The organism is Mesorhizobium sp. B2-3-11 (assembly GCF_006442215.1).
Classification (GTDB): Bacteria; Pseudomonadota; Alphaproteobacteria; order Rhizobiales; family Rhizobiaceae; genus Mesorhizobium; species Mesorhizobium salmacidum.
On sequence record NZ_VFVS01000010.1, the window covers coordinates 109,461 to 164,457 of the forward strand.

General features: G+C 62.4%; 57 protein-coding genes, 3 tRNA genes and 3 pseudogenes (2 of these 63 only partly in view). 23 read left to right on the top strand and 40 right to left on the bottom strand.

The features are described 5' to 3' along the window. The 3 genes from FJ960_RS15715 to FJ960_RS15725 form a co-directional block, all read right to left on the bottom strand. Positions 1-111, bottom strand: the beginning of a protein-coding gene (locus tag FJ960_RS15715) for a methyltransferase domain-containing protein (RefSeq protein ID WP_140715137.1). It extends 627 nt beyond the left edge of the window; only the first 111 of its 738 coding nucleotides appear in the window; the start codon lies at positions 109-111; its stop codon lies beyond the left edge, outside the window. A 1-nt stretch (position 112) separates the two neighbouring features. Continuing rightward, positions 113-1,192 (bottom strand): type III polyketide synthase, encoded by a 1,080-nt coding sequence (locus FJ960_RS15720; RefSeq protein ID WP_140715139.1) that lies wholly within the window; start codon positions 1,190-1,192, stop codon positions 113-115. A gap of 237 nt (positions 1,193-1,429) precedes the next feature. Continuing rightward, positions 1,430-1,505, bottom strand: a tRNA-Val gene (locus FJ960_RS15725). A gap of 217 nt (positions 1,506-1,722) precedes the next feature. Between FJ960_RS15725 and FJ960_RS15730 the strand changes: the two genes are divergently transcribed. Together FJ960_RS15730 and FJ960_RS15735 are read left to right on the top strand one after the other, a co-directional pair. Next, positions 1,723-1,799: transfer RNA gene (locus tag FJ960_RS15730), tRNA-Asp, on the top strand. Positions 1,800-2,110: 311 nt separating this feature from the next. Further along, the gene (locus FJ960_RS15735; RefSeq protein WP_140506437.1) at positions 2,111-2,626 is read left to right on the top strand and encodes a hypothetical protein; all 516 of its coding nucleotides are present in this window, start codon (positions 2,111-2,113) and stop codon (positions 2,624-2,626) included. Positions 2,627-2,712: 86 nt separating this feature from the next. Here the strand turns inward: FJ960_RS15735 and rbsK are convergent, their stop codons facing one another. The 3 genes from rbsK to ugpC are packed head-to-tail and all read right to left on the bottom strand — an operon-like array spanning position 2,713 to position 5,176. After that, positions 2,713-3,642, bottom strand: coding sequence for a ribokinase (gene rbsK, locus FJ960_RS15740; protein WP_140715141.1), 930 nt, complete (start codon positions 3,640-3,642; stop codon positions 2,713-2,715). A gap of 4 nt (positions 3,643-3,646) precedes the next feature. Continuing rightward, positions 3,647-4,099, bottom strand: coding sequence for an RbsD/FucU family protein (locus FJ960_RS15745; protein ID WP_127278878.1), 453 nt, complete (start codon positions 4,097-4,099; stop codon positions 3,647-3,649). Between the two features lie 27 nt (positions 4,100-4,126). Next, positions 4,127-5,176 (bottom strand): sn-glycerol-3-phosphate ABC transporter ATP-binding protein UgpC, encoded by a 1,050-nt coding sequence (gene ugpC, locus FJ960_RS15750; RefSeq protein WP_140715143.1) that lies wholly within the window; start codon positions 5,174-5,176, stop codon positions 4,127-4,129. A 276-nt stretch (positions 5,177-5,452) separates the two neighbouring features. Between ugpC and FJ960_RS15755 the strand changes: the two genes are divergently transcribed. The 3 genes from FJ960_RS15755 (at position 5,453) to FJ960_RS15765 (ending at position 9,231) form a co-directional block, all read left to right on the top strand. Next, positions 5,453-7,117: a sugar ABC transporter substrate-binding protein gene (locus tag FJ960_RS15755; protein WP_140506443.1), complete on the top strand. Its 1,665-nt coding sequence runs from the start codon at positions 5,453-5,455 to the stop codon at positions 7,115-7,117. Between the two features lie 68 nt (positions 7,118-7,185). After that, positions 7,186-8,307 (top strand): sugar ABC transporter permease, encoded by a 1,122-nt coding sequence (locus FJ960_RS15760; protein WP_140506444.1) that lies wholly within the window; start codon positions 7,186-7,188, stop codon positions 8,305-8,307. A 6-nt stretch (positions 8,308-8,313) separates the two neighbouring features. Then, entirely contained in the window at positions 8,314-9,231 is a 918-nt protein-coding gene (locus FJ960_RS15765; RefSeq protein WP_027143632.1) for a carbohydrate ABC transporter permease, read from the top strand. Positions 9,232-9,278: 47 nt separating this feature from the next. Here the strand turns inward: FJ960_RS15765 and FJ960_RS15770 are convergent, their stop codons facing one another. Both FJ960_RS15770 and FJ960_RS15775 read right to left on the bottom strand, forming a co-directional pair. Then, the gene (locus FJ960_RS15770) at positions 9,279-10,022 is read right to left on the bottom strand and encodes a creatininase family protein (RefSeq protein WP_140715145.1); all 744 of its coding nucleotides are present in this window, start codon (positions 10,020-10,022) and stop codon (positions 9,279-9,281) included. 3 nt (positions 10,023-10,025) lie between these two features. Continuing rightward, positions 10,026-10,592 carry an SIS domain-containing protein gene (locus FJ960_RS15775; protein ID WP_140715261.1) on the bottom strand — a complete coding sequence of 189 codons (567 nt, stop codon included), beginning with the start codon at positions 10,590-10,592 and terminating at the stop codon, positions 10,026-10,028. 190 nt (positions 10,593-10,782) lie between these two features. Between FJ960_RS15775 and FJ960_RS15780 the strand changes: the two genes are divergently transcribed. Beyond that, entirely contained in the window at positions 10,783-11,805 is a 1,023-nt protein-coding gene (locus tag FJ960_RS15780) for an aldo/keto reductase (protein WP_140715147.1), read from the top strand. An 84-nt stretch (positions 11,806-11,889) separates the two neighbouring features. Here the strand turns inward: FJ960_RS15780 and FJ960_RS15785 are convergent, their stop codons facing one another. The 4 genes from FJ960_RS15785 to clpP form a co-directional block, all read right to left on the bottom strand. Further along, positions 11,890-12,162, bottom strand: a complete 273-nt coding sequence (locus FJ960_RS15785; protein ID WP_027143628.1) for an HU family DNA-binding protein — start codon at positions 12,160-12,162, stop codon at positions 11,890-11,892. 196 nt (positions 12,163-12,358) lie between these two features. Beyond that, positions 12,359-14,770 carry an endopeptidase La gene (lon, locus tag FJ960_RS15790; protein WP_140506451.1) on the bottom strand — a complete coding sequence of 804 codons (2,412 nt, stop codon included), beginning with the start codon at positions 14,768-14,770 and terminating at the stop codon, positions 12,359-12,361. Between the two features lie 274 nt (positions 14,771-15,044). Further along, positions 15,045-16,319, bottom strand: coding sequence for an ATP-dependent Clp protease ATP-binding subunit ClpX (gene clpX, locus FJ960_RS15795; protein WP_023759839.1), 1,275 nt, complete (start codon positions 16,317-16,319; stop codon positions 15,045-15,047). A 295-nt stretch (positions 16,320-16,614) separates the two neighbouring features. Beyond that, on the bottom strand, positions 16,615-17,244 hold the full coding sequence (clpP, locus tag FJ960_RS15800) for an ATP-dependent Clp endopeptidase proteolytic subunit ClpP (RefSeq protein ID WP_027028064.1): 630 nt from the start codon (positions 17,242-17,244) through the stop codon (positions 16,615-16,617). A gap of 391 nt (positions 17,245-17,635) precedes the next feature. Here clpP and FJ960_RS15805 point away from each other — a divergent pair, with 391 nt between their 5' ends. Then, the gene (locus FJ960_RS15805; RefSeq protein WP_140715149.1) at positions 17,636-18,229 is read left to right on the top strand and encodes a hypothetical protein; all 594 of its coding nucleotides are present in this window, start codon (positions 17,636-17,638) and stop codon (positions 18,227-18,229) included. 2 nt (positions 18,230-18,231) lie between these two features. On the opposite strand, the gene FJ960_RS15810 is transcribed toward FJ960_RS15805, so the two are convergent. Continuing rightward, positions 18,232-19,335, bottom strand: a complete 1,104-nt coding sequence (locus tag FJ960_RS15810; RefSeq protein WP_140715151.1) for an FAD-dependent oxidoreductase — start codon at positions 19,333-19,335, stop codon at positions 18,232-18,234. A gap of 103 nt (positions 19,336-19,438) precedes the next feature. Here FJ960_RS15810 and FJ960_RS15815 point away from each other — a divergent pair, with 103 nt between their 5' ends. After that, positions 19,439-20,689, top strand: a complete 1,251-nt coding sequence (locus tag FJ960_RS15815; RefSeq protein ID WP_140715153.1) for a cytochrome P450 — start codon at positions 19,439-19,441, stop codon at positions 20,687-20,689. Positions 20,690-20,817: 128 nt separating this feature from the next. Here the strand turns inward: FJ960_RS15815 and FJ960_RS15820 are convergent, their stop codons facing one another. From FJ960_RS15820 to FJ960_RS15845, 6 genes are all read right to left on the bottom strand, one after another. Next, positions 20,818-21,162, bottom strand: coding sequence for a cupin domain-containing protein (locus tag FJ960_RS15820; RefSeq protein WP_140715155.1), 345 nt, complete (start codon positions 21,160-21,162; stop codon positions 20,818-20,820). Between the two features lie 6 nt (positions 21,163-21,168). Then, the gene (locus FJ960_RS15825; protein ID WP_027143622.1) at positions 21,169-22,449 is read right to left on the bottom strand and encodes an O-acetylhomoserine aminocarboxypropyltransferase; all 1,281 of its coding nucleotides are present in this window, start codon (positions 22,447-22,449) and stop codon (positions 21,169-21,171) included. Positions 22,450-22,639: 190 nt separating this feature from the next. Then, positions 22,640-23,161, bottom strand: a complete 522-nt coding sequence (locus tag FJ960_RS15830; protein WP_140715157.1) for a CoA-binding protein — start codon at positions 23,159-23,161, stop codon at positions 22,640-22,642. Continuing rightward, on the bottom strand, positions 23,158-23,940 hold the full coding sequence (locus tag FJ960_RS15835; protein WP_140715159.1) for an AAA family ATPase: 783 nt from the start codon (positions 23,938-23,940) through the stop codon (positions 23,158-23,160). The genes FJ960_RS15830 and FJ960_RS15835 overlap by 4 nt, the downstream gene beginning before the upstream one ends. Beyond that, the gene (locus tag FJ960_RS15840) at positions 23,940-24,362 is read right to left on the bottom strand and encodes a VOC family protein (RefSeq protein WP_027143619.1); all 423 of its coding nucleotides are present in this window, start codon (positions 24,360-24,362) and stop codon (positions 23,940-23,942) included. The genes FJ960_RS15835 and FJ960_RS15840 overlap by 1 nt, the downstream gene beginning before the upstream one ends. A gap of 10 nt (positions 24,363-24,372) precedes the next feature. Beyond that, on the bottom strand, positions 24,373-25,197 hold the full coding sequence (locus tag FJ960_RS15845; protein WP_140715161.1) for an enoyl-CoA hydratase: 825 nt from the start codon (positions 25,195-25,197) through the stop codon (positions 24,373-24,375). Between the two features lie 165 nt (positions 25,198-25,362). Between FJ960_RS15845 and FJ960_RS15850 the strand changes: the two genes are divergently transcribed. The 3 genes from FJ960_RS15850 (at position 25,363) to rpsI (ending at position 26,991) form a co-directional block, all read left to right on the top strand. Further along, complete coding sequence (locus tag FJ960_RS15850; RefSeq protein WP_140715163.1) at positions 25,363-25,827, top strand: PaaI family thioesterase; 465 nt, start codon at positions 25,363-25,365, stop codon at positions 25,825-25,827. 215 nt (positions 25,828-26,042) lie between these two features. Beyond that, complete coding sequence (rplM, locus tag FJ960_RS15855) at positions 26,043-26,507, top strand: 50S ribosomal protein L13 (RefSeq protein ID WP_010915638.1); 465 nt, start codon at positions 26,043-26,045, stop codon at positions 26,505-26,507. Position 26,508: 1 nt separating this feature from the next. Beyond that, positions 26,509-26,991: a 30S ribosomal protein S9 gene (rpsI, locus tag FJ960_RS15860; RefSeq protein WP_010915637.1), complete on the top strand. Its 483-nt coding sequence runs from the start codon at positions 26,509-26,511 to the stop codon at positions 26,989-26,991. Between the two features lie 156 nt (positions 26,992-27,147). On the opposite strand, the gene FJ960_RS15865 is transcribed toward rpsI, so the two are convergent. The 3 genes and pseudogenes from FJ960_RS15865 to FJ960_RS29890 all read right to left on the bottom strand — a co-directional run. Continuing rightward, positions 27,148-28,206, bottom strand: coding sequence for a glycerophosphodiester phosphodiesterase family protein (locus FJ960_RS15865; protein WP_140715165.1), 1,059 nt, complete (start codon positions 28,204-28,206; stop codon positions 27,148-27,150). A gap of 196 nt (positions 28,207-28,402) precedes the next feature. Continuing rightward, complete coding sequence (locus FJ960_RS29885) at positions 28,403-29,137, bottom strand: acyltransferase (RefSeq protein ID WP_246672849.1); 735 nt, start codon at positions 29,135-29,137, stop codon at positions 28,403-28,405. 23 nt (positions 29,138-29,160) lie between these two features. Further along, a pseudogene (locus FJ960_RS29890) lies at positions 29,161-29,757 on the bottom strand (acyltransferase); the annotation flags it as partial. On the opposite strand from FJ960_RS29890, the gene speB reads away from it, so the two are divergent. From speB to FJ960_RS15885, 3 genes are read left to right on the top strand one after another with little or no spacing between them, the layout of a single operon-like run. Continuing rightward, a complete protein-coding gene (gene speB, locus FJ960_RS15875; protein WP_027143614.1) occupies positions 29,734-30,741 on the top strand; it encodes an agmatinase in 1,008 nt (335 codons plus the stop codon). The pseudogene FJ960_RS29890 and the gene speB overlap by 24 nt on opposite strands. A 30-nt stretch (positions 30,742-30,771) precedes the next feature. Further along, the gene (gene argC, locus FJ960_RS15880; RefSeq protein ID WP_140715167.1) at positions 30,772-31,698 is read left to right on the top strand and encodes an N-acetyl-gamma-glutamyl-phosphate reductase; all 927 of its coding nucleotides are present in this window, start codon (positions 30,772-30,774) and stop codon (positions 31,696-31,698) included. Next, positions 31,695-32,537 (top strand): aminoglycoside phosphotransferase family protein, encoded by an 843-nt coding sequence (locus FJ960_RS15885; RefSeq protein WP_210243286.1) that lies wholly within the window; start codon positions 31,695-31,697, stop codon positions 32,535-32,537. Before argC ends, FJ960_RS15885 begins: the two co-directional genes overlap by 4 nt. 129 nt (positions 32,538-32,666) lie before the next feature. Here FJ960_RS15885 and FJ960_RS15890 read toward each other — a convergent pair whose 3' ends face one another. Then, positions 32,667-33,758: a COX15/CtaA family protein gene (locus tag FJ960_RS15890; RefSeq protein WP_140715171.1), complete on the bottom strand. Its 1,092-nt coding sequence runs from the start codon at positions 33,756-33,758 to the stop codon at positions 32,667-32,669. 152 nt (positions 33,759-33,910) lie between these two features. On the opposite strand from FJ960_RS15890, the gene FJ960_RS15895 reads away from it, so the two are divergent. Next, positions 33,911-34,126: a DUF2842 domain-containing protein gene (locus FJ960_RS15895; protein ID WP_027143610.1), complete on the top strand. Its 216-nt coding sequence runs from the start codon at positions 33,911-33,913 to the stop codon at positions 34,124-34,126. Between the two features lie 23 nt (positions 34,127-34,149). Here the strand turns inward: FJ960_RS15895 and FJ960_RS15900 are convergent, their stop codons facing one another. The 3 genes and pseudogenes from FJ960_RS15900 to FJ960_RS15910 all read right to left on the bottom strand — a co-directional run bounded on the left by FJ960_RS15900 (position 34,150) and on the right by FJ960_RS15910 (position 36,840). Continuing rightward, positions 34,150-34,350, bottom strand: a complete 201-nt coding sequence (locus tag FJ960_RS15900; protein WP_246672842.1) for a hypothetical protein — start codon at positions 34,348-34,350, stop codon at positions 34,150-34,152. A 53-nt stretch (positions 34,351-34,403) separates the two neighbouring features. After that, positions 34,404-34,493 (bottom strand): annotated as a pseudogene (locus FJ960_RS30280) (GntR family transcriptional regulator); the annotation flags it as partial. Positions 34,494-34,629: 136 nt separating this feature from the next. After that, complete coding sequence (locus FJ960_RS15910; RefSeq protein ID WP_140715173.1) at positions 34,630-36,840, bottom strand: exopolysaccharide transport family protein; 2,211 nt, start codon at positions 36,838-36,840, stop codon at positions 34,630-34,632. 253 nt (positions 36,841-37,093) lie between these two features. On the opposite strand from FJ960_RS15910, the gene FJ960_RS15915 reads away from it, so the two are divergent. The 4 genes and pseudogenes from FJ960_RS15915 (at position 37,094) to FJ960_RS15930 (ending at position 39,945) form a co-directional block, all read left to right on the top strand. Continuing rightward, on the top strand, positions 37,094-37,657 hold the full coding sequence (locus FJ960_RS15915) for a polysaccharide biosynthesis/export family protein (protein ID WP_027143601.1): 564 nt from the start codon (positions 37,094-37,096) through the stop codon (positions 37,655-37,657). 242 nt (positions 37,658-37,899) lie between these two features. Further along, positions 37,900-39,435 carry an undecaprenyl-phosphate glucose phosphotransferase gene (locus tag FJ960_RS15920; protein ID WP_140715175.1) on the top strand — a complete coding sequence of 512 codons (1,536 nt, stop codon included), beginning with the start codon at positions 37,900-37,902 and terminating at the stop codon, positions 39,433-39,435. Positions 39,436-39,579: 144 nt separating this feature from the next. Beyond that, positions 39,580-39,779 (top strand): annotated as a pseudogene (locus FJ960_RS15925) (hypothetical protein); the annotation flags it as partial. An 89-nt stretch (positions 39,780-39,868) separates the two neighbouring features. After that, positions 39,869-39,945 (top strand) — tRNA-Pro (locus tag FJ960_RS15930). A gap of 98 nt (positions 39,946-40,043) precedes the next feature. On the opposite strand, the gene FJ960_RS15935 is transcribed toward FJ960_RS15930, so the two are convergent. Both FJ960_RS15935 and FJ960_RS15940 read right to left on the bottom strand, forming a co-directional pair. Further along, positions 40,044-40,505 carry a YbaK/EbsC family protein gene (locus FJ960_RS15935; RefSeq protein WP_140715177.1) on the bottom strand — a complete coding sequence of 154 codons (462 nt, stop codon included), beginning with the start codon at positions 40,503-40,505 and terminating at the stop codon, positions 40,044-40,046. 185 nt (positions 40,506-40,690) lie between these two features. Further along, entirely contained in the window at positions 40,691-40,975 is a 285-nt protein-coding gene (locus FJ960_RS15940) for a helix-turn-helix transcriptional regulator (RefSeq protein WP_140506483.1), read from the bottom strand. Positions 40,976-41,206: 231 nt separating this feature from the next. On the opposite strand from FJ960_RS15940, the gene FJ960_RS15945 reads away from it, so the two are divergent. Together FJ960_RS15945 and FJ960_RS15950 are read left to right on the top strand one after the other, a co-directional pair. Further along, positions 41,207-41,821, top strand: coding sequence for a hypothetical protein (locus FJ960_RS15945; protein ID WP_140715192.1), 615 nt, complete (start codon positions 41,207-41,209; stop codon positions 41,819-41,821). A 186-nt stretch (positions 41,822-42,007) separates the two neighbouring features. Continuing rightward, a complete protein-coding gene (locus FJ960_RS15950) occupies positions 42,008-42,205 on the top strand; it encodes a hypothetical protein (protein ID WP_140715194.1) in 198 nt (65 codons plus the stop codon). 180 nt (positions 42,206-42,385) lie between these two features. On the opposite strand, the gene FJ960_RS15955 is transcribed toward FJ960_RS15950, so the two are convergent. The 7 genes from FJ960_RS15955 to FJ960_RS15985 form a co-directional block, all read right to left on the bottom strand. After that, positions 42,386-42,688 carry a hypothetical protein gene (locus tag FJ960_RS15955; RefSeq protein WP_027143594.1) on the bottom strand — a complete coding sequence of 101 codons (303 nt, stop codon included), beginning with the start codon at positions 42,686-42,688 and terminating at the stop codon, positions 42,386-42,388. Positions 42,689-42,781: 93 nt separating this feature from the next. Then, positions 42,782-43,321 carry a MerR family transcriptional regulator gene (locus FJ960_RS15960; protein WP_027143593.1) on the bottom strand — a complete coding sequence of 180 codons (540 nt, stop codon included), beginning with the start codon at positions 43,319-43,321 and terminating at the stop codon, positions 42,782-42,784. 213 nt (positions 43,322-43,534) lie between these two features. Continuing rightward, positions 43,535-43,858: an integration host factor subunit alpha gene (locus tag FJ960_RS15965; protein WP_010915609.1), complete on the bottom strand. Its 324-nt coding sequence runs from the start codon at positions 43,856-43,858 to the stop codon at positions 43,535-43,537. A gap of 101 nt (positions 43,859-43,959) precedes the next feature. Further along, positions 43,960-44,931: a beta-ketoacyl-ACP synthase III gene (locus tag FJ960_RS15970; protein ID WP_140715196.1), complete on the bottom strand. Its 972-nt coding sequence runs from the start codon at positions 44,929-44,931 to the stop codon at positions 43,960-43,962. Between the two features lie 9 nt (positions 44,932-44,940). Further along, entirely contained in the window at positions 44,941-46,011 is a 1,071-nt protein-coding gene (gene plsX, locus FJ960_RS15975; protein WP_140506491.1) for a phosphate acyltransferase PlsX, read from the bottom strand. Positions 46,012-46,124: 113 nt separating this feature from the next. Beyond that, positions 46,125-46,673, bottom strand: a complete 549-nt coding sequence (locus tag FJ960_RS15980) for a DUF177 domain-containing protein (protein WP_140506493.1) — start codon at positions 46,671-46,673, stop codon at positions 46,125-46,127. A 3-nt stretch (positions 46,674-46,676) separates the two neighbouring features. Beyond that, the gene (locus FJ960_RS15985) at positions 46,677-47,219 is read right to left on the bottom strand and encodes a ubiquinol-cytochrome C chaperone family protein (protein ID WP_140715198.1); all 543 of its coding nucleotides are present in this window, start codon (positions 47,217-47,219) and stop codon (positions 46,677-46,679) included. A 114-nt stretch (positions 47,220-47,333) separates the two neighbouring features. On the opposite strand from FJ960_RS15985, the gene FJ960_RS15990 reads away from it, so the two are divergent. Next, positions 47,334-47,846, top strand: a complete 513-nt coding sequence (locus FJ960_RS15990; RefSeq protein WP_140506497.1) for an outer membrane protein assembly factor BamE — start codon at positions 47,334-47,336, stop codon at positions 47,844-47,846. 366 nt (positions 47,847-48,212) lie between these two features. Here the strand turns inward: FJ960_RS15990 and FJ960_RS16000 are convergent, their stop codons facing one another. From FJ960_RS16000 to FJ960_RS16020, 5 genes are all read right to left on the bottom strand, one after another. Next, the gene (locus tag FJ960_RS16000; protein ID WP_140715200.1) at positions 48,213-50,354 is read right to left on the bottom strand and encodes a sodium-translocating pyrophosphatase; all 2,142 of its coding nucleotides are present in this window, start codon (positions 50,352-50,354) and stop codon (positions 48,213-48,215) included. A 238-nt stretch (positions 50,355-50,592) separates the two neighbouring features. Next, positions 50,593-51,342 (bottom strand): ABC transporter permease, encoded by a 750-nt coding sequence (locus FJ960_RS16005; protein ID WP_140506501.1) that lies wholly within the window; start codon positions 51,340-51,342, stop codon positions 50,593-50,595. Beyond that, positions 51,339-52,277 carry an ABC transporter ATP-binding protein gene (locus tag FJ960_RS16010; RefSeq protein ID WP_140715202.1) on the bottom strand — a complete coding sequence of 313 codons (939 nt, stop codon included), beginning with the start codon at positions 52,275-52,277 and terminating at the stop codon, positions 51,339-51,341. The genes FJ960_RS16005 and FJ960_RS16010 overlap by 4 nt, the downstream gene beginning before the upstream one ends. After that, entirely contained in the window at positions 52,274-53,437 is a 1,164-nt protein-coding gene (locus FJ960_RS16015) for an ABC transporter permease (RefSeq protein WP_140715204.1), read from the bottom strand. Before FJ960_RS16015 ends, FJ960_RS16010 begins: the two co-directional genes overlap by 4 nt. 37 nt (positions 53,438-53,474) lie before the next feature. Next, positions 53,475-54,386: an ABC transporter substrate-binding protein gene (locus FJ960_RS16020; RefSeq protein ID WP_140715206.1), complete on the bottom strand. Its 912-nt coding sequence runs from the start codon at positions 54,384-54,386 to the stop codon at positions 53,475-53,477. Positions 54,387-54,604: 218 nt separating this feature from the next. Between FJ960_RS16020 and FJ960_RS16025 the strand changes: the two genes are divergently transcribed. Next, on the top strand, positions 54,605-54,997 hold the 5' portion of the coding sequence (locus FJ960_RS16025) for an NADPH-dependent FMN reductase (protein ID WP_140506581.1). Its footprint extends 180 nt past the window's final position; only the first 393 of its 573 coding nucleotides appear in the window; its start codon is at positions 54,605-54,607; its stop codon lies beyond the right edge, outside the window.

The window sequence follows — 54,997 nt, forward strand, 5'->3', positions numbered from 1 at the left end:
CGAATTTATCCAAATCAGGTCACGCCGGGAGCCAATCGCCTTGGGATCGTCGGGAGGCAAATGATCGAGCAGTTCCGGCTGGATATGACGGCTGTCGAGACCCGTGGCCATGTCAGGCACTGCCGGCAGTGTGGAACATCATCGTCTCGGCCGTGAGGCCGGGGCCGAATGCCATTGCACAGCCCACGTCATCATCCGTGAACCCACGAAGCATCCGCTCCAGCACGAACATCACGGTGGCGGAGGACATGTTTCCGTTTTCGCGAAGCACGTCGCGCGACGGCAACAGCGCATCGGGAGGAAGATCCAGCGCGCGCTCCACGGCGTCGAGAATGGAACGCCCACCCGGGTGAACAGCCCAAAGGTCGACGTTGGCGGCGGTCCTGTTTCCCAGGATGGCGCCGACGCCTTTGCCAAGCGCATTCTGGATTGCAGCAGGAACCTGCCCCGACAGAACCATGTCGAACCCGTCGTCGTGCACGCTCCAGCTCATCAGGTCGCGGGCGTCGGCATCCACGATCGCATGAAAACTGTCCAGGCCGATGCCAAACGGGCGGGCGGTCACCGACGCGGCCGCGCAGCCATCGCCCCAGAGGGAGAAAGATAGCAGTTTTTCGAGATCAGCCGTCTCCTTGAGATGGAGCGTACAGAGTTCGATGCAGACGATCACAACGTGGGCCGCGGGTTCCGACAGGACGATGTGCCGCGCCAGTTTGAGCGCATTGATTGCCGCATAACATCCCATGAAGCCGATGATCGTGCGCTCCACGGTGGTGGGCAGATTGCACCGGGCGATTATTTCCAGGTCGATGCCGGGGGCGGAGAAGCCCGTACACGTGGTGACGATCAGATGCGTGACACCCTTCCTGTCTTCGCCCTCCAGGAGCCGCTCCAATGCTCGCTCGGCCAGCGCGGGCGCGGCCGTGGCAAACATTTCCATGCGTTTGGCCGTACCTGGAAACGCACCGCGCTTGAAAACACCCGCCAGGTCGACGCTCAGACCCTCAGGATCACTAGCGGGTGCGAAGCAGGAATAGCGATGTTCGATGCCGCCCTTGTCGGCCATGCGATCGAAAATTGCGCGGCGGCGGGAATCTGCCAGCTGGGAGCCCGCAAATTGAAGGAAGAATTGGTGGACACCGTGATCAGGGACGGCCGTGGCAATTCGGTTGATGAAAGCTTGAACGGGCATTTTCCTTGACCTGCAGCCGCAGTTGCCTTCGGCGAGAGCTGTGGCCCCCACGGCAATGGCTATCTCTATCGAGGTGAACGCTGGGAGGCCCTAAAGATTTCCCGAAAATGCCGCTCACCCGTGAAAAAGCAATGCACGCCCTCAGGAGGGAGAACAGGTGAGCTGTGCGCGGAACTGTTGTCGACGCGGCGATTCGTGGCGCCCGCAAACCGGAAAACATCAACGGGTGGAAAGATATGGTGGGCGATGACGGGCTCGAACCGCCGACATCTTCGGTGTAAACGAAGCGCTCTACCAACTGAGCTAATCGCCCGCTCCGGGCCGGACCTTTAAGCGGTCGGGACTTGCTTCGCAAGGCTAAATGAGTGTGGGATGCCCTGTTCGCAGGCCCGATTTGCGAACAAAATGCCGGCTGTCAAAAAACCTTCTCCTGTTTGGCGTTATGATGGTTTGGTGCGCTTGACACCCGGTAGCGAACCCCTTATCCAGCGCCCCAACGACGAACACGGCTGACACGTGCTCGTCAATGCGCGGGTGTAGCTCAGTTGGTTAGAGTGCCGGCCTGTCACGCCGGAGGTCGCGGGTTCGAGCCCCGTCACTCGCGCCATTTCCCTCAAGGATCACGATCCTTGTCTCCAGGGAAATGCCGACATGAATTGTCAAAGATCTCTTCAGAATTGACGTGCCGAAGGCGTCCTTAGGCCTGGCTTTCCCAGGATCCAAAATCACCCTTGCATGAGCGGTACCGTGGAACCCACGACGCGGTTCCGGTGGCTGACAAACAACGGCCGAAGCAGCCCTGCAGATTGCGAACGCGTTGGTCGTTGCGAATCTGCTTGCGCAATCGCCCACAAAGCGCTCGATTCATCCGCAGGCAGCCAGATTGCAGTATGCTGCCGGAATGGCATGGAGGACGTAATGTCAATTGCACCGAATATTTCTACGCGCACGATATTCACGCTGATTTGCCTGGGCGGCGCGACGACGGCCGCCTCTATCCTTTTTCCCGCCGCCGCATCGGCGGACCGGCTGCAGCGATGCGCGCGCGAGGGCGAGATCTGCCGCCTGCCCTATCCCGCCGAGGTCGTCTACGGCGCCAAGGGCCGCACGACCTCGCGTTACATCGAGCGCAACGCGATACCCTGTTCGAACCGCGTTTTCGGCGATCCTGCGCCGGGCAAGGAAAAGTTCTGCTTCATCGTGAAGCGCGACCGTGACGAGTCGAACGACGATTACGATGAGCCTCGCCGCGAGAAGTGGGCGGTCTGCGCCGAGGAAGGCGAATTCTGCGATTTCTATGGCCGCAAGGTGGTCAGGTACGGCGCCCACGGCCGATTCACGCAGGACGTGTTCCGCAATGGCGTCCAATGCGACAATGATGCATTCGGCGATCCCGCTCCGGATCAGGGAAAGCGCTGCTACGTCAGGCAGTAGCTTCGCAACGCGCCCATCGAACATGAGACTTCGGAGGCCGGAACGGTCTGGCCTCCGGGGTACCCTGCGAGTTCCGGGCAATTGCCTCAGCCCTTGGCCAGCAGCGCCTCGACCTCCTGCAATGTCGGCATCGACGGTGCGGTGCCTGGACGTGTCACGGAAATGCCGGCAACGGCGCAGGCGAAGCGCACCGCCTCCAGCGGCTCCACGCCGCGCGAAAGTGCTGCGGCCAAGCCGCCATTGAAGGCGTCCCCCGCGCCGGTGGTCTCGACGACAGGGCCGGCACTGATGGCTGGAACATGCTCGGACCGATCCTTCGCGTGCAGCAGCGCGCCCTTGTCGCCGAGCGTGAGGATGACCGTGCCGACGCCCTTTTCAAGCAGCTTGTCCGCGGCGGCGCGCGCGTCGTCGACCGAAGTGACTCCCATTCCGGTCAATTCCTCGGCTTCGGTCTCATTGGGTGTGAGATAGTCGCAGAGCGTGTAGATGCGGTCGGGAAGCTTTGCCGCCGGTGCCGGATTGAGGATGGTCGTCACCCCTGCCCCGCGCGCGATCTCCAGCGCCCGCATCGCGGCATCGATCGGCTGTTCGAGCTGCGTCACGAAAACACCGGCACCACGGATCAGGTCGACATTGGCTTCGATATCCTCAGGCGTGATCAGCATGGCAGCGCCGGGACTGACGATGATGGCGTTGTTGCCGCTTCCCTCCTCGACGAAGATGTAGGCGGCACCGGTATAGCTGTCCGGCGTGTCGATCGCCGCGCTCTTCACGCCGGCATCCTTCCAGGTCCGCCTGGCCATGTCGGCGAAGGCATCGACACCGAGGCGGGTCAGGAATGTGACGTCCGCCCCGAGCTTGCCGGCGGCCACTGCCTGGTTCGACCCCTTGCCGCCTGGCCCCAGCTTGAAGGAATTGCCGAGGATCGTTTCGCCCAGGCGCGGCTGGCGCTGCGCCCTGTAAGCTGTATCGGCAACAAAGACACCGAGGATAACAACCGGCTTGCCCGAGGCCATGCCGCTACTCCGCATCCGGCGGCACGACGCCCTTGCGGAAGGCAAAGCAGCCGTAGAAGCGGCGTTCGCCAGTCTGGATGACGCAATAAGCCTGCTTGGCGCGCTCATAGAAGGCGTAACGCTCGACCGGCACCATCGGCCAGGACTTGCCCTCGGCGGCGTCGATCTCCTTCTGCACTTCCTTCTGCACGGCTGGGATCTCGTCCGGCTTGCCGACGATCTCCATGCGGGCGGCCGAATCATCGACGAACGTGTCCAGCGGGTATAGCGACAGCACGGCCTTCACCACCTGCGCCGCCGAGGCATCGATGCGCAGCACCCGACCGAGCGCCGTCCGGCGCGCTACCGAATCGGAGGGAAAATTGGTGTCGGCGATGATCAGGTCATCGCCATGTCCCATCGCCCGCAATGCCTGGAGCACGTCGGCATTGAGCAACGGATCGATCCCTTTGAGCATGATGGTCCTCGTGAAGTGCGTTTGAGATCAGAGACGCTTCCCGGTCTCGGCGTCGAACAGATGGAGATGGTCGAGCCTTGGCCGAAGCTTCAGCGTGTCGCCCGGCTTGAAGTCATGGCGCTCGCGAAACAGCGCCACCATCTCGCCGTCGCCGAAACGCAGGAAGACCAGGGTTTCCGAGCCGGTCGGCTCGACCACCGAAATCTTGGCCGGCACGCCATCGGGGTGGATCTCAAGATGTTCGGGGCGCACGCCATAGACGATGGAGCGCCCCTCCTCGACGGCGTTGTTCGGAGCAACCGGGAACAGCGTTCCGGCAATGTCGACGCCGCCCTTGCGCCCGGTGCCCTTGAGCAGGTTCATCGAAGGCGAGCCGATGAAACCGGCGACGAAAAGGTTCGCCGGCCGGTCGAAAAGCTCCAGCGGCGCGCCGACCTGTTCGATGCGGCCGTCGCGCATGACGACGATCTTGTCAGCCATCGTCATGGCTTCGATCTGGTCATGGGTGACATAGATGGTGGTGGTCTTCAGCCGCTGGTGCAGTTCCTTGATCTCGGTGCGCATCTGCACGCGCAGCTTGGCGTCGAGGTTCGAAAGCGGCTCGTCGAACAGGAATACCTGCGGATTGCGCACGATGGCGCGCCCCATGGCGACGCGCTGACGCTGGCCGCCGGAAAGCTGGCGCGGATAGCGCTTCAGATAGGGGCTGAGGTCGAGGATGTCTGCGGCGCGCTTGACCCGCTCGGCAACCACGGCCGGATCGGTCTTGCGCAGCTTGAGGGCAAAAGCCATGTTCTGCTCGACCGTCTTGTGCGGATAAAGCGCATAGTTCTGGAACACCATGGCGATGTCGCGCTTTGCGGGCGGCAGGTGATTGACGACGCGGTCGCCGATGGCGATCGTGCCGCCGGAGACAGTCTCCAGCCCCGCCACCATCCTGAGCAGCGTGGACTTGCCGCAACCGGACGGGCCGACAAGCACGACGAACTGACCATCGGCAATGTCGACGCTGACTTCGTGCAGAACCTTGACGGTTCCAAACGCCTTGGCAACATTGCTGATCGCGACTTGAGCCATCGTTCCCCCATCGGCTCCACTGGCCGTAGGCGCAGAAGCTAACCAACGCGACCGATCAGGGCAAGTCGGTCTCTTATAGACAAAAACCGTTCTCGTTGACACGGCGTATGGTTGCGAGAATAGTGACAAGCGCCGATCCGAAACGCTGGTACTCTACCCGAAAAACGGAACGCGAAGCGACGCAGGTTGGGGTCCTACGTTTCGCTTCTGAACAAAGCCAGCGCCCGGCGCGATCGGCACTTCGATTCACGACTAATGTTCTGGGAGGAATAGTCCATGCGAGTAGGTCTTTACGACAAACTGGTCCGTGCCGGCGCTACAAGGCGCGACATATTGAAGGGCGCGGCCTCGATGGCCGCGATCGCGGCCGCATCCGGCGCCGGACTTGGCGCGCTGACGCGCCCAGCTGCCGCCGCAAGCGAACTGCGCTCGAAAATCCTGCAGATCCCCGGGGTTGGCAAAGGTCAGCCGACCGACGCCGACTTCCAGAAGGTTGGCGAGCTTTGCCTCGAGGCGACCAAGGCCAATGTCAAGGAAGGCGAGTTCGCCGGTGTCGAGCTCACCTTCATGGGTCTCAACAACCAGAACCTGCACAATGTGCTGTTTCGTGGTTTCCTGAAGCCATGGGAGACCTATACCGGCGCCAAGATCAGCTGGATCGACCTGGCGCAGGCCGACTACAACGCCCGCCTGCAGCAGTCGATCGCCACCGGCACCGTCGATTTCGACATCATCGAGATGGGCGCCCCGTTCGAGGGCGACGTCTGCGGCAAGGGCCTGACTTCGGAGATGCCCGACTGGGTCAAGAAGCAGATCGACTTCGACGATCTCGTCAACTACCTCAAGCCGCCCGTTGGCACCTGGGATGGCAAGCAGTACCGGGTCACCATCGACGGCGACGCGCACAACTTCAACTACCGCACCGACGTGTTTGCAGACGCCGATCTCGCCAAGCAGTGGAAGGATGGCGGGGCGACCAGCGAATGGGGTGTACCGAAGACCTGGCAAGAGGTTCAGGCCGTGACCAAGTTCCTGAAGGGCAAGAAGTTCAAGGGCCAGGATGTTTACGGCTATCTCGACGCGCCTAAGCCCTGGGGCGGTTTCGGCTTCTATTTCCTGGGCAGCCGTGCCAGCGCCTACGCCAAGCATCCCGATGACAAGGCCTGGCTGTTCGACGCCGACACGATGAAGCCACGCGTCAACAATCCGGCTTGGGTACGGGCCATCCAGGATGTCATCGACGCCCTGCCGTCGGAGCCCGCCGACCAGATCAATGCCGACCCGAACACCACCGCCTTCCAGCAGTTCCTGGCCGGCACCGGCTCGATGATCCCCTGGTGGGGCGATGTCGGCTCGAACGTCAAGACCAATGATAGCTCGGTCATCGGCGATGTCACCGGCTTCTCGATCCTGCCGGGCTCCGACGATGTCTATAACTCCAAGACCGGCAAGTGGGAGAAGCTCGCCAGCGGCCCGAACTATGCGCCGAACTGCGCCTATCTCGGCTGGGGCGTCTATGTCATGGCCCGTGTCGATGCGGACGAGAAAAAGAAGAAGGCTGCATGGTCGGCGGCCGCCCATCTCGGCGGCAAGGACCTGTCGATCTGGACGGCGATGTATCCGTCGGGCTTCCAGCCCTACCGCAACTCCCATTTCGACATTCCCGAATGGGTGGCGGCCGGCTACGACGAGGCTTTCATCACCTCCTATCTCAAGTCGGAAGGCGACAGCTACAACCACCCCAACGCGGCGATCGAGCCGCGCATCCCCGGCATCTTCCAGTATTACAGCGCCGCCGAGGATATCCTGGCCAACACTTTCGCCGGCAAGATGAAGGCGCAGGAAGGCGCCGATGCCATCGCGGCCGCCTGGGAGAAGCTGACCGACCAGATCGGCCGCGACAAGCAGGTCAAGCTCTACAAGGCCTCGCTCGGCATGTAAGCTGCCTTTGAACCGTGGTCCGGCGGCAACGCCGGACCACAGCCTTCCCTTCCAAACGGGCGAGATTTGTGGCTGACCAGACTTCGACCGCGACCGGGTGGCCGGCAGACGCCGCCTCCTATGATCTGATCCCGCCAGGGCGCAGGCGTTTGGGCTGGGCGCTGATGGCGCTTGCCACGCTCGGCCTGCTGGCAACGATCGTGCTGCAGATCCTCTACAAGACCGAGGTCGATACGATCGGCTTCGAGACATGGCGGCCCGTGGTCTACGCCTATGTGCTGTGGGGTGTGGCGATCGGCATCGGCCAGGTTCTGACACGCGGCGAGGACGGCCAGCGCGCGCTCTTCCTGCTACCGGCTCTTTTGTTCACCATCGCGATGGTGATCTTCCCGACGCTGTTCGGCTTCTACATCGCGCTCACCGACTGGAATCTCAGTTCGTTCAGCGGCCGCAGGTTCAACGGGCTCGACAATTTCTGGCAGATGCTCGCCGACCCGTACTACCGCAACGCCCTGGTCAACATGGTGCTCTATGTGCTGGCGGTGCTGGTCGAATATGTGATCGCGTTCGGCCTGGCGCTGCTGCTCAACGCGCAGATCCGCGCCCGAAAATTCTTCCGGGTGGTGTTCCTGATGCCGCTGATGCTGTCACCGGTCGCCGTGTCCTGGATGATCGGCAAGTCGCTGATGGAATACCGCTTTGGACCAGCAGCCACGCTGGCGCGCCATCTCGGCTGGGAAGACCCGGCTTTCTTCTCGAACCCGATCACCGCCCGCATCTCGATCATGCTGCTGGACGCCTGGACCTTCGTTCCGTTCATGATGATCATGCTGCTGGCGGGACTGCAGGCGATGTCGCGCGAGGTGCTGGAGGCGGCGCGTGTCGATGGCGCCACGGCCTGGCAGACCTTCTGGCAGGTCACTTTCCCGCTGATGCTGCCGGTGTCGGTGACGGCGGTGATCCTGCGCATCATCTTCAAGCTGAAGCTTGCCGACATCATAATCACGGTTACCTCGGGCGGTCCGGGCGGCGCCACTGATTCGGTGTCGAGCTTCATCTACCGCGAATACCGCGACCGCTCGAATGTCGGCTACGGGACCATGCTGGCGATGGCCTATCTGGTCATCATCGTGGTGTTCGTGACCTGGCTGTTGAAGTTCGCCAGCCGTTTCGTGCGCAATGTGAATTAGGGCAAGATGAGCGTCCAGACCACAGACTACGTCGCCTCCGAAATCCGCTCGCCGGCGAGCTTCGTCGCCAGCCGCGTCTTCATCTATGGCGCGCTCGCCTGCTGGGGCTTCATCTGCCTTTTTCCGATCTATTGGACCATCACCACCTCGTTCAAAACGGCGGTGGATGTCACCCAAGGCCATCTGATCCCGTTCGTCGACTTCCAGCCGGATTGGAAAGGGTGGCGATCGCTTGGCCTGTCGCCGGACTCGATTTTCCAGACTTCGACCGTGCGCGACGAATTCCTCAAGCGTTTCATGAATTCGGTCATCACCTCGGTCGGCGCGTCAAGCCTGGCGATCATCATCGGCAGCCTCGCTGCCTATGGCCTGACCCGCTATCGCTACCATTTCGCCTGGTTCAAGAACGAGGATATCTCGTTCTTCTTCCTGTCGCAGTTGATCCTGCCGCCGGTGGTGCTGGCCCTACCCTTCCTGGTGCTCTACCGCGAAGTCGGGCTGCTCGATACGCGCATCGGGTTGATCCTGCTCTACACGCTGATGGTGCTGCCGATCGTCATCTGGATCATGCGTGACCAGTTCAATTCCATCCCCGTCGAGCTGGAGGAAGCAGCCCTCGTCGACGGCCTGTCGATCTGGGGCGCCTTTTTCCGCATCGTCATGCCGATCGCGCTGCCGGGCATGGTCGCAGCCTTCATCCTGGCAATGGTGCTGTGCTGGAACGAGTATTTCTTCGCCGCCCTTTTGACATCGACGGACGCCAAGACGATCCCGGTCATGGTCGCCAGTCAAACGGGGTCGCAAGGTATCAACTGGTGGTCGATGGCTGCTCTGGCCACCGCAGCGATCGCGCCGCTTGCGGTCATCGGCATCGCGCTGGAACGTTACCTGATCATGGGCATGACGGCTGGTGCGGTGAAGTAACCGGGCGCCTCTTCCTTCTCTCCGCTGTGGGAGAAGGAAAGGGCGGGCTAGGCCTTCAGGATCGTGCGCAGATGATCCATGATCATGGCGACGCCCTGCTGTCCGAGTTCTGCCGAAGCATCCGCCGCGCTCGCCGTATACCAGCTTTTGTTGTCCGCGAAGTGCGCGGCATCCACCGCTTCCGGGCATAGCGCCAGCATCAGCGATGTCTCACCGATGCCGGCATGGTCGAACGGGTATTTGCCGTTCATTGCGACCGGCATCAGGGGATGCACCTGTACCCAGTTGAAGAAATTTTCGCCCGCGGCATGTCCGGCGTAGTAGTCGGCCATCGTCTCGGCTCCCCACCAGCCCTCGCCGCGCTGCTTCTCGAGGAAGCGGAAGATCGCCTGTCTGCCGGCGGTCTTGAAAGCGAGATCGGTCGGCATGCCGGCGGAGAAATTCTCAGTCTGGTGATGAATGATGGCGTGGATGTTGCGAAAGCCGATGCGCAGCAGGCTGTAGAACAGCTCTTCGCCGAACGGCGCCAGTTGATTGCCGCCGACCTGAACGGAGCCGCTGCCTTCAGGCGGTGCGACAGCATAGCTCGCCGCCCCGTAATAGAAGGGCGGCAGGATGACGATGTCGCTCTCTTTTTCGAACAGTTCCAGCGTCTTGATGACGGCCAGCGTGTCCATGCCGACGGCCATGTGCTCGCCATGGTATTCCAGCACGCCGAGCGGCAGCGCGACCGGCCAATTCTGCGCGATCGCCTTGCGGATCTGGTGCGGCAGCATCAGTTCATAGCGCATGGTCTATTCCATGTTGGTGTGACGGGCGCGCATGGCTTCCGGCAACGCCGCGGTCAACTCCCTTAATTTCAGCACCATGATCTCGAACAGCAGGAACAACGCGCCCTCGAAGACAGAGCCCATCGGCAGCACCGACGTCTTTTGCGGCCCCTGGTCGTCGGCCATGGTCTGCGCCGGGATCAGCAGCGTCAAATCGGCTAGCCCTACAGCGCTGCCGCCCGCCTGGGCGGTCAGGAGCAGGACGGTTGCGCCGGCCTCGCGCGCAATGCGCATCAGGGTGAGTACAGTCGAAGTTTCGCCAGGCCCGGAACTGACAAGCAAGACATCGCCCTGCCCTACAGGCGGCGTGGTCATGTCGCCGACGACCGAAACCGGCAGGCCCAGATGATAGAGCCGCATGGCGAAGCCCTTCACCTGCAAGGCCTCGCGGCCGCAGCCATAGACGACGATCTGTCTGGCATCCGCCAGCATCCCGCAAGCGGCGTCGATCCGATCGCGGTCGACGCGCGCCAGCACCGCGCCAAGCTCGTCGAGCGCGGTCCTGAACATCTGCGAGCCGGAGTTGCTCATGGCCGCGCCACCGGCGTGCCAGTAGTCGAAGATGATTGGCAATTTCCGATCATGCTCTTCCCCGGAACAGCTTGATTTCGTTCATGCTAGCAACCGCGAAAATGCGTGTCCAACGCTCAGCGGTGCTTTTGCCGAGCCACGAGCATGATAGTGTCATGTTAGACAAATCAATGCGGGAAAATTTCAAGACATGAAGACACGGCATTTCGACCGCATCGGCAATGGCGGCATCGCCTTTACGGAGCTGGGCTTCGGCACGGCTCCGCTCGGCAATCTTTACCGCGCCGTCTCCGACGAGGACGCCAATGCGACGCTGGAGGCCGCCTGGGCGACTGGCTGCCGCTACTATGACACAGCACCTCTCTATGGGCTCGGCCTGTCGGAAACGCGCCTCAACCCGTTCCTGCGCTCCAGGAAGCGCGACGACTATGTGCTGTCGAGCAAGGTCGGCCGCATCATGCGCGCCTGCCCGCCGGAGGAGCGCACGGGCATCGGCAAGTTCTTCGACACGCCGTCGCGCAAGGAGGTCTACGATTACAGCTATGACGGCGTCATGCGCTCGTTCGAGGCGTCGCTGGAGCGGCTTGGCGTCGACCGCATCGACATCCTGTTCGTGCACGATGTCGACATCTTCACCCATGGCAGCAAAGAGGCGTCCGACCAGCGCATCGATGAGTTCATGCGCTCGGGCTATTATGGTCTGCTTGCCTTGCGCGACCAAGGCGTCATCAAGGCGTTCGGCGGCGGCATCAACGAGTGGCAGGTGGCCCAGACGCTGGCCGAGCGCGGCGATTTCGACCTGTTCCTGCTTGCCGGTCGCTACACGCTGCTGGAACAGGAGGCGCTGACATCGTTCCTGCCGCTTTGCCAGAAACGCGGCATCGGCATCGTTCTCGGCGGCCCCTACAATTCCGGCATCCTGGCGACCGGACCCAAGCCCGGCGCCTACTACAACTATTCCGAAGCGCCGCAGGATGTGCTCGACCGCGTGACGCGCATCGAGGCCGTCTGCAAACGCCATGATATCAGGCTGATCGAGGCCGCCCTGCAGTTCCCGCTGTTGCACCCGTCGGTGGTTTCGGTCATCCCCGGCGGCCAGAGGCCTGAAGAAGTCGAGAGCAACCGGTCGCTGCTGGACGCGAAACTCCCTGCAGCGCTCTGGGCCCATCTCAAGAAGGAAGGCCTGATGCGCGCCGACGCCCCGACTGTTTGAGGAGCTTCCGATCCGATCGACACGAGTCCAAAAATGAAAAGCCGGGCAAGCCCGGCTTTTCAGGTTTTTGAAAATTAAATGCGCTTAGTTGACGGCGTCCTTGAGGCCCTTGCCGGCCGAGAACTTCGGCACGGTGCGCGCCGGGATCTGCACTTCGGCACCGGTCTGGGGGTTGCGGCCAGTGGATGCAGCGCGCTTTGACACGGTGAAATTGCCAAAGCCGACAAGCCGGACATCGCCGCCCTTCTTCAGTTCGCCGGAGATGACAGAAAACACTGCATCGACCGCCGACTGCGCGTCACCCTTCGAAATGCTCGCGGCGTCGGCGACAGCGGACACCAGTTCGTTCTTGTTCATAAAAATTCCCTTCCATGAGAACACCGGAACTTACGACTCGTCCGGCAGGAAACGGACTTTAGAAAGAAGCGTTGCCGCAACCAAGTCGAAAAGGCAGGAAAAAAGCGGAAAAAGCCCGGAATTCCGGGGTTTTTCACATGAAAAAGCCGGGCGCGAGGCCCGGCTTTCTGTTTGTGCACTGCAACTTTAGAAAAAACTAATGCGCAAGCGACTTTCCGGCATCGTCGGCACTGTCGGTCGTGGCCGGCGGATTGACCGGCTCGACCCATTCGATCGGCTCCGGCATCCGCACCAGCGCGTGGCGCAACACCTCACCGACGCGTGAGACCGGAATGATTTCCATGCCGTTCTTCACGTTGTCCGGAATCTCCGCCAGATCCTTGGCGTTGTCTTCCGGGATCAGCACCTTCTTGATGCCGCCGCGCAGCGCGGCGAGCAGCTTCTCCTTGAGGCCGCCGATCGGCAAGATGCGGCCGCGAAGCGTTATCTCGCCAGTCATCGCCACATCGGCCCGAACCGGAATACCCGTCAGCACCGACACAATGGCCGTGGCCATGGCGGCACCCGCGGACGGACCGTCCTTCGGCGTTGCGCCTTCCGGCAAGTGCACGTGGATGTCGCGCTTGTCGAACAGCGGCGGCTCGATGCCGAAATCGATGGCGCGCGAACGGACATAGGAGGCCGCCGCCGAAATCGATTCCTTCATCACGTCGCGCAGATTGCCGGTCACCGTCATGCGGCCCTTGCCGGGCATCATGACACCTTCGACCGTCAGCAACTCGCCGCCGACCTCCGTCCAGGCAAGACCGGTGACGACACCGACCTGATCGTCAGCCTCGACCTGGCCGAAGCGGTAGCGCTGAACACCGAGATAGTCGGCGAGGTTCGCCGCCGTGATGCTCACCGTCTTCTTCTTCGTCTTCAGGATCTCGGTCACCGCCTTGCGCCCGAGCTTCATCAGCTCGCGCTCCAGGCTTCTGACGCCCGCTTCACGGGTGTAGGTCTGGATGATCGCGCGGATCGCGTCCTCACCGACGGAGAACTCCTTCGGCTGCAGTGCGTGATCGCGGATCACCTTCGGCATCAGGTGCCGCTTGGCAATCTCGATCTTCTCGTCCTCGGTGTAGCCGGCGATACGGATGATCTCCATGCGGTCCATCAGGGGCGCAGGGATGTTCAGCGTGTTGGCCGTCGTCACGAACATCACGCTCGACAGGTCGTATTCGACCTCGAGGTAGTGATCCATGAACGTCGAGTTCTGTTCGGGATCGAGCACCTCGAGCAGGGCCGACGACGGATCGCCACGGAAGTCCTGGCCCATCTTGTCGATCTCGTCGAGCAGGAAGAGCGGGTTGGACTTCTTTGCCTTCTTCATCGACTGGATGACCTTGCCGGGCATCGAGCCGATATAGGTGCGCCGGTGACCACGGATCTCGGCTTCGTCACGCACGCCGCCGAGCGCCATGCGGATGAACTCGCGACCGGTTGCCTTAGCGATCGATTTGCCGAGCGAGGTCTTGCCGACACCGGGAGGGCCGACGAGGCACAGGATCGGCCCCTTCAGCTTCTTCTGGCGGCTTTGCACGGCAAGGTACTCGACGATGCGGTCCTTGACCTTGTCGAGGCCGAAGTGATCGGTGTCGAGGACGTTCTGCGCGTAGGCCAGGTCCTGCTTGACCTTGGAGTTCTTGCCCCACGGGATCGACAGCAGCCAATCGAGATAGTTGCGCACGACCGTCGATTCAGCCGACATCGGCGACATCGTCCTGAGCTTTTTCAATTCGGCTTCCGCCTTTTCGCGAGCCTCCTTGGAGAGCTTGGTTTTCTTGATGCGCGCCTCGATCTCGGCGGCCTCGTCGCGGCCGTCCTCGCCTTCGCCGAGCTCCTTCTGAATCGCCTTCATCTGCTCGTTGAGGTAGTATTCGCGCTGCGTCTTCTCCATCTGGCGCTTGACGCGCGAGCGGATGCGCTTCTCCACCTGCAGGACGGAGATTTCGGCTTCCATGAAGCCCATCGCCTTTTCCAGCCGCTCCTTGACGGAAAGCGTGGCCAGCATTTCCTGCTTTTCAGGGATCTTGATGGCGAGATGCGAGGCAACCGTGTCGGCGAGCTTGGAATAGTCGTCGATCTGGCTGGCGGCACCCACCACTTCGGGCGAGATCTTCTTGTTCAGCTTGACGTAGTTCTCGAAGTCGGTGACGACCGAGCGGGCGAGGGCCTCGACCTCTACCTCTTCCTCTTCCGGCTCGACCAGCGCCGCGGCCTTGGCCTCGTGGAAGTCGGGACGGTCGGTGAAAGAGACGATTTTCGCACGCGAGGCGCCCTCGACCAGAACCTTGACGGTGCCGTCGGGCAACTTCAGCAATTGCAGCACATTGGCGAGCGTGCCGATGTCGAAGATCGCATCGGGCTCGGGATCGTCATCGGCGGCATTCATCTGGGTGGCAAGCAGGATCTGCTTTTCCTGACCCATCACCTCTTCCAGCGCCTTGATCGACTTTTCACGCCCGACGAAGAGCGGAACGATCATGTGCGGGAACACCACGATGTCGCGCAGCGGGAGGACTGCGAAGACGCCGTCGCTGGGAGCCTTGGATATTTTGGCCATTGTCCAACCTTTCATGTCGCGGCCACCATCAGGCCAACCGCGAATCTCATATTAACGACCGGGGATCGTTCCGCCTACCACCGTTTATGACGGGAGTTTTACAGCACAGAAATCGGGCACCTCGGCCTTCTCGTGTTAGGTGGAGGCAGGCGGGCCAAAGATCAAGAGTTAACATGGTCCGCAATCCATTCCATCGCGAAGGTGTGCCGGTTCCTCGCAGCAAAACGGCGCCGCATGGGCGCCGTTCCACAAAAATATAGGGCCAAGTGCCATATCAGGCGCTGACATTGCCCTTCTTTTCCTTCTGTTCGGAATAGATGTAGAGCGGCCGGGCGCTGCCGGTCACCACCTCTTCCGAAATCACCACCTCGCGCACGCCTTCGAGCGCGGGCAGTTCGAACATCGTGTCGAGCAGGATCGCTTCCATAATCGAACGCAGGCCGCGCGCGCCGGTCTTGCGCTCGATGGCGCGCTTGGCGATCGCCGAAAGCGCGTTCTCGTGGAAGGTCAGGTCGACATTTTCCATCTCGAACAGGCGCTGATATTGCTTGACCAGCGCGTTCTTCGGCTCGGTCAGGATCTGGATCAATGCCGGCTCGTCGAGATCTTCGAGCGTCGCCAGGACCGGCAGACGACCGACGAATTCCGGAATGAGGCCGAATTTCAACAGATCCTCGGGCTCGACCAGGCGGAAAACGTCACCAGTGCGGCGATCCTCCGGCGACGCGACGATGGCGCCAAAACCGATCGAGGTTTTCCTGCCGCGGTCCGAGATGATCTTGTCCAGCCCGGCGAAGGCGCCGCCGCAGATGAACAGGATGTTGGCGGTGTCGACCTGCAGGAATTCCTGCTGCGGGTGCTTGCGGCCGCCCTGCGGCGGCACGGAGGCGACCGTGCCTTCCATGATCTTGAGCAGCGCCTGCTGCACGCCCTCGCCCGACACGTCGCGGGTGATCGAGGGATTGTCGGACTTGCGCGAAATCTTGTCGATTTCGTCGATGTAGACGATGCCGCGCTGGGCGCGCTCGACATTGTAGTCGGCCGACTGCAACAGCTTCAGGATGATGTTCTCGACGTCCTCGCCGACGTAACCGGCCTCGGTCAGCGTCGTGGCGTCCGCCATGGTGAAGGGCACGTCGATGATGCGGGCCAGCGTCTGCGCGAGCAGCGTCTTGCCGCAGCCGGTCGGGCCGATCAGCAGGATGTTGGACTTGGCCAGCTCGACGTCGTTGTTCTTGCCGGCATGCGCCAGGCGCTTGTAGTGGTTGTGGACCGCCACCGACAGCACGCGCTTGGCGTAGGGCTGGCCGATGACGTAGTCGTCGAGAACCTTGAGGATCTCCTGCGGGGTCGGCACGCCCTCGCGCGACTTCACCATCGAGGTCTTGTTCTCCTCGCGGATGATGTCCATGCACAGCTCGACGCACTCGTCGCAGATGAACACCGTTGGGCCGGCGATCAGCTTGCGCACCTCGTGCTGGCTTTTGCCGCAAAACGAGCAATAGAGCGTGTTCTTGGAATCACCGCTGTTGTTGCCGACCTTGCTCATTTTCATGTCCTTTCATGGCCGCCCGCCGATGGTCTGGCTGAAAGGGCGCATACTCTATTTATCGCGGGAATCCGCCGCCGCCAGTCTTCCGGCTCCCGCAACGTATTGCGTACGAAACACAAATCAGAAAACGTGGCAATGATTCGCAGCTTCCCCACGCAAAGCTAAGCCGTCGAAAATCAACATAGCCTTAACGTAGGCAATCCCGACCTCCGAGGGAACAGCCAATTGTGGCCGAAATGACGCAAGACACGCCAAAAGCGCGTGATGGTGCCATCCAACTGCCAACTAGCCTTTATGCCAACGCCCCCTCGGCCGCCTCGCGCGACGAAATGACCTTGTCGATCAGGCCGAAATCCTTGGCCTCGTCGGCGGTCATGAAATGGTCGCGGTCGAGCGTCTTCTCGATCTCGTCATAGCTCTTGCCGGTGTGCTTGACATAGACCTCGTTGAGGCGACGCTTCAGCTTGATGATGTCCTGGGCGTGACGCTCGATATCGGACGCCTGGCCCTGGAAGCCGCCGGACGGCTGGTGAACCATGATGCGGGCGTTCGGCGTCGCGAAACGCATGTCCTTGTGACCGGCGGTCAGCAGCAGCGAGCCCATCGAGGCCGCCTGGCCGATGCACAGCGTCGACACGGCCGGCTTGATGAACTGCATGGTGTCGTAGATCGCCATGCCCGAGGTGACGACGCCACCTGGCGAATTGATGTAGAGGTTGATTTCCTTTTTCGGGTTCTCAGCTTCGAGGAACAGGAGCTGCGCGCAGACCAGCGTCGCCATGCCGTCCTCGACCGGACCGGTGATGAAAATGATGCGCTCCTTGAGGAGGCGCGAGAAAATGTCGTAGGCCCGCTCGCCGCGATTGGTCTGTTCGACCACCATCGGAACGAGGTTCATGTAGGTTTCGACGGGGTTCTTCATCAGTTATCTCTTGTCTCGCGGTGGGATTCCGGCGCCGGACAGGCTGGCAGCTCGGGCAGAATCGGTTCTGGATCGTCAAGATGTAAATAGGATGCCGGCTCATCCTTGTGCAAGGCCGACCCGTCCTAGCCATCTGGGTAAGTCGAATCAAGCTTCCGGGCAAGGATTAGCAGCAGCTGATGCCACGCCGACCCGAAATACCGAGCCGGCCCCCGCCAGGTAGCAGTTTCTTAACCTCGTCACTTAACGAAATGCGCCGAACCGCTTTTCTCCGCAACGGCCTCCGCTACAATTCAACGTTGAACTCGTGGCTTTGTTTTTATGCATGTCGTTGCCCCAAAACCGAGGTTCACTTTTGGGCGCCATGCAATAGAGTTCAAATGGGAGTGTCATGTCAGGAAAGACCGCATGCTTCGCCATTGCCGGGCTGACCCTGCTCGGCTCGATTTCGCAAACGGCGGCAGGCGGCCGCGCCGTCGAATGCTACGAGCCCGTCCGCACACCGGCCGTTTACGACACCGTCTACGAAGACGTCATGGTCAGCCCTCCCGGCCAGCAGACCGTCGACTATGATCCGCCGATCTATGGCACCCGTGAGCGTGTGGCGATGACCGTTCCGGCACAGGTTCAATATGAAGTGGTCCCGGCAATCACCCGGACCGTCTACCACACCGTCAGGATCGATGGCGGCGGTTATTCCTGGGAATGGCGCGTCATCCATGGCCGCCGGGTGCTGTGCAAGGTCTGGCACAAGGCGCGCTACGAACGCGTCGCCGAGACGGTGGTGATCCAGCCCGAGCGAACGCGGCGCGTCGTCATTCCGGCGCAATATGACAGCATCGCCGAGGAGGTGCTGGTGCGCCCCGAGCAAAGGCGCGTCATCGATATTCCCGCCGCCTACCAGACCGTCCCGCGGCGCGTGCTGGTGCGTGAAGGGTCATCGGAATGGCGCCGCGTGCATATACCGAGGCACTGCCAGGACTGAGCCTAGGCCACCTCGGCCCGCAGCCAAGCCTTGAGGCCCGCGACATCGCTATCGCCAATGGCTTTGGCAACACGGCGCCCGACCGCGGCACCAAATTTGTAGCCGTGACCCGAGCACGCCGAGACGACCAGGCACTTGCCTGTCTCATGCGCCAGGAATTTCTCGTCTGACGTGAAGGTGTAGGCGCAGGTGACCACTTCGGTCACCTTATACTCCTCGATGCGGGCGATCGGCGGCGAAAACAGGTTGCGGATCGCCTCGCCCTCGCCCGGCACCGGCTCGCGGTTCCAGTCGGCGTCGCTGGTCGGCACCTTGTGCAGGCCTGAGCCGAATTTCATGCCGGCGCCACGGGTGGGCGGGATCATGTAACCGTCGGTCTTGCCGCCGACATCGAGAATGACGGGCGCCGCCTCCCAGGCCGCCTTGAGATCGGCGGGCGGTTCGACATAGGCGAGCGCGGTGCGAAAGGTCTTCAATTCACCGCCGAGTTCAGGGAATAGCTTCAGCACCCAGGCGCCGGCGGCAACGACTATGCGGTCTGCCTGCATCGTCTCGCCGCTTTCCAGCACGATATGGCCGGCCTCGGCATCGATCTCCGTCACCTTGCTGTGCTCGTAGACGTTGGCTCCGTTGGCGCGCAGCCATTTGGCGAGCCCCGCCGCTATTCCGCGGCAATGCAGCGCGCCGCCTTCCCTGGAGAAATAGGCGTAGCGGAACGAGCCGGCCTCAAGGAACGGCCAGCGCTCGACGGCAGCGTCCGGTTCCAGCAGTTCGAAAGGGAAATTCCCCTCTTCCAGGCCCTCGCGGTATTCCTCGGCCTCATCGCCGGGCTCGCGCGAAACGCAGACGAACCCGCGCGCATCGAGGTGGTTCTCGCCGAGATCGGCCCACATCTCGTCCCAGGCCTCATAGGCTTCGGTGATCAGCCGCCCATAGTCGGTGCCAGCGCGGTAGGCGCGGCGAATGATACGGTGATGGTCGCCCGATGCCGCCAGCGGATTGGGAATCGGCCCCTGCTCGACGATCGACACGGCGTGGCCCGCCTTGACCAGCGACCACGCCGTGGAGAGACCGGCGATACCCGCGCTGACAACGATCACATTCATCCGTTCAGACTTTCCGCAACCCTATGCTGGCTCAATGCATCGGGCTGTCGGACGCAACATACGGTCTGGAACCGGGCTGGCAAGCCGCGCTATGGGTTCTGGCATGACCAAATCGACGCTCCCGTATCTGGCCTTTGATCCAGCCACTCGCCGGCTCAGGCTCGACCCGCGCGAACCGGCTTTCTTCCTGAACCCTTACGAGGCCTACGGCTTCCTGCACGACGCGTCGAATGCATTTTTCTGGGAAGAGTTCGGCTTCTGGTGTTTTGGTGGCTTTGGCGATGTCAACAGACTGCTGCGCGACCGCCGTTTCGGCCGCCAGAACCCGGCCGGCGTCCCAGACAGCCGTGGTGTCGGCCAAGACAGGACCTATCTCAAGGCATTTGACGGCATCGAAGCCAACTCGATGCTGGAACTGGAGCCGCCGGTGCACACGCGGCTGAGGACATTGGTCAACCGTGCCTTCGTCTCGCGTCAGGTCGAACGGTTGCGGCCGCGTGTCGAGGCACTCGCCAACGAATTGATGGATCGTTTCGAACCTGGCAAGGTCGTTGACCTCCTGCCGGCCTTCGCCTCCCCGCTGCCGATCACCATCATCGCCGAAATGCTCGGCGTGCCGGTGGAGATAGGCCCGCAACTGCTCGACTGGTCGCATCGGATGGTCGCCATGTATATCCATGGCCGCACCCGCGAGACCGAGGACGCGGCCAACCGTGCCGCGGGCGAATTCTCCGACTTCCTGCGTGGCTACGTGACCGAGCGGCGCAAGAAGCCGGGCGATGACCTGCTGTCGCTGCTGATCTCGGCCCAGGAAGACGGCCAGAAACTGTCCGAGGACGAGCTGGTCTCCTCGGCCATCCTGTTGCTCAACGCCGGCCATGAAGCGACCGTGCACCAGACCGGCAACGCCGTCCATTCCATCCTGGCGCAAGGCGGCGACCCGCGCCGCTTCTTCACCTCACCGGAAGCGACAGCAGCGACGGTCGAGGAATGCCTGCGCTTCGACGCGCCGCTGCACATGTTCATGCGCTATGCCTATGAGGAGATCGAAATCGCGCCCGGCATCGTCGTGCGGCCGGGCCAGACGATCGGGCTTTTGCTTGGCATGGCCAATCATGACCCGGACGCCTTTGCCGAACCGCAGGCCTTCCGGCAGGAGCGCACCGACCAGAAGAATGTGTCTTTCGGCGCCGGTATCCATTTCTGCATCGGCGCGCCGCTCGCCCGCCTCGAACTGCAGGTTTCGCTGAAGACTTTGTTTGATCGGCACCCGCGAGTGCATCTTGCCGAACAGCCCCGCTTCCGCGACAGTTACCACTTCCATGGGCTGGAGGCGCTCTCCGTGCATTTCTGACCATGGTGGGCTGGGCTTGCGATGAGATTGTTTTCGAGAGGCGCGATCGCGCTCGCCGTGACGATCCTGTTCGGCTGCATGGCTGACGCCGTGGCCCAGAAGCCGGAGAGTATCCGGCAGCGAGGTGATCAAAGCTTGATCACATACTCCTTGCGAGTCGTTTCAAGCACTTCCCAGCTTCCCCTGAAGCCCGGCCTCAGCACGAAGCTGTCCCCGGCCTTGACGGTGCGCGCTTCCCCACCCTCTTCCGCGATCACCGAGACCCCTGACAGGATGTGGCAGAATTCCCATTCGTCATAGACGATGCGCCATTTGCCAGGGGTCGATTCCCAGATGCCGGCGTAGAGGCCGCCGTCGCGCTCCTCGATGTTCCAGGTGCGGAATTTCGGATCGCCCGAAATCAGGCGATCCGGCGCGGGCGCGCCGGATTCGGGCTCGACGCTCTTGGTGTCGACGGAAAGAAGCGCGGACATATCAGGTCAGACCTTGGCGAGTGCCTGTTCGAGGTCGGCGACAATGTCGGTGACATCCTCGATGCCGATGGACAGCCGCACAGTGTCCGGGCCAGCGCCGGCCTTGACCTTCTGCTCGTCGGAAAGCTGGCGGTGCGTGGTCGATGCCGGGTGGATGACCAGCGACTTGGTGTCGCCGACATTGGCCAGATGCGAGAAGAGCTCAAGTGCTTCGACGAACTTGATGCCGGCCTCGTAGCCGCCCTTGAGGCCGAAGGTAAAGACGGCGCCGGCGCCTTCAGGCGAGTATTTCTTCTGCAACGCATTGTTCTTGTCGCTGGGCAGGCCGGGATAATTCACCCAGGCGACCTTGGGGTGGTTGGACAGCCAGCCGGCGACCGTGATCGCGTTGTCGCAGTGCCGCTGCATGCGCAGCGGCAAGGTTTCGAGGCCGGTGAGGATAAGGAAGGCATTGAACGGCGAGATCGCCGGGCCGAGATCGCGCAGGCCGAGCACGCGGGCGGCGATGGCGAAAGCGAAATTGCCAAAGGTTTCGTGCAGCACGAGGCCGCCATATTCGGGGCGCGGTTCCGACAGCATCGGGTACTTGCCCGACTTCGACCAGTCGAAGGTGCCGCCGTCGACGATGACGCCGCCGATCGAGTTGCCGTGGCCGCCCATGAACTTGGTCAGCGAATGGACGACGATATCGGCGCCGTGCTCGATCGGGCGGATGAGGTAGGGCGAGGCCAACGTGTTATCGACGATCAGCGGCAGGCCATGTTTGCGGGCGATGTCGCCGATCTTCTCGATATCGACGAAGGTGCCGCCCGGATTGGCCAGGCTCTCGATGAAGATCGCCTTGGTCCTGTCGTCGATCTGGTTCTCGAAGGTCGAGAGATCATTGGTGTCGGCCCAGCGTACCTCCCAACCATAATTCTTGAAGGCATGGCCGAACTGGTTGATCGAACCACCGTAAAGCTTGTTGGCGGCGACGAAATTGTCGCCGGGCTGCATCAGATTGTGGAACACGATGACCTGCGCGGCATGGCCGGATGCAACCGCAAGCGCAGCCGTGCCGCCCTCGAGAGCCGCGACGCGCTCTTCGAGTACTGCCTGGGTGGGATTCATGATGCGGGTGTAGATGTTGCCGAACGCCTTCAGCCCGAACAGCGAAGCCGCGTGGTCGGCGTCATCGAAGACGAAGGAGGTCGTCTGGTAGATCGGCGTGGCGCGCGCGCCGGTGGCCGGATCGGGCTTGGCGCCGGCGTGGACCGCGAGCGTGTTGAAACCGGGCGAACGGGTCACTGAAACCTCCCTTTGAAACTTTTAATTGGCGGGGCATTCTTGGCGAAGCGCGGCCTGGAATGCAAAGAAGAAAATACCTTTCGCCGTGCGACCCGCGATGAACGCATGGGAAACTTAACGGCTTCCCGAAAAAATTTTGCGCACCGGCAGTTGACTGGAATCTTTTGCGAAAAAGCGATCCCGTATCACGTCACTTCTGGCGGACGCCAAAACTCTGGAAGCCCTGGCGCATAAGCGGCTTTTTCGACGACAGGACGCCGGAATTGACGCCGGTCCAGCCGATCTCACCGGAGAGCTTGCCATATTCGATCTTGGGGCAGCGGTTCATCACCACCTTGATGCCGGCGGCTTCGGCGCGGGCGGCTGCCTCGTCATGGCGCACGCCAAGCTGCATCCAGATGACTTTCGGCAAGGGATCGAGCGCCAGCACCTCGTCGACGATAGCGGGAACCGCGGCTGCATTGCGGAAGACATCGACCATGTCGATCGGCTCCGGGATGTCGGCCAGCCTGGCATAGGTCATCCGGCCGAGGATTTCCTTGCCGGCCTGGCCGGGATTGATCGGGAACACCGAAAACCCCTTGGCCAGCAGATATTTCAGCACGAAATAGCTCGGCCTGACATCATTGGCCGACGCGCCGACCATGGCGACGGTCTTCACCGCATTGAGGATGCCGCCGATATAGGTGTTGTCGTAGCTATCGTGGTTCATGCCTCGTCCTCATACAACGCCTCAGCGAGAAAACCACCCGGGTCATTGCTGAAATCGCGCAGCATGCGGAAGTGGTCGGTATCACGAAAGTCAGAGGGCTCCAGCCCGAAGCGGCTGATGCGGAACAGTTGCGCGCCGGGACAGGCCATCAGCAGCGGCGAATGGGTCGCCATGATCACTTGCGCTGTGCCCGACTGGTCCATGCGCCGAAGCATCTTCAGCAATTCGATCTGGCGCGTCGGTGAAAGCGCGCTTTCGGGCTCGTCGAGAATATAGATGCCTTGCCTGCGGCAGCGCTCCTCGAAGAAGCGGATGAAGCCTTCGCCATGCGACCAGGACAGGAAATCCGGCGGCGGCGGCTTGAACGGGTCCTCCAGCGCCGCCTGATCGAGATAGCGAGCCACGGAGTAAAAGGATTCAGCACGAAAGAACCAGCCGGCGGTGACTTTTGGCAACCAGTGGCCACGGAATGTGTTCGCCAGTGCGGCGCCACTCTTGTCGATGGCACTGGCATGGTCGACCGGTCGGTAGCCCTTGCCGCCGCCGGCCTCGTCATAGCCGGCCAGCGCGCCGATCGCCTCGAGCAGCGTGGATTTACCGGTGCCGTTCTCGCCGACGATGATGGTGATGGGCGTGGCGAATTCGAGCTCGAACCCGTGGCCGCGAAACAGCGGCAGGTTCCAAGGGTATTTCTCCCAGTCCGTCACGCGCTCCGGGTCGAGCAGAATGCGCTTGAGATACGGTGCCTTGAGCCGTGTCAGCTGCTTGCGATAAGCCATCAATCAGGCAGCGAAATCGTGCCGTCTTCCGCGATCGGGAAGGCCGGATTGTGCGCCACTTCCCAAACATGCCCGTCTGCATCGGCGAAGTACCCATACCAGCCTCCCCAGAAGGCACGGCCGGCCGGCTTGACGATACGCCCGCCGGCCTTCTCGGCCATGGCGAGCACCTCGTCGACTTCGGCGTCCGAGCGGGTGTTGTAGGCGAGATAGACGGCCGAGGGCGCCTGGGCGAAGGTGATGCCCGAATCCTCCTCGGCACTGGCGCGCGGGAACAGACCGAGGATGGCGCCGCCCATCTGGAAAAAGGCGACACCGTCGGTGATGCCCGCGTGGCGCCTCAGACCCATAGCCTCGTAGAAACGCACGGCGAGATCCAAATTATCGGTGGCGATGGTGATGATGGAGATGCGCGGTTCCATAATCCTCGTCCTATTCGTCCGTCCACTCCGGCTTGCGTTTGCCGATGAAAGCACCAATGCCCTCTTCCGCGTCCCGCGCGAGCATGTTCTCGACCATGACGCGGCCGGTATAGGCATAGGCATCCGCCAAGCCCATCTCGGCCTGGGCGTAAAAAGCTTCCTTGCCGGTCTTCACCACCAAGGAGGATTTGGAAGCAATGGTTTGGGCGTATTTGGTGACAATCTGATTCAGGTACTCGCGCGGCACGACGCGGTTGACGAGGCCGAATTGCTTCGCCGTTGCGGCGTCGATCGTCTCGCCGGTCAAGAGCATCTCCATCGCCTGCTTGCGCGAGACGTTGCGCGATAGCGCCACCATCGGCGTCGAACAGAACAGGCCGATGTTGACGCCCGGCGTGCAGAAGGTCGCCTCGTGCGAGGCGATCGCAAGGTCGCAACTGGCGACCAGTTGCAGGCCGGCGGCTGTCGCCAGGCCGTCGACCTCGGCGATGACAGGCAGGGGATGGCGCACGATGGTCTGCATCAGCGTCGCGCAAGCGGCAAACGTCTCTTCGAAGAAGGCCTTGCCGCGATCGGCGTCGGCGCGCCGCGCGGTCATTTCCTTGAGGTCGTGGCCGGCGCAGAACACCTTGCCGGCCGCCGACAGCACGATGACGCGAACGGCTTTGTCGGCCTTGGCGCGGTCGAGTTCCGCCGTCAGCGCCGCCATCACAGCCAGCGACAAGGCGTTGGCGGGCGGATTGGCGAGCGTCAGGCGCAGCACGCCCTTATCCAGCCTCGCCGTGACCGGGCCCTCGTCGGCGGCAGCAGGCTTGATAGCAAGGATTTCGGCCATGGATGAGGTCTCGCGATTCCGTTCGTGCTGGCACAGTATCTAATATCGGATCAGCTTTCGTCCAACACCCATTGCTTGCGCCAGGACCGCTTGCGCCGGGATGAAGGTGTTGCCAGAAATGCCGCGCTGCGTTCATACAAGCCTGGCACAAAACGAGAGGCCGACATGCCCGCCCAGAACAATCTCAAGCCCGTGCTGAGCGCAGCGCAAGTCAATGTGCTGATGGAGACCGTCTATCCTCAACTCAACGAACAGTTCAAATATTACGAGGCGATCGACGTGTTCCCAGGCGGCTGCATTGTGCGGCTCAACGCTGGCGAGCGGCACCTGCGTGCTGGCGGAACTGTATCCGGTCCGTCGCTGTTCACGCTGGCCGACATTGGCGGATATGTCTGTGTGCTTTCCCACGCCGGGCCGGACGCGCTTTCTGTTACCGTCAACCTCGACATCAACTTCGTCCGCAAGGCCGAGGCCGGGCCGATCGATGGTCATTGCCGCATCCTGAAGCTGGGAAAGAGCCTGATGGTGTTCGACATCGACATCGTCGCCGGCCCGGATGGACACACGATCGCGCATGCCACGGGGACCTATTCGATCCCGCCGCAGCGCGCCACAGATGTGGTAAAATAATACCTTTCGACCAACACATTGTTTCTACAGCATTTTCTGCGCCGTAAGACTTTCCCACTGCCTTGACGCAACCACTGCCCTCGCCTATAAGCCCTCACGAAGCAGCGGCCCGCGAAGGCCGCCGTTTTGTTTATTGGCTGGGGACAAACGTCTTTCGCCAATCCAAGCAACAAGAAACGCCTTCCCCGTGAAGGTCAAAACCGAGAGCAGAAAACATGACAACCTTTTCGCAGAAGCCTGCGGATGTGGTGAAGAAGTGGATCCTGATCGACGCCGAGGGTCTCGTCGTCGGCCGTCTTGCCACTGTCATCGCCAATCATCTTCGCGGCAAGCACAAGCCGACCTTCACCCCGCATGTCGACGACGGCGACAATGTCATCGTCATCAATGCCGACAAGGTGGTGTTCACCGGCAAGAAGTTCACCGACAAGGTCTATTACTGGCACACCGGCCACCCCGGCGGCATCAAGGAGCGCACCGCGCGCCAGCTGCTCGAGGGCCGTTTCCCCGAGCGTGTCGTCGAGAAGGCCGTTGAGCGCATGGTTCCGCGTGGTCCGCTCGGCCGTCGCCAGATGAAGAACCTGCGCGTTTATGCAGGCGCGGAACATCCGCATGTCGCCCAGCAGCCAGAAGTCCTCGACGTGGCCAAGCTGAATTCCAAGAACAAGAAGGTCGCATAAGATGGCTGAGCTTTCCTCGCTCGCAGAACTGGGCGCCGCCACCGGCAACACGAACACGCAGGCCGCGGCTCCCGTCCACGTCCAGAAGCTCGACAAGTCGGGCCGCGCCTATGCCACCGGCAAGCGCAAGAACGCCATCGCGCGCGTCTGGGTGAAGCCGGGTTCCGGCAAGATCGTCGTCAATGACAAGGAATTCGCGACCTATTTCGCGCGTCCGGTCCTGCAGATGATCCTCAACCAGCCGATCATCGCCTCCAACCGTTCGGGCCAGTACGACATCGTCGCCACCGTCGTCGGCGGCGGCTTGTCCGGCCAGGCCGGTGCCGTGCGTCACGGCATCTCCAAGGCGCTGACCTACTATGAGCCGGCGCTGCGCGCCGTGCTCAAGAAGGGCGGCTTCCTGACCCGCGACAGCCGCGTCGTCGAGCGCAAGAAGTACGGCAAGGCCAAGGCCCGTCGCTCCTTCCAGTTCTCGAAGCGCTAGGCGTTTCGAACTCCGATATCGAAAAAGGCCGCCTCCGGGCGGCCTTTTTGCTTTTGGGCTACAGATTTGATTGATCGACAAATTGTGGGACAGCGCCCCTCCGACTGCCGGGCAACTCTCACGAGAGAGGGAGAGCGGCAGCTTCAGCCGCCACTCCTAATTGATGCTGGCTGTATGCGCCGGTTCTGTCGGCCGCTTCTCGCCGGCATAAGGCACGCGACAACCATTCGCAGCCAGCCAGCCGATCGCTGCTTTCGGTTCGTCGGTCTGGATGATGGTGGCGCCGCGGTCGGCCCAGAAGCCCCAGGCTTCGCGCGGCAGGCTGGCCTGGACCGCCAGTTCATCACCACGGCCGCCAGCGAGGAAGCCGCCCGGTTTGTTGACGATGGCGTAGGTGTCGGCCCAGATATGCCAGTCGCCCCTCACCGCCTCGGCGCGCATGCGGGTGCTGAACAGCGACCCGCCGGTTTCGGTCAACGTCTCGGCGCCCGCCCGCCAGTTGATCAGCTCGATCGCGCGCGGCGCGAAAGCATGGTCGACCGTCGAGGCGAAGCCGGCATCATGCACCGCGTCATCGGCGATGATCGGCATGAACTGGAAGCCATCGCCTGCCGCGGCCATGGCGGCCCTCACCGTGGTGATCCTGTCCTGGTTCCACAGGTTTTCCTTGACGATGACTTGTTCGGCCATGCCGAGATCCCGAGCCACCGCGATCATGCCCGGGAGGTCGCCGACTTCGAGCTTGTTGTCGAGATTGATGAGGATCCTGTCCCTTGTCGTCATCAGCATCTCGCGCAACGTCGAGACGGTCTCGTTGGTGACGGCATGGGTGCCCTCGATCACCAACCGGCATCTCTTCAGTTCGGCCAGCGTGTAGTTGAGGACCTCGCCCTTGCAGGTGGTCGTGCGGTCCAGCCAGCTGTCATGCATGACGATGAACTCGCCGTCCTTCGAGCGCCGGATATCGACCTCGACAATTTCGGCGCCGATCGCGATCGAGCCTTCCACGGCGGCAAGCGAGTTTTCCGCATAGAGCGTCTTGCCGGCCTGCATGCTGCCGGCGCGATGGGCAGCCACCATGACATGGTCGCGCCACTGGTTGGCATGTTCGAAGCGGTCGAGAATCTGCCTGGCGCGAGTTTCGCCGGCCAAGGCCTGACCGGAGGCGGCCGCCAGCGCGGTGGAAAGCAGAAGGCTCAGCCAGATCGTCCGCATCGAGAATCGCTCCTTGCCGGATCGAGCCGGGATAGGCGACGTCAGTGACATCCAGGTGAACGAAGCCGGCTAAAGCGCGTCGCGTCGAAACGGATTCAGGCGACGCTTTGGATGTTTGTCTTTACGCATGTCGTCTTCCCCAAAACCGAAAGTCACCTTTGGGCGACATGCTGTAGCGGTTGGCCGGCGATGTGGGTCAGATGCGCTTCGACAGCCGGCGGAACCAAGCCATTGCAGGCATTTCGACCAGGCGCCATGTGACCCACGACACGGCGATGGTGGCGGCGAGCATGACGACGATCGCCACAGTCCCTGTCCATCCGGCGCCAAAGCCGGTCGCGGGCTCGCCACGCAGTACTATGTCGCTAATCAAGCCGAGGCCGAGTTTGCGCTCGACGAGCCCGGCGACATTGATCAGGCGCGCCTGGACGAAGATGTGGACCATGTAGATCGAATAGGACAGCGCGCCGAGCGTCAGCATGAACGGCGTCCTGAGCAACGCGCTGATCCAGCCGCCTTCATGGGCGAAGAGAAACAGCGCCAGGGCGAACACCAGGGGCGCGGCAATGCCGGCGTCGTTGTCGCCCGCCAGCGAGACAAAGAGAACGATAACGGCCACCATGACGATTTCGGCAAGAGTCCAGCTCATCCGCGGGCCGTTTGCGAGCAAAACCTGTCGCGCCCCTGCAATGGAATCATGCTGAAACCAGGCCAACAGGGCGCCGGGCGAGAAGCCGTAGAGGCAGCGGATGAAGCCGAAATCATAGGACACATCCATATGATGCGTGGAGAAGCCGAGCAGGAACAGCGGCGCGGTGACGACGGCGGCGACAAACCATATCCAGGCGCGTGCGCCGGCGACAAAGACCACGCCGGCAAACAGGAGACGGGCAAAAACCCGGCCGAAATGCTCCAGCTTGGCGCGTTCCACGTCAACCGATCCTCGAAGCCGACACCTTGCAGCAAAAGGAGATTGGCAGCCAAGCTCTTGAGGTCGAAGCCGCAGGTGAAGGGAGCTGCCCCCGTGCCATGCAATTGCGGCAGCACCAGCCGCAACAGCTCGAAGGCGGCAAAGGCGGCAAGCATGACCAGATGCAGCGGGTAGATGCGGCCGAACCGGACCAGCGCAAAGCGGATAACCTCTCCCGGCCGGCCCAGCCGATTGGCATAGCTCGAGGCCATGACAAAGCCGGAAAGGACAAAGAAGAAATCGACGAAAAGATAGGACGAACCGACAAAGCCGCTCTGCGAGATCGCCGAGGCGGTCGGGAAATGAAACAGCGTCACCAACAACGCGCAGATGCCGCGCCACGAATCGAGAACCTGGAAGCGATCGCCGGCGATCGTACCGGCGTGGGTCGACACCACGGCATCCGACGGATTAAGAAACGCGGTCTGCGTCATGATGATACAAATCCTGTCTTGCCGTGGCACCCGGGCGGCACGGTTTCGTCTCCCCAAGCTGTGACTGGCATCTTCCATGCCGGTTTTGTAGTTGTTGCACCCCGATGAAAACGAGGACCAGTAATGGCGACCAAGAACATCGACCATGCCTTCACCACCCGCTCCAAAACGGGTGGCGCCCTTGAGCCGACCTATTCTGGCGCGCTGTCTTTCATGCGGCGCAAATACACCAAGGACGTGAGGGGCGCGGATGCGGTGGTGTGGGGCATTCCCTTCGACGCCGCCGTCACCAACCGGCCGGGCGCCCGGTTCGGGCCGCAGGCGATCCGCCGCGCCTCGGCGATCCTCGATAACGACCCGCAATACCCGTTTTCACGCGATCTGTTCGAGCACCTCGCCGTGGTCGATTATGGCGACTGCCTGCTCGACTCGGGAAACCATCAGAAGACGCCCGGCACGATCGAGCGCGAGGCGGCCAAGATCCTGAAATCCGGCGCCTTCCTGCTGACGCTCGGCGGCGACCATTTCGTCACCTGGCCGCTGCTCAAGGCGCACGCCGCCATCCACGGGCCGCTCGCCTTGGTGCAGTTCGACGCCCACCAGGACACATGGCCCGATGACGGCAAGCGCATCGATCATGGGTCCTTCGTCGGCCGCGCGGTCAAGGAAGGCATCATCGATCCCGACCGCTCGATCCAGATCGGCATCCGCACCCATGCGCCCGACACGTTCGGCATCAAGATCCTGCACGGTCATGAAATCGAGGAAATGCGCGCCTCCGACATCGCCTATGCCATCGTTGATCGCACCGGGGGCAGGAAGACCTATCTGACCTTCGACATCGACTGCCTCGATCCGGCCTATGCGCCGGGAACCGGCACACCGGTTTCGGGGGGGCCGTCGTCAGCGAAGATCCTGTCGACGCTGCGTCAGCTCAACCAGGTCGATATTGTCGGTGCCGATGTCGTGGAGGTTGCGCCGGCCTATGATCACGCCGATATAACGGCGATCGCCGGTTCGATGGTGGCCATGCAGTATCTCGGCCTGCTGGCGGAACGAAAGGCCCGGCTCGATGAGTTGAACAGCGGCGACCACAATGGCGCCGCGGTCAATCATGGCAACGGCATATAGTTTTGAAAAATCAGGGAATTTGATCAGGCAATGAAACCGAAAATCTTCATCGACGGCGAGCACGGCACCACCGGCCTCCAGATCCGGGCGCTGCTTGCCGAGCGCGGCGATCTGGAGATCATTTCCATTCCGGTCGAGCGCCGCAAGGAAACGGCCGCGCGCGCCGAATTCCTCAACGCCGCCGATATCGCGATCCTGTGCTTGCCCGACGATGCGGCCAAGGAAAGCGTCTCGCTGATCGCCAACGACACCACCAAGGTCATCGATGCGTCGACGGCGCATCGCGTGGCCGAAGGCTGGGAATATGGCTTCGCCGAATTGGACAAGGAGCAGGCGAAGAAGATCGCCACGGCCAAGCGCGTCGCCAATCCCGGCTGCTGGCCGCAGGGGCCGATCGCGACACTCAGGCCATTGGTCACGGCAGGCCTGCTGCCGGCCAATTTCCCGATCTCGGTCAACGGCATTACGGGTTATTCGGGCGGCGGGCGTCCGATGATCGAGGACTACGTCGCCAAGGGCGAGGACGCCTCGGAGTTCCTGCCCTATGGCCTGACCCTGCAGCACAAGCACGTGCCGGAATTGAAGGCCTATGCGAAGCTGTCGCACGATCCGATCATGCAGCCGGCGGTGGGCAATTTCGCGCAAGGCATGATCACGGTTGTGCCGTTGCAACTCGGTGGCCTCGACCGCGTACCGACGGGTGCCGAACTTCACGCCGCCATTGCGGACCATTTCGCCGCGATCAAGGGCGGTGTGGTCGAGGTGGCGCCCTATGCGCATCTGGAGCGCGTGCCTGACATCGATCCGGAGGTCTACAACGGCACCAACCGCATGAAGGTCTATGTCTTTGCCAACGACAGCAGAGCTCAGGCGCTGCTGCTGGCGGTCTACGACAATCTCGGCAAGGGTGCTTCCGGTGCAGCCGTCCAGAACATGGACCTGATGCTCGGTCTGTGATGAACGCGCCGGCCTTTCCACCGCGCTGGAAAGTCAGCGAACCCGAACTCATTGCCGAGACCTTTTCGAGCCGCATCTGGAAGGTGCGGCTTGAGGACAGCTCACCAGCCATTGTGAAGGCACTGAAGCCGTTCGACGACGTTGCCGACGAGTTGCGCGGCGAGCATTTCCTTGCCTGGCGGCGCGGCGAAGGCGCGGTGCGGCTTCTCGGCCGTGACGGGCATTCCATGCTGCTCGAATATGGCGGGGACACACTTCTGTCGCAGGTTCTCGTCAAACAAGGCGACAATGCAGCGACCGCCATCGCGGCGGATGTGATGGCGAAATTGTTTTCGCCATCTGATCACCCCTACCCGTCCGAGCTTCAGCCGCTCAGGGAGCGGTTCGCCAGCCTCTTCAAGAAAGCCGCAACCGATCGTGGCATCGGTGGTGACAGCCTCTATGTCGAGGCCGGCGCCATCGCGGAACGACTGCTGGCCAATCCGCATGACATCAGGCCGCTGCATGGCGATCTGCATCACGAAAACATCCTGCGGGGACCGCGCGGCTGGCTGGTGATCGATCCGAAGGGCGTGCTCGGTGATCCCGGTTTCGACGCCGCCAACATGTTCTACAATCCGCTCGACCGCGATGCACTTTGCCTCGCCCCGGAGCGGATCGCGCATATGGCCGAGGTCTTTTCCCGGACGCTGGGACAATCACCGGCGGCAATACTGGACCATGCCATCGCCTATGGTTGTCTGTCCGCGTCCTGGCATCATGAGGACGACAATGCGGTCGAGGAGAACCGCGAACTGTCGATTGCCGCGGCGATCCGGGCAGTGCGGGCGCGTTTCTGATCCCGGGGAAGAGCCGAAGCGAGCGTTTGTTGACCATGATCGGTTACGGACCTGTCCTGGCTCCTCACCAAGGATTTGTCATGCTCAGGGCGACGCAGTCGAATGAATTCTGGATGTGACTGGCCGCACTCAGCGTCCGACGGCAACCTCGTTGGGCAAGGGATAAGCGCCCTTGGTGCCGCGCCAATGCGCGGCGGCAAAGCCCAGCACGACGAGCGCAAAGGCCTGATGGGTCAGGGCCATATGCAGGGGCACCTGCATCAACAGCGTACCGATACCGATCGAAGCCTGGACCAGCACCAGAACAAACAACAGTGTCGCGCGTCGCGCATGCGTTGAGCCGGGCAGCCGCCGACGCGTGGCGATCATGTGCCAGAGCGCGACGGCAAAGACCGTATAGGCACCCAGCCGGTGAAAGAACTGCACCGTTTTCGGGTTCTCGAAGAAGTTGCGCCACGCCGGCTCGAGGACGAGCAGATCGCCTGGAATGATCCTGCCGTCCATCAGCGGCCACGTGTTGTAGCTCATGCCGGCGTCGAGACCGGCGACCAGGCCGCCGAGATAAATCTGGATCAGCGCCAGAAGCACGATGAAGCCGGCCAGACGCTGCGTCGAGCGATCGGCCGCGGGCTCGGAATGCGGCGCCAGGCCACGCGCGACGACCATGGTCGCGGTGAAGATCAGTGCCGCCAGCGTGAGATGCGTCGCCAGCCTGTACTGGCTCACCGACACCCGGTCGACAAGGCCGGAGGCCACCATCCACCAGCCGATGGCCCCCTGCAGCCCGCCGAGAAACAGAATGCCGACCAGTTTCGGCCCAAGGCCGCGCTCGATACGGCGCGCCGCCCAGAAGACCAGCAGCGGCAGGGCGAAGACCAGGCCGACGCTGCGCGCCAGCAGGCGATGTGCCCATTCCCACCAGAAGATCGACTTGAACGCTTCGACGGTCATGCCCTTGTTGAGCTCGGTATATTGCGGGATCTGCTGATAGCGCTGGAATTCCTCCTGCCACTCGGCGCCGTTGAGCGGCGGGATGACGCCATGGATCGGCTGCCATTCGGTGATCGACAGGCCGGATTCAGTCAACCGCGTGGCGCCGCCAACCAGCACCAGCGCGAACAGCACCAGGAGCACGACGTACAGCCAGCCGCGTACGAGTGCCCGGTTATAGAGGTCGCGGTCGCGGGCCTGATAGGGCGCGGCGGCAGTGATGGCGGCCATGGATATATCCCGGCAGTTTGAATGTCGCGGATTGGTGAACCATCGCACTCCTGCTGGCAAGACCGCGCAGCGCGGCACGCCGTCGCGCCCGGTGTCGCGGGTTGCGCGTGCCTCGCGTTCGGCCTAAGCGATAGCCATCAACGAGGCCAGCCATGCCCATTCGACTGAAAAAACTGATCGGAATGTTCCTGCTATTGGCGCTGGTCATCATCTACGCACTGGTCGCCTCGATCTTCGCGGTCGCCCGCCTGTCGGAATCGGGCGCGCTGGTGCAATTCCTGTTCTTCCTGCTCAGCGGCCTGCTCTGGGTGCTGCCGGCGATGGGCATCATCAAGTGGCTGATGCTGGAGCCAAGGGCCAAGCGCTGAGCCCTGCCCGGTCAGGCGGCACGTCAGACAGTGACGAGCACCTTGCCGGCATTGGCGAGCGGCGTCGTCACGCCCGACAGCATGGTGCGTATGCGGGCCAGGCTCTGGTAGCGGCCATTGACCGAAATGTAGCAAGGCCTGCAGGAAGCCGGCATGTTCGGCGCGCAGCACGCCATGGCGGTGGTCACGGCGGAGGCATAGCCGGGGTTGCGCGCAAAGCACACTTCGCGGCAGCCAGACAGGCGGCCCCCTTTCCATCGACCACGAACACTAGCCGTCAGAATTTGAGAGCCTCGCGGAGTGCTGGGCCTGCCCTGACGCGCAGATCGAGATCAGCCTCGATGTGGTCGATGTGGTGCAACATCAGACGGCTCACCAGCCCGGAATCGCCGCTTTCCACCACGCGCATGTACAAAGGCGCGCCACCAAGGCTCGACGCCAACAGGATATTCGGCGTGACGACGCTGGAACTGGGATAGGCCAGGTGCCTTTGAGTGGCTGTTTCAGGCCGCTGAACGCCGACCCGGCACCGGATTGCCTGGCGGCTCGTGCCCGAGCGGTGTCACAAGCGTCAGATCGGGATAGCCGCTCTCGATCAGCTTGACCGCGGCTTGCGTCACCTCGTCGTCAGGCTCCAGCATGGACAGGAACACCTCGGTGGCCTCGCCGTCCAGACGGCCGATACCTTGCGCATCGGCCGGCCCGCATTCGACCACCACCAGGTCATAGGCTGTCGTCAGCGACTGCATGATGATCGGCAGCCGGTCGGCGGCGCGCATGGCACGGACCGGATCGGCGGTGCCGACGGGAATGACATGGCAGTCTGAATAGAGGTCGGCATGGATCACGTCGCTGAACTGCGCCTGCGACGCCAGCAGATTGGTGATGCCGGGGAAAAGCCCGCTGTCCAGCATCGGCCGCGACGCAGCTCCCGAGGCCGTGAGGTCGAGCAGCAGGACACGCAACCCGGCGTCGGAAACCTCGCGCGCCACCAGGACCGCCGACGCGGCCGCCTCGTCGCCCTCGGGGGAAACGAATATGGCGCGCGCGGCGCCGCTGGCGATGAGCTTCTCGGCGGCCTTTTCGACGTCGATCTCGCCGAGCACAGAGCGCGGCCGCCGGACCTCCACGGTCTCGACCTCGGCGGCGGGCCGCGGCTGCGCCGGTGTTTCCGTGACCGTTTCGGGCCATGATGCCTCGACCGCGCGATTGGCGAACTCGTTGGCGACTGCCGGCTCCGAGCGGGTGGATGGGTCCTGATAAGCGGCTGGCGGCATCGCCACCTCGTCGATCGGTTCAAGCCGGGCACCCCTTGCGGGGCGCATGGCCCGGCCGAAGAATATCTCCCGCAGCAGCGTGAACATCGCCGCCAGCAGAAGGGAAGCCGCGGCGGCTACGCCAACGATCGGCCAGACCTTGGGGAAGTAGGGCTCGGAGGGGACCAAAGCCGGCGACGCGATGCGAGCGTCGACCGGAACATAGTTGCGATCCCGACGCGACGCGGCCTCCCGATAATTGGTCAGGTAAAGTTCGAGCTGCTGGCGCTTGGCGGCGGCATCGCGCTGTAGCACGTCGAGACCGACCTGCTGCTCGCCGGCCTGTGCCGAAGCAGCTTTGAGCGTGTCGACGTCGGCGACGAGCTGGTTTTCGCGCGCCTTGGCGGCATCGGCCTGCATCCCCAGGCCCTTCATGATCTTCTGGGCTTCGCTGCGGATCTGGGCGTCGAGATCGGCCAGTTGTGATTTGGCCGCGCGAATACGCGGATGATTGTCGAGCAGCGTCGTCGACAGATCGGCGATGTTGGCGCGCAATTCGACCTGCCGCCCGCGCAAATGCTGGATCAGGTCGGAAGACAGCACTTCCGGCAGTGAATCCAGCGATCCGCCGCTCTGCAGTGCCTTGCGCACGCTCTCGGCTGTGCCTTCGGCCGAGGCGCGGCTGGCCCGCACTCGCGACAACTCGGTCGACAGCTCGGCCAATTGCTGGGTGGCCAGCGTGGAATTGTTGCCGCCCAAAAGGAGGTCCGACTGGGCGCGGTAAGCCGCGACCTTGGCTTCGGCATCCCTGACCTGCTTGGACAAGTCGGCGATCTCGGGTGCCAGGAAGTCCGCAGCGGCGGTGTTCGATTCGCTCTTGGCCGCGCCCTGCCCCGCAATATAGGCGGCGGCAATGGCATCGGGGATGGCGGCGGCAAGCTTCGGATCCTCCGAAGAGAACTCGATGGCAATTATGCCATTCTTTTCAACGCGGTAGACGTTGATCTTCTCGCGCATTTTCTTCAGAACACGTTCATCGGCAGGAACATCCATGGGGTCGTTCTTCAACCCGACCAGGACCAGCAGCCGGTTTAATGCCGACATGTCGATCGTCTCGTCGAATTCGTGCAATCGCGACAGGCCGAGTTTCTGGGCGACCTGTTTGAGGATTTCGTTGGACGAAATTATCTGGACCTGGGCGGCAATGCCTTGCTCGTCGAGGATCGGCTTGTCGCTGTCCGGGTTGCTGCTGGCGGGCCGCGTGTAGTCCGATCCGCGCGGGGCGATCTCCACCTGCGTCTGGGCCTTGTAATGCCGGGTCGCGAACGACACGGCCGCGAAGGCAAGTCCCGTTACCACGAGAACGAAGACCAGAATTCGCAGCCAGTTCCGGCCCAGGCTAGCGAAGGACTGCCTGAGATCAACATCGACGTCTGCGGCCGCGGATTGAACGGACATGCATCCCTACTCCGAAACTGGTCGGATGCACCGTAAATAACTATGGTAACTCAGCCGTTAAGATCACGGTAAGCTTCATTAGGTTTACCGGCGGGCGACGGCAAAAAAATCGATAAAATCGCAAAACCTTGTCTGCTTGATCGCCATTGGCGCGCTCCTTTACCGGCCATTAACCCTAACAGGATGATAACGGACCCGATCCCAGATGTTTGCTGCGATGCCGCAGCGGCCAGTCGAAGGTACCTGTCCGGCCATGCAAAGCACTGCTTCCCTTTTTCGCGCACTGCTTGCCGTATCGTTGCTCGCGGGCTGCTCCAGCTACCGGCCGACGCCGGCCGCCTTTCACGAGGTCCTCGACCAGCCCTATCGCCTCGGCGCCGGCGACCGCGTCCGCGTCACCGTGTTCGAGCAGGAGGGCCTGACCAATAGCTACAGCGTCGACCAGTCCGGCTACATCTCCTTCCCGCTCGTCGGCGCCATACCGGCACGTGGCCACACCGCGCAGCAGATGGAAAAGGAGATCGCCGATAAACTGCGGCAGGGCTACCTGCGCGACCCTGACGTCTCGGTGGAGATCGATCGTTACCGGCCGATCTTCGTCATGGGTGAGGTGGGCGCCGCCGGCCAGTATTCCTATGTGCCCGGCCTGACTGTGCAGAAGGCCATCGCCATCGCCGGAGGCTTCACGCCACGCGCCAACCAGGAGAGCGTCGACATCACCCGCGACATCAACGGCAAGGTGATAACGGGCCGCGTGGTCACCTCCGATCCGCTGCTGCCGGGCGATACCGTCTACGTCCGCGAACGCCTGTTCTGAACAGCGTGACGGGCAACTCAGGATCGTCCACCGCTTCGCTCACCCGTCGGAGCAATTTTCCGGCACGTGCGCGGCCTGACGGAAGCGCGGGTCGTCGCCGTGCTGGAGACACTTGCCGCGGCGAGGCCAATGACTTCGCCGCGCTCGAAAGGTAGTTCAGGCTCTTCCAAAGCCACAGGTTGTTTCAAGGGTTTCTTAGCTCTCTTTTGCTAACAACTCTTGGGAAGCTTGCGGACTGTTCCATGAACGAGATCGACCCCGCGCATCGCTTTTCATCAGAAGCGGTGCGTCAATTCGACGGCCCTGCCGATGGCGACAAGCCCGGCGGCATGAATGACGTTGCCCGGCAGGTCGCGTCGCAATACCGGCGCGACACGATGTCGCCGATCATGGTCAGCGGCGTGTTGCGCATGGTCGAATTCGCGGTGCTGCTGGTCTCGGGGCTCTGCGTCTATTTCTACTACGTCGGTTTCTTCAATTATCTCGCCTGGCAATATCCGCTGACGATCGCCGCCGCGTCGTTCCTCGCAGTGGTGCTGCTCGATGTCACCGATTGCTACCAGGTGGTGTCCCTGATGCGGCCGATCACCAATTTTGGGCGCATCCTGCTGGTCTGGGCCGGCACCTTCGCCCTGATGGCGTTGACGGCGTTCGCCATGAAGATGTCACAAGACTATTCGCGCCTGCTGTTCGGCACGTGGTTCGTCGTTGCCTTCGTCTGCCTTTTCGGTCTCAGGCTGATGATGTCGAAGCTGATCCGGCGCTGGGCGCGCGATGGCAGTATGGAACGGCGCGCCGTCATCGTCGGTGGCGGCAAGGCGGCGGAAGTGCTCATCCGCTCGGTGGAAAAGCAGCCCTACAACGACATCCGCATCTGCGGCATCTTCGATGATCGCAACGACAAGCGTTCGCCAGCCCTCGTCGCCGGCTATCCCAAGCTCGGCACCATTTCGGAACTGATCGAATTCGCCCGCATCGCCCGGATCGACATGTTGATCGTGTCGTTGCCGCTGACCGCCGAATCGCGCGTCCTGCAATTGCTGAAGAAACTTTGGGTGTTGCCGGTCGACATCCGACTGTCGGCCCATTCCAATGCGCTGCAGTTCCGTCCGCGCGCCTATTCCTACATCGGCTCGGTGCCGATGCTCGACATCTTCGACAAGCCGATCAACGACTGGGACTCGGTCGCCAAGCGCGCTTTCGACATCATCTTCAGCGTCATTGGCATCGTCGCGTTCTCGCCTGTGATGCTGGCCACGGCGATCGCCATCAAGCTCGACAGCAAGGGACCGGTGCTGTTCAAGCAGAAGCGGCATGGCTTCAACAACGAGATCATCGAGGTCTACAAGTTCCGCTCCATGTATACCGACCGGTCGGATCCGACCGCCAAGCAGACGGTGACCAAGAACGATCCGCGCGTCACCCGTGTCGGCCGCTTCATCCGCAAGACCTCGATCGACGAGCTGCCGCAGTTCTTCAACTCGCTGCTCGGCTCGCTGTCGCTCATCGGTCCGCGCCCGCACGCCATTGCCGCGCAGTCGCACAACCTTCTCTACAACGAGGTGGTCGATGGCTATTTCGCGCGCCACAAGGTCAAGCCAGGGGTCACCGGCTGGGCGCAGATCAATGGCTGGCGCGGCGAGATGGACACCAATGAGAAGATCCGCATGCGGACCGAATACGACCTCTATTACATCGAGAACTGGTCGCTGCTGTTCGATCTGCGGATCCTGTTCCTGACACCGATCCGCCTGCTCAATACGGAAAACGCCTATTGAGCGCGATCAGCCATGATCCGCCGCGTGCGCTGCCCCTCCTCTTCTGTCGGGCTTCGTCATCGGCGAGCCGGCGCCTTACCAAATCTACATGGCCGGTTGATCGCCATCTGGGCTCTGTTCGGCCTGAGGATTTCGCTTACGCCGGCCGGATTCCGCATCCTGCTGCGCGACCGGCCGTGGCAGCCTACCTGCTATGCGCCTACGTCGCCTTCATCGGCAATATCGGGCCCGGCACCTTCATCGACATCGACCATTGGCGCCATATGTATCTGCCGCTCGGCCTGGTCTGGGGCGCCATCACCCTGGAATACCGCCATCAGCGGCTGTTACGCCCGGTAACGTAGGTCTCATTCGAGCCCGCGATCGCGGCAAGATAATTATCGCGAAAATCGGTTGACCCGAGCCGGGTTATCAAGATACATCGCGACCGGTCCGGAGTGTAGCGCAGCCCGGTAGCGCACTTGACTGGGGGTCAAGGGGTCGTCGGTTCGAATCCGGCCACTCCGACCATTTTAAAGCAGGACTTGCCCCCAAAGTCCGCCTCTGCCGCATCCCCTTATTCTCGAACTGCCCATTCTGCGCGGCTCAGCTCTGGATTGGATCCGGCGCTAGGCCTGGCACACATCCACCCACTCCGCGCCGACGAGCTCAACCATGCGCTGTGGCCCAATGCGCACCGCCGCGTTGGTGGCGCCGGCGGCGGGTACGACCTCAGCGAATTCGCGCAGCGAGACGTCGCAACAGACCGGCAGCGGCGCCGGCAGGCCGAATGGGCAGACACCGCCCACCGGATGGCTCGTGGCCGCGACAACCTCTTGTGCGTCCAGCATGCGTGGCTTGCCGCCGAACTGGTCCTTGAACTTGCGATTGTCCAGCCTGGCGATGCCGCTGGTCACGATCAGCATGGTACGCTCGCCGACGCGAAGGCAGATCGTTTTGGCGATCTGCGCCGGCAGGACGCCATGCGCTTCCGCCGCCATCGTCACCGTCGCCGAACTCGATTGCGTGACAATGACCTCGATATCAGGCGCGTGAGCCGCGAAGAAAGCACCAACGGAGTCCAGGCTCATATCGAAAAACTCACGGTTCAGACCCGATGCAAGGCCGATGCGATCGGCGCGAATTTGGATGCCGAACGTATAAACACGCGTGACTTGCAAATCGGCAAGCCTGGCCTGCCGGAGAACGCCATGGCGTCAACAAGAAACCCGCCAAGCAGGCCTTGGCGGGTTTCTTGCGCATGCCGGTCGCCGATCTATGCCTGAGGCCGGCCTTGTGCGGCCAGCGTCGGTGCGGCAGAAGCAAGGGAAGCGTCCTGGGGCAAACGAAGCGCGGACGCGATACGACGCAGCTTCGCCGGGTCGGCCGCCCGGCCGCTCTCGATGTCCTCGATCTCGTCGACCGAGAGGCCGCAGGTCAGCGAAAGCGCTTCGAGGCTGTATCCGCGCGTTTCCCGCATTGCCCTGAGGGTGTTGTAATCTGGCCCGATCTCGTTTGCTAATGGTTCGGAGAGGGCGTGGCTTTTTGCATTTTTGGGCATTGGCAACTCCGTTGGCTGAAAGCGTTTGATCAAAATGGATGTTGCCTGAGACGAGCAGGAAGATGCCCTCTCGCCGGCGATTTGCCAAGCGCTGCCTAGCCCTGTCCCGATCAAGTTGTTTTGAACGCCCGAGCGGCTTTTGCCCGGCAGTTTCGCCCCACCCGTTCGTTATCTCGATGTCGCTGGCGTGAAACCATCCCTTTCCAGCCAGTCTTTCCCAAAAGGACACCCATGAACCTCAAGACACCCCTCCTCGTGCTCGGCACGATTTCGATGCTTCCCGGCGTCGCTGTGCCCAGCGCGCAGGCCGCGGACACATTGCGCGTGCGCGGCACCGTGGTCAGCTTCGAGCCGTCGCTGCTGACCGTGAAAACTCGTCAGGGCGATACTTCCGCCATCAAACTGAAAGACGGCTGGAAGCTTTCAGGCGTCGCAAGCGCATCGGTAAAGGACGTCAAGCAGGGCGATTTCCTCGGCATCGCCTCTGTCTCCAAGGCTGACGGCGGCAGCGGCGCGCTCGAAGTGGTGGTCTTTCCCGCGGCCTTGAAAAGCACTGGCGAGGGTGACCGCCCCTGGGATCTGGAGCCGAACAGCCGCATGACAAACGGAACCGTCGCCGACGTCACCGACATAAACGGGCGGGCCGTGACGCTAACCTACGACAATGGGCGGACGAAGAAGATCTCCATACCCGACGGCACGCCTGTCGTGACCTTCGCGCCGGCCGCGCCGACCGATCTCAAGCCAAGCGCGACCGTCTTCGTTACCGGGCAGCGCGAGGCTGACGGCACGCTCAGCGCCAGCCGCGTCGTGGTGGGCAACAATGGTGTGATCCCGCCGATGTAGGCCAAAACAGCCGGCTTTCGGCCCTGGCGATTGTCGAGCAGGAAGCCGGTTTCCTCGGAAACAGTTCAGAAAGAAGATTCTACAATCGGGAAATACTGAGGAAAAAATTCAGGAGCGTAATTCCATTCGCGGCGGTCGGGATATCGGCCCGATTGATACCTGCCTGCGAAAAAAGGAAACGATCCAATGAAGAAGTCCCTCCTCTCGGCCCTCGGGCTTGCAGCAGCAATCGCTTTCGCGGTGCCGGTGGTCGGCGCGACGAGCGCGGACGCGGCCCCAATGGCAAAGCATCATCACCATCGTCACCATTACCATCATCGTTACCATCACCGCTATCACCATCATCATCATCACCACATGAAGAAGATGGGCAACAAGGCCTAAGCAGACCGCCAACGAGAAGACCGGCCTTGGTTCTTGTTCAAGGCTGGTCTTCTCCTGGTCAGCAATGCCGAGCCGGACGACCGGTACTCGAACTCTCGCCGGAGCAGCGCCAGTCCAGCTAGCGACAACAAGGGAATGGCATCCGTGGATAGGCGAGTTCCCCTTGTGCCGAGGTAGCAGTCAGCGCCGGCTGAACAGCAGGCTGGCGGCCAGGCCGAGCACGACAAGGCCGACCGCGACGGCGGCCGCCGGATGGTCGCGTGCCGATTTCTCAATCACTCTGCCCTGTTTGCGGATTGCCGGCATGGCATCGCGCAGGCGCTCCGCAAGATCCGAATATGTATCAAGAGCAGCATCACGGCCGTCTTCATAATAAGCGCCACCCCGCTTTGACACTGCCTTGCGCAACGCCGCGAGTTCCCTCGAGAGAGCCGCGACCTGCTTTTCGAGGTCGATGTCCGACAGGGTTGAATATGATGCCATCATGCGTTTCCTTGTCTTGCAGAAGGAAACTTAACGCCTCACCCGACCGCCGGTTCCGGTTTTCGAGGCGTCGAAGGCACTGGCCCCCCGGGGTCAGCGCACCTGGTCAAGCAGGCGCTTGCATTCCAGGAGGTCGAACAACGCCTCCTGCAGCAGCGCGCGATTGTCACGCGAGAGTTTCGACGCGTCCGGCGCAACCGGACCTTCCTCGTCGCTCTTGCCCAGGCCGAAAAAGCGGCGGCTGGGCTTGACCCTTGGCTGGCCAACCAGTTCGTCATCTCCGCCGCGCGGCTGGGATGCCGGCGTCAGCGGCACCTGGTCGGCCTGCTTGCGTTGCGAAATCGCCTCGACGGCGGCCATGTCGCCATTGCCGATAGCGACCAGGAAATGATTGCCGTTTTCGCGCAGCAGCTTCTGCACGCCCTTGATGGTGTAGCCCTGGTCATACAGCATATGGCGGATGCCCTTGATCAGTTCGACATCCTGCGGCCGGTAATAGCGACGGCCGCCGCCGCGCTTCATCGGCTTGATCTGGTTGAAGCGCGTCTCCCAGAAACGCAGCACATGCTGCGGCAGGTCGAGGTCTTCCGCGACCTCGCTGATGGTGCGGAAGGCGTCAGGGCTCTTGTCCATGGGCGAAATCCTCACGCTGGAGCGTGGCCCGGAACGGTCTTCAGACGAGATCACGCTCAACGAAGAAGAGCTTGTTCCGCCAGCGCGGAATCGATCATACGCCAGAACACCAATCCGGCCATGCTGCCGAATCGGGCCTTATTTCAGCGGTTTGTGAAGCAATATTCAAGCCCGCTGTTTCGGCGGGTCGGTTTTTCAACCGTGCAATGGAGGCTATTTACCGCCCTTGGCCTTGCTGTTCTGGTGAGAACGCAAAATGCGGTTCTTCAACACGTTGGACGATTTGAAGGTCATCACCCGGCGCGGCAGGATCGGTACTTCCTCGCCGGTCTTTGGATTGCGTCCGATGCGCTCATTCTTGGAGCGGACATGAAACGTCGCGAAGGACGACAGCTTAACCGTCTCGCCGCGCACGATCGCTTCACATATTTCGTCCAGTACCGCCTCGACGAGTTCGGCGGATTCAGTGCGCGACAAACCGACCTTCCGGTAGACGGCCTCGGCCAGGTCGGCGCGCGTAAGTGTTTTTCCCCCCATGCGACCGTCCCATCAGTTCAAGCGTAAAATCGGCACAACAACGGCAGAGCCTAAGTAATTGATCCGGCAAGGTCAAGGACCGAAACCGGACCGTTCTCCACTTACCAGCGAACCAGAACGGCGCCCCAGGTGAAGCCGCCGCCCATCGCCTCCAGGAGCACCAGGTCACCCTTCTTGATGCGGCCGTCGGCGACGGCCACCGACAGCGCCAGCGGTACGGAAGCAGCCGAGGTGTTACCGTGCAAATCGACGGTGACCACCACCTTTTGCTCGGCTATCCCAAGCTTTTTTGCTGAAGCGTCAATAATCCGTTTATTGGCTTGGTGGGGCACGAACCAGTCAAGATCGTCGGCGGTAATACCAGCGGCCGAGAAGGTCGTCTCAATGACATCGGTGATCATGCCGACCGCGTGCTTGAAGACCTCGCGGCCTTCCATGCGCAGATGGCCGACTGTTCCCGTCGTCGACGGCCCGCCGTCGACGAAAAGCTTCTCCTTGTGCGCGCCGTCGGAACGCAGGCTGGCCGCCAGGACGCCCCGGTCGGCGATCGTGCCGGCCCCCTCGCCTGCCTCCAGAACGACCGCACCGGCGCCGTCGCCAAACAGCACACAGGTCGAGCGATCGCTCCAGTCGAGGATGCGCGAAAAGGTTTCCGAGCCGATCACCAGCACGCGCTTTGCCAAGCCGCCGCGGATATAGAGGTCGGCTGTCGTCACCGCATAGACGAAGCCTGAACATACCGCCTGCATGTCGAAGGCAAAACCGTGCTGCATGCCGAGCCGGTTCTGGATCTCGACGGCGGTGGCGGGGAACGTGTTGTTGGGCGTCGAGGTCGCCAGCACGATCAGATCGATATCGTCCGGGGTCAATCCGGCATCGGCAAGCGCGGCGCGCGCCGCGGCCTCGCCAAGGGAAGCCGTCGTCTCGTCGTCAGCCGCGATATGGCGCTGGCGGATGCCGGTGCGCTGGGCGATCCACTCGTCGGACGTCTCGACCATGCCTTCAAAATCGGCATTCTTCATGATGCGGCGGGGCAGCGCGGCGCCCGTGCCGCGCACAACTGATCTGATCAAAATTCTTTCCTATTCCTTTGCGTCGGTAACGACGTCGGATTTCCTAGATGTCAGGGCATGCGGGTTGCGCGCATGAAACAGATCGAGGTCGGCCTCGATGCGGTCGAGCAGATTGTTGCGCACCATGTCGTAGCCGAGTTCGATCGCCGCGGCGAAACCGTCCGAATCGGCGCCGCCATGGCTTTTGACGACGATGCCGTTCAGCCCCAGGAACACGCCGCCATTCGAGCGGCCGACATCCATCTTTTCGCGCAGGCGGTCGAAGGCGCCCTTGGCGAAGACATAGCCGATCTTGGCCATCAGGGTGCGGCTCATCGCGGCGCGCAGATAGCCACCTATCTGGCGCGCGGTGCCTTCCGCCGTCTTCAGCGCGATGTTGCCGGCGAAGCCTTCCGTCACCACAACGTCGACCGTGCCCTTGCCGATGTCGTCGCCTTCGACAAAGCCATGGTAGTTCATCGAGGCCATGTTGGCTTCGCGCAACATGCGCCCCGCTTCCTTGACCTCCTCCTGGCCCTTGATCTCTTCCACGCCGACATTGAGCAGCCCGACCGTGGGCCTGGCGACGCCGAATACGCAACGCGCCATGCCGGTGCCGAGAATGGCAAAATCGATGAGCTGGTGCGCGTCGGCGCCAATGGTGGCGCCCACGTCCAGAACCACGCTCTCGCCACGCAATGTCGGCCACAATGCCGCAATCGCCGGACGTTCGATGGTGGCCATGGTGCGCAGGCAGAATTTCGACATCGCCATCAGCGCGCCGGTATTGCCGGCGGAGATGCATGCATCCGCGGCGCCCGACTTGACGGCCTCGACCGCTTTCCACATAGACGATTTCCAGCGGCCATGGCGCAGCGCCTGGCTCGGTTTGTCGTCCATCCTGACCGCGATCTCGCAGTGGAAGAACTCGCTGACCTCAGCCAATTTGGGAAACTTGGCGAGTTCCGGGCGCACCAGTTCCTCACGTCCATAGATGACGAAGCGGATGTCGGGACGGCGGGTCGCGACCGTCATGAGCGCTGGAATGACCACGGTTGGTCCGTGATCGCCGCCCATGGCATCGATGGAAATCCTGATCACGCGGTATTCATCTCACGGTTAGGCGGCAAGTCGTTTTAGCGGTCGCAAAGGTTCGGCGAAAATAGCGGTTTTAGGCTGCCGCACAACCGACTTTTCCGTCGCGGGCAAGGTTTTCAGGATTTTCCCAGCAAGGATCGCAGTTTTTGCTGAAATTCATTCTCGGCCGATCCGGTGTCGTCACCGGCACCAAGCGAGGCGCCGGGCTTGCGCGGATAGGGGTCGATCGCCAATCCGAAGAACTGTTCGGCAAGCGCCCCGACATCGATGGTGTCGCCTGAAAATGTCTCGGGACTGTCGGGCCCGTCGGCGTCGAGCAGAATCTCGCCGGCGCTTTCGAATCCCTGCCGTCCGAGCTTGGAGTCCTCAGGCAAGAGCAGTGCCTCGACCGGTTCGTCGATATGCGCCTGGACGGGGTCGAGCGTGACGATGCAGGCCTGGGTGATGTCTGCCTCGACACGGCCGCTGACCTTAACGCCATTGCGCTTCCACGACGTAACGAGCAGTTCGGCGCGATAGGCTTCGACCGACAGCAGCCCGTGCGCCTCGGCGAGTGCGGCGCGCTGCGCGGGGTCGGCCTCGATCACCACGGGCAGCCCCTTTTGCGGCAGCCGGGCGACATTGGCGAAAAAGGATACCGGACTCTGCATATCCGCGTGTTTCATCGATTAGCCTCCGTTGGCCCCTGGAAATGCCACAGTGCCGCCAACGATCGATTCGGTCGGCTGCGCACTCAGCTGCCGGCTGGCGTCGGCGACATACCCGGCCAAACGCGACGCTTCCGGCCAAGCGCCGGCGTCGGGACGGACATTACGGGTAAGTGCCGCGGTCAGACTATCATGATCGTTTCGTTCCAGCGCATCATCATAGGCGGCGGTCCGGCCATAGAACATCTTCGCCAGTTTCTTCATGCGTTTTGGCACGCCGACGTCGCCAATGCCCAGTTCCCGCAGCGAATGATCGACGTCGAGGAAGAACTCGTCGATCAGCACCTGCGCGATCTCCTGCGCCACGCCGTCCTCGCCGCGCAAGCGGTGCTGGACCAGGAACATGTGCAGCGAAAGCATCTCGAAACGGCCAAGCGGCGTGTCAGGCACATTCCAGTGGGAATAAAAAACAGTCTGCCGCGCCGCCGCCACGATTTGTGCGTAGAGCGCGTCGGTGATGGTGCGGTTGGCGTGGCGTTCGCGGCCAAAAAGGCGCTGGAACATGGGGATGGTCTCCGGGGACCGTTTGTTGAATTGGCCTTGTTGCATCGGCAAGCAAGCTGGTTTACCGGTTTTGCGGCCCAGCGCAAGTTGCGGCGATGGAATGGAGAATTGTTGTTGCGCGCGCTGAATTTCAAGTCGACTTTCACTTTCAGGCCTGCCGGTGCGATCTCGCTGCTGGCTATCGTAGCGGCGCTGTCTGCATGCCACACCAATAAGATGATCGGCGACCTCAGTCCGAGCGAGACGTTCACGCAAGGCTACGTCCTCGATCAGCAGGCGATCGATTCTGTGCCGGTCGGTTCCAGCCGCGAGCAGGTGCTTCTGGCGCTCGGCACGCCGTCAACCACGGCGACTTTCGACAACGAGGCGTTTTACTATATCTCGCAGACGCGCAAGCGCTACGTCGCCTTCGACAAGCCGAGGCTGGTCGACCAGAAGGTGCTGGCGGTCTATTTCGGCCCGGACAGCCGCGTCACCCAGATCGCCAAATACGGATTGAAGGACGGTAAGATTTTCGACTTCATTTCGCGCACCACGCCGACCGGCGGCAAGGACCAGAACTTCCTCAGCCAGATCATCAACGGCGCGAGCAAGCTGGCGCCCAGCATTCCCGGCGGCACCCCCTGATCCTTAGATTCCTGCTTCCCTAGATCCTGCTTCCCTGACTTTGGGGAACAGAAATGTCTCAGGCGACCGAAAACCCGTGGGAGCGATCCCACGGGTTTTTGTTTGGCCGGTCCGGCTCGCCAGTGGTGGGGCAAACCCGTATCAAACCGCCAAGCTGGGGAGCTTGGACATGAGCAGTGACGACCGTGCGATGCCGGATGGCTGGACGACGACGGGGACACCCGACCGGCAGACCGTGACAGGATGAAATGCTGAAATTTTGTGGCAACCGGCGAGACACGAAATCCCGTTCCTGGTCGCAGCAACCCATCAAATGAAAAATCCGCGGGATCGCTCCCGCGGATTTTCAGATTCAATCGTTGCCGTTCAGCCGTGCGCGAGCACGGCCAGCAGCAAGAGTGCCACGATGTTGGTGATCTTGATCGCCGGGTTGACCGCAGGGCCGGCGGTGTCCTTGTAGGGATCGCCGACTGTATCGCCGGTCACCGAAGCCTTGTGCGCCTCGGAACCCTTCAGGTGCTTGACGCCGTTCTTGTCGATGAAACCGTCCTCGAACGACTTCTTTGCGTTGTCCCAGGCGCCACCGCCCGAAGTCATCGAGATCGCGACGAACAGGCCATTGACGATGACGCCAAGGAGCGAAGCGCCGAGCGCGGCGAAGGCGGACGCCTTCGAGCCCGAGATCAACAGCACGCCGAAATAGACGACGAGCGGCGCCAGCACCGGCAGCAGCGACGGGATGATCATCTCCCGGATCGCCGCCTTGGTCAGGAGATCGACCGCACGCGCGTAGTTCGGCTTCGAGGTGCCGGCCATGATGCCCGGATCCTCGCGGAACTGCTTGCGCACCTCCTCGACGATGGCGCCCGCCGCGCGGCCGACGGCCGTCATGGCGATACCGCCGAACAGGTAGGGAATGAGGCCGCCGAAGATCAGGCCGGCGACCACGTAAGGATTGGAGAGATCGAAGGAGATTTCGCCCATGCCCTGGAAGTAGGGATATTTGTCGCCATTGGCGGCAAAGAACTTCAGGTCGTTCGAATAGGCCGCGAACAGCACCAGCGCGCCGAGACCGGCCGAACCGATGGCGTAGCCCTTGGTCACCGCCTTGGTGGTGTTGCCGACCGCGTCGAGCGCGTCGGTGGAGTGACGCACTTCCTTGGGCAGGCCGGCCATTTCGGCAATGCCGCCGGCATTGTCGGTGACCGGGCCGAAGGCGTCGAGCGCCACGATCATGCCGGCGAGGCCGAGCATGGTGGTGACGGCAATCGCGGTGCCGAACAAACCGCCGAGCTGGTAGGTGGCGATGATGCCGCCGACGATGACGATTGCCGGAAGCGCCGTCGATTCCAGCGAGACTGCCAGCCCCTGGATGACATTGGTGCCGTGGCCGGTCACCGATGCCTGGGCGATCGAGTTGACCGGGCGCTTGTTGGTGCCGGTGTAGTATTCGGTGATCACCACGATCAACCCGGTCACCACAAGGCCGATGAGGCCGCAGATGAACAGGTTCTTGCCGGTGATGGTCATGCCGGCAACGGTGCCGACCTCGCCCCAGCCGAGCGTGGCCGAGGTGGCGACGCCGAGGCCAACGACCGATAGAAGGCCGGTCACGATAAGGCCCTTGTAGAGCGCGCCCATGATCGAGCCGTTGGAGCCGAGCTTGACGAAGAAGGTGCCGACGATCGAGGTGAGGATGCAGGCGCCGCAGATGGCGAGCGGATACAGCATTGTCGCACCGAGGACAGCGGTGCCGCCGAAGAAGATGGCGGCGAGAACCATGGTGGCGACGACCGTCACCGCATAGGTCTCGAACAGGTCGGCGGCCATGCCGGCGCAGTCGCCGACATTGTCGCCGACATTGTCGGCGATGGTGGCCGGATTGCGCGGATCATCCTCCGGAATACCGGCTTCGACCTTGCCGACCAGATCGCCGCCGACATCGGCGCCCTTGGTGAAAATGCCGCCGCCGAGACGGGCGAAGATCGAGATCAGCGAAGCGCCGAAGCCGAGCGAGACCAGCGAGTCGATGACGATGCGGTCATTGGGCTGGAGGCCGAGGAAATGGGTGAGGATGAGGTAGTAGATCGAAACGCCAAGCAGGGCCAGGCCCGCAACCAGCATGCCGGTGATGGCGCCCGACTTGAAGGCGATGTCGAGACCGGCGGCAAGGCTGTTGGAAGCCGCTTGCGCGGTACGCACATTGGCCCGCACCGAAACATGCATGCCGATGAAGCCGGCGGCGCCCGACAGAACGGCACCGATCAGGAAGCCGATGGCGGCGGTGATCGACAGCAGCCACCAGGCGAGGAGGAGCACGACGACGCCGACGATGGCGATGGTGGTGTACTGGCGTGCCAGATAGGCTTGCGCGCCTTCGCGAATGGCTGCGGAAATTTCCTGCATGCGTGCATTGCCCTGATCGGCCGCAAGGACCGAACGTGTCGCCCATATGGCGTAAAGGACAGAAAGCAAGCCGCAGGCGATGACGGCGGAAATTATGGTCATTGCCGGGTTTTCCTCGATTGTTGGCCCAAAAGAACCCCTCCCTGGGCCGTTGAGACAAAGACGGAATCCCGTGCATGGAATCCCCCTCTTCGCATCGGTGTATGCGAAACAGGGCTGCGAACGTCAAGATATGGTTCGATTTTTGCCCGGCTTTCGCCCAAAAGTCGATGCTGGCGAGTGTCCGTCGCGATCTCTCGGCGGTTAGATCGATTGAAATCGTCCCGACCATCGGGCACGGTCAGTCCGCCTCTCTGCCCATGCGCCGCGCCGCGTAGCGCTCGACGGCCGACAGTCCGTCATAGATCAGCACGGCAAGCGCCGCCACGATCAGACCGCCCTGCAGGATGAAGGCCAGATTGTTCGACAGCAAGCCGGCGATGATCACCTCGCCGAGCGTCCTGGCCGCCACCGTCGAGCCGATGGTGGCCGTGGCCAGGCTGATCACCACCGACAGCCTGATACCGCCAAGGATGATCGGCGCGCTGAGCGGCAGTTCGACCTTGGTGAGCCTTTGCCAGCCGGTCATGCCGGCGCCACGCGCAGCCTCGACGACATTGGCCGGCAACGTCGTCAGTCCGGTGAGCGCGTTCTCGAAGATCGGCAGCAGACCATAGAGAAACAGCGCGATCAGCGTCGGCTTCTCGCCGAAGCCCACCGCCGGCACGGCGAGCGCCAGCACCGCCACCGGCGGAAAGGTCTGGCCGATATTGACCAGGCTGCGCGACAGCGGCAGGAATTCGGCGCCGGCGGGCCGGGTGACCAGGATGGCGAGCGCCACAGCGACGATGGTGGCCGCGACGGTCGCGATCAGCACGGTGCGCAGATGCAGCAGCGTCAGCGTCAGCAGGCTGCCTTGATTGTAGATGACGGGAGCGTTGTTTTCGGTCAGCGGCTTCAGCAACGGCTCGAACCAACCCGGGCTGGTGGTGAAGGCAACAAGCAACACCACAAGCGCAAGCCTGAGCAGCAGAGGCAGCCAGGCTTTCATGACGGCCTCGCCGCCCGCTTGACCAGGCCATCCACGGTGACGCGGCCGATCGGCTTGCCGTCGGTGCCCTTGACCGGCAGCGCCGGCCTGCCGGACCAGAGAAGTTCCGCGAGCGCGTCACGCTGGCTGGCGTCGCCGGGGATCGGATCGCCTTCGGCGGCGCCCTGCTCCACCGCATCGCGCACCCGGCCCAGCGACAGCAGCCTGAATGGCCTTTCGCTGGCGCCGACCAGCGTCTCGACAAAAGCGTTGGCCGGCTTCGCCAGAATCTCCGCCGGCCCTGCATATTGCACGAGCTTGCCGGCGTCCATGACCGCGATCCTGTCGCCCATGTGCACGGCCTCTTCCATGTCATGGGTAACGAGGATGATGGTGGTGCCGAAGCGCTTCTGGATCGCCAGCAAATCCTCCTGCGCCTTGGTGCGGATGATCGGGTCGAGCGCGCCGAACGGCTCATCCATCAAAAGAACGTTGGGCTCGGCGGCAAGCGCGCGGGCCACGCCGACGCGCTGCTGCTGGCCCCCGGACAGTTCGTGCGGATAGCGCGGCCCGAATTCCCGGGGATCAAGCTGGTAGAGCGTCATCAGTTCATCGACGCGGGCCTTGATGCGGGCCTTGTCCCAGCCAAGCAGCACCGGCACGGTGGCGATGTTCTGCGCCACGGTACGATGCGGAAACAGGCCGTGGCCCTGGATTGCGTAGCCGATGCTGCGCCGCAGTTCGTAACCGGGCACCGATCGATTGTCGGCGCCGTCGAGCTTGACGACGCCGGCGGTTGGTTCGACCAGCCGGTTGATCATGCGCAGCAGCGTCGTCTTGCCGGAACCCGAAGTGCCGACAATGACGCAAACCGTGCGCGGCTCGATGACCATCGAGACGTTGTCGACGACTGTCGTCGCGTCATAGCGCTTGGTGATGCCTTCGATCTCGATCATGCCGTTTCAACCCTGCGCTTGGTGACGGTCATTTCGATTACCGCGTCGAGGATGATGGCGGCGGCGAAGGCGAGCGCCACGGTCGGCACCGCGCCGAGCAGCACCAGGTCCATCGCCGTCTGGCCGACGCCCTGGAACACGAACACGCCAAAACCGCCGCCGCCGATCAACGCGGCGATGGTGGCAAGGCCGATGTTCTGCACCAGGACAATGCGGATGCCCGTCAGGATCACCGGAAAGGCCAGCGGAAACTCGACACCGAACAGGCGCTGGCGATCGGTCATGCCCATGCCCCGCGCCGCGTCGTTGGCGGCACGCGGCACGCCAGCAAGGCCGACCACGGTGTTGGCCACCACTGGCAGCAGCGAATAGAGAAACAGCGCGACGAAGGCGGGTGCCGTGCCGATGCCCCTGATGCCGAGCGCGGCGGCTCCCGGCACATGGGTTGCGACCCAGCCAAGCGGCGCGATCAGCAGGCCGAACAGCGCGATCGAAGGAATGGTCTGGATGATGTTCAAGACGTTGAGGAGGCCGGCCCGCAGGCTTTCGACACGATGGCACAGGATGCCGAGCGGCAGGCCGACGATCACGGCGGCAAGCAATGAGCCGAGCGCCAGGGTCACATGTTTGGAGCCTTCGGCCCAAAAGCTGTCGGCACGGTTGGAATACTCCTTGAGGATCGAGAGGCTGTCCCAGCGTCCCGAAATCAGCAGCAAACCGATGGCCAGCGCCGCGACGACAAGCACGCCGACGCGCGGCCAGGGCGACAGATTGAGCCTGGTCAGCACGTCGGCGAGCAAAAGCGTGAAGGCGAAGATGAGAATCCAGAAGCCGGAGGCCGGCGAGACCCGGGCAAAGGTATTGCCGGCCGGAGTGAGGAATGTGCCGGCGACACCGATGAGCAGCGTCAGCGCGGCAAGCGCCACGACGCTGGCTGCAAGGCGCAAGATGAGCGGCGTCCTGAACAGGGCGACAAGGGCGGCCAGTACGAGGATCGCCGAAAGCAGCGGACCGGTCATTGCCGGCAGAGCTTCGAGAATCGAGCGCGCCTGACCGGGAACGATGCGGTTGGCGCGGAAGGTGGCGAATGGTGCGAGAAACACGGCGTAAGCAGCGAGCGCGGCGATGACCACGCCGAGTTTGTCGAAGCGGATGGTCATGACGCGCCTCGCACTGACGTCACTTATCGACGCAAAGCTATTTCAAGAACCCGTTCTTCTTCAAAAAGTCCTCGGCAACGCCCTTGACCGGCTCGCCGCCGACCTGCACGCGTCCATTGAGCTCCTGCAGCGTGACGAGATCGAGCTTGGCGAACACCGGCTTCAGCAGCGTCTCGATCTCCGGGTGCTCCTTCAGCACGGATTCGCGGATGATCGGCGCCGGCTGGTAGACGGGCTGCACGCCCTTGTCGTCGGTCAACACGACGAGGCCCGATGGCGCGATGCCGCCATCGGTGCCGTAGACCATGGCGGCATTGGCGCCGCTGGTCTGGTTGGCGGCCGCCGCGATGGTCGCTGCCGTGTCGCCACCCGAGAGGGTGATCAGCTGGTCAGGCTTCAGCGTGAAGCCATAGGTGGTCTGGAAGGCCGGAAGGGCTGCCGCCGAATTGACGAACTCGGCGGAGGCCGCCAGCACCACCTTGCCGCCGCCGGAGACGTATTTGCCGAAGTCCGACAGCGTGACGAGCTTGTTCTCGTCAGTCACTTCCTTGCGCAGGGCGATCGCCCAGGTGTTGTTGGCCGGCGCCGGTGACAGCCAGACGATCTTGTTGGCGTCGTAGTCGAGCTTCTTGGCCGTCTCATAAGCCTTGGCGGCGTCCTTCCACACGGGATCATCGGCCTTCTCGAAGAAGAAGGCGGCATTGCCGGTGTATTCGGGATAGATGTCGATCTCGCCGGCGGTGATCGCCTTGCGCACCACCGGCGTGCCGCCGAGCTGGATGCGATCCGTGGTCTTGATGTTGTTGGCGTTGAGGACGAGCTGGATAATGTTGCCGAGCACGCCACCCTCGGTGTCGATCTTCGAGGAGACGACGACCTGAGCGCTCGCGGAAGCCACCGTGATGGCGAGCGCCATTGCCGCGCTGGCCAGAACCTTGACTGAAAACATTGTGAAAACCCCTTGCTGTGAACCGGAATGCGGCGGGCGCATATGAGCATGGCTTCAACGGCCAGTCGGGGCATACGGTTTCATAAGAAGGCGGATCAGCGCAATATTTTTGTTCCAAACGCGCCGATTTCGGCGCGGCGGCAACGGCGGGCTGGCGATCGGCCGCCTTCCGGTGAATAATGCCGCGAGGGGTGGGCGGCAAACAGGGAGAGCGTGTCATGGCCATACACAAGGTCGGTTATCTCATCGGCAGCCTTGCCCGGGAATCCATCAACCGCAAGCTCGCGAAGGCGCTCGTTCAACTTGCCCCTCCCGAGCTCGAAATGACGGAAATCGGCTTCAAGGATCTGCCGCTCTACAGTTACGATTACGACGCCAATTTCCCACCGGCCGCCCAGGCTTTCAAAAAGGCGATCGCCTCCGTCCAGGCCGTGCTGTTCGTCACCCCGGAGTACAACCGCTCGATCCCCGGCGGACTGAAGAACGCAATCGACTGGGCCAGTCGCCCCTACGGCAAGAATTCATTCGCGCGCAAACCGTCCGCCGTCATCGGAACATCGCCGGGCGCCATCGCGACCGCCGTCGCCCAACAGAGCCTGCGCAGCGTTCTG

Bases quoted from the DNA above. Each gene is read 5' to 3' on its own strand.
- FJ960_RS15950 (WP_140715194.1), top strand. From the start codon at position 42,008: ATGAAGAAGTCCCTCCTCTCGGCCCTCGGGCTTGCAGCAGCAATCGCT.
- FJ960_RS15890 (WP_140715171.1), bottom strand. From the start codon at position 33,758: ATGGCCGCCATCACTGCCGCCGCGCCCTATCAGGCCCGCGACCGCGAC.
- FJ960_RS15935 (WP_140715177.1), bottom strand. From the start codon at position 40,505: ATGAGCCTGGACTCCGTTGGTGCTTTCTTCGCGGCTCACGCGCCTGAT.
- FJ960_RS15815 (WP_140715153.1), top strand. From the start codon at position 19,439: ATGACCAAATCGACGCTCCCGTATCTGGCCTTTGATCCAGCCACTCGC.
- FJ960_RS15765 (WP_027143632.1), top strand. From the start codon at position 8,314: ATGAGCGTCCAGACCACAGACTACGTCGCCTCCGAAATCCGCTCGCCG.
- FJ960_RS16005 (WP_140506501.1), bottom strand. From the start codon at position 51,342: ATGAAAGCCTGGCTGCCTCTGCTGCTCAGGCTTGCGCTTGTGGTGTTG.
- FJ960_RS15735 (WP_140506437.1), top strand. From the start codon at position 2,111: ATGTCAATTGCACCGAATATTTCTACGCGCACGATATTCACGCTGATT.
- FJ960_RS15895 (WP_027143610.1), top strand. From the start codon at position 33,911: ATGCCCATTCGACTGAAAAAACTGATCGGAATGTTCCTGCTATTGGCG.
- FJ960_RS15780 (WP_140715147.1), top strand. From the start codon at position 10,783: ATGAAGACACGGCATTTCGACCGCATCGGCAATGGCGGCATCGCCTTT.
- FJ960_RS15960 (WP_027143593.1), bottom strand. From the start codon at position 43,321: ATGGACAAGAGCCCTGACGCCTTCCGCACCATCAGCGAGGTCGCGGAA.
- FJ960_RS15720 (WP_140715139.1), bottom strand. From the start codon at position 1,192: ATGCCCGTTCAAGCTTTCATCAACCGAATTGCCACGGCCGTCCCTGAT.
- FJ960_RS15775 (WP_140715261.1), bottom strand. From the start codon at position 10,592: ATGAGCAACTCCGGCTCGCAGATGTTCAGGACCGCGCTCGACGAGCTT.
- lon (WP_140506451.1), bottom strand. From the start codon at position 14,770: ATGGCCAAAATATCCAAGGCTCCCAGCGACGGCGTCTTCGCAGTCCTC.
- FJ960_RS15755 (WP_140506443.1), top strand. From the start codon at position 5,453: ATGCGAGTAGGTCTTTACGACAAACTGGTCCGTGCCGGCGCTACAAGG.
- FJ960_RS15985 (WP_140715198.1), bottom strand. From the start codon at position 47,219: ATGTTCCAGCGCCTTTTTGGCCGCGAACGCCACGCCAACCGCACCATC.
- FJ960_RS15955 (WP_027143594.1), bottom strand. From the start codon at position 42,688: ATGGCATCATATTCAACCCTGTCGGACATCGACCTCGAAAAGCAGGTC.
- FJ960_RS15840 (WP_027143619.1), bottom strand. From the start codon at position 24,362: ATGGAACCGCGCATCTCCATCATCACCATCGCCACCGATAATTTGGAT.
- FJ960_RS15865 (WP_140715165.1), bottom strand. From the start codon at position 28,206: ATGCGGACGATCTGGCTGAGCCTTCTGCTTTCCACCGCGCTGGCGGCC.
- FJ960_RS15810 (WP_140715151.1), bottom strand. From the start codon at position 19,335: ATGAATGTGATCGTTGTCAGCGCGGGTATCGCCGGTCTCTCCACGGCG.
- FJ960_RS15835 (WP_140715159.1), bottom strand. From the start codon at position 23,940: ATGGCTTATCGCAAGCAGCTGACACGGCTCAAGGCACCGTATCTCAAG.
- FJ960_RS15940 (WP_140506483.1), bottom strand. From the start codon at position 40,975: ATGCCCAAAAATGCAAAAAGCCACGCCCTCTCCGAACCATTAGCAAAC.
- FJ960_RS15785 (WP_027143628.1), bottom strand. From the start codon at position 12,162: ATGAACAAGAACGAACTGGTGTCCGCTGTCGCCGACGCCGCGAGCATT.
- rplM (WP_010915638.1), top strand. From the start codon at position 26,043: ATGACAACCTTTTCGCAGAAGCCTGCGGATGTGGTGAAGAAGTGGATC.
- ugpC (WP_140715143.1), bottom strand. From the start codon at position 5,176: ATGGCTCAAGTCGCGATCAGCAATGTTGCCAAGGCGTTTGGAACCGTC.
- FJ960_RS15820 (WP_140715155.1), bottom strand. From the start codon at position 21,162: ATGTCCGCGCTTCTTTCCGTCGACACCAAGAGCGTCGAGCCCGAATCC.
- FJ960_RS15945 (WP_140715192.1), top strand. From the start codon at position 41,207: ATGAACCTCAAGACACCCCTCCTCGTGCTCGGCACGATTTCGATGCTT.
- FJ960_RS16010 (WP_140715202.1), bottom strand. From the start codon at position 52,277: ATGATCGAGATCGAAGGCATCACCAAGCGCTATGACGCGACGACAGTC.
- FJ960_RS15745 (WP_127278878.1), bottom strand. From the start codon at position 4,099: ATGCTCAAAGGGATCGATCCGTTGCTCAATGCCGACGTGCTCCAGGCA.
- FJ960_RS15770 (WP_140715145.1), bottom strand. From the start codon at position 10,022: ATGCGCTATGAACTGATGCTGCCGCACCAGATCCGCAAGGCGATCGCG.
- FJ960_RS15845 (WP_140715161.1), bottom strand. From the start codon at position 25,197: ATGGCCGAAATCCTTGCTATCAAGCCTGCTGCCGCCGACGAGGGCCCG.
- clpX (WP_023759839.1), bottom strand. From the start codon at position 16,319: ATGAGCAAGGTCGGCAACAACAGCGGTGATTCCAAGAACACGCTCTAT.
- FJ960_RS15920 (WP_140715175.1), top strand. From the start codon at position 37,900: ATGAACGAGATCGACCCCGCGCATCGCTTTTCATCAGAAGCGGTGCGT.
- FJ960_RS15980 (WP_140506493.1), bottom strand. From the start codon at position 46,673: ATGAAACACGCGGATATGCAGAGTCCGGTATCCTTTTTCGCCAATGTC.
- FJ960_RS15910 (WP_140715173.1), bottom strand. From the start codon at position 36,840: ATGTCCGTTCAATCCGCGGCCGCAGACGTCGATGTTGATCTCAGGCAG.
- FJ960_RS16015 (WP_140715204.1), bottom strand. From the start codon at position 53,437: ATGACCATCCGCTTCGACAAACTCGGCGTGGTCATCGCCGCGCTCGCT.
- FJ960_RS15830 (WP_140715157.1), bottom strand. From the start codon at position 23,161: ATGAACCACGATAGCTACGACAACACCTATATCGGCGGCATCCTCAAT.
- FJ960_RS15965 (WP_010915609.1), bottom strand. From the start codon at position 43,858: ATGGGGGGAAAAACACTTACGCGCGCCGACCTGGCCGAGGCCGTCTAC.
- FJ960_RS15805 (WP_140715149.1), top strand. From the start codon at position 17,636: ATGTCAGGAAAGACCGCATGCTTCGCCATTGCCGGGCTGACCCTGCTC.
- argC (WP_140715167.1), top strand. From the start codon at position 30,772: ATGAAACCGAAAATCTTCATCGACGGCGAGCACGGCACCACCGGCCTC.
- rbsK (WP_140715141.1), bottom strand. From the start codon at position 3,642: ATGGCCTCGGGCAAGCCGGTTGTTATCCTCGGTGTCTTTGTTGCCGAT.
- FJ960_RS15850 (WP_140715163.1), top strand. From the start codon at position 25,363: ATGCCCGCCCAGAACAATCTCAAGCCCGTGCTGAGCGCAGCGCAAGTC.
- rpsI (WP_010915637.1), top strand. From the start codon at position 26,509: ATGGCTGAGCTTTCCTCGCTCGCAGAACTGGGCGCCGCCACCGGCAAC.
- FJ960_RS16000 (WP_140715200.1), bottom strand. From the start codon at position 50,354: ATGACCATAATTTCCGCCGTCATCGCCTGCGGCTTGCTTTCTGTCCTT.
- clpP (WP_027028064.1), bottom strand. From the start codon at position 17,244: ATGAAGAACCCCGTCGAAACCTACATGAACCTCGTTCCGATGGTGGTC.
- FJ960_RS16020 (WP_140715206.1), bottom strand. From the start codon at position 54,386: ATGTTTTCAGTCAAGGTTCTGGCCAGCGCGGCAATGGCGCTCGCCATC.
- FJ960_RS15915 (WP_027143601.1), top strand. From the start codon at position 37,094: ATGCAAAGCACTGCTTCCCTTTTTCGCGCACTGCTTGCCGTATCGTTG.
- speB (WP_027143614.1), top strand. From the start codon at position 29,734: ATGGCGACCAAGAACATCGACCATGCCTTCACCACCCGCTCCAAAACG.